Raw genomic sequence first — 56,246 nt, 5'->3', positions numbered from 1 at the left:
TACGGTGGGCGAGCAGATCGCCGAGGTGCTGCGCGCCCATCAGGGCCTGTCGGCCCGCGCCGCCCGTGACATGGCAGCCGACCTGCTGGACGCGGTGCGCATACCCAACGCGCGGGCGCGGGCGGGCGACTACCCGTTCCAGATGTCGGGCGGACAGCGCCAGCGGGTGATGATCGCCATGGCGCTGGCCTGCCGTCCCAAGATCCTGATCGCGGACGAGCCGACCACCGCGCTGGACGTGACGGTGCAGGCGCAGATCTTTGACCTGCTGCGCGATCTGCGGCGCGACACCGGCACCTCGATCATCCTGATCACCCATGACATGGGGGCGGTGGCGGAAATGGCCGAACGGATGATCGTCATGTATGCCGGGCGAAATGCCGAGATCGGGCCGGTGGACCAGATCATCGAGCATCCGCGCCACCCCTATACCAAGGGGCTGATCTCGTGTGTGCCCCATATCATGGCGACCCTGACCGAGGACCGCCCCGACCTGACCGAGGTGCCCGGTATCGTGCCTGGCCTGCGCGAATTCGGGCAGGATCGTTGCCTCTTTGCCTCGCGCTGCGCCTATCGGACCGAGCAATGCCTGCGCCAGCGCCCCCCGGCAATGGCGTTTGACAACGGACAGCTGGCCGATTGCTGGCATGCGGAGACGCTGTAAATGACCGACCGGCCCCTTCTCGACGTCGAAAACCTGACCGTTCGTTTCGCGGTGCGCCGTGGCGGCGTCTTTGGCCGCAAACAGTTCCTGGACGCGGTCGACGGCGTCAGCTTTGCGCTGGCGCGGGGCGAGACGCTGGCCATCGTGGGCGAGAGCGGCTCGGGCAAGACCACCACTGCGCTGGCGGTGGCGCGGCTGGTGGCGGCTCATTCCGGCCGGGTCGAGCTGGACGGTGCCGATATCCTGGGGCTTGAGGGCGAGGCCCTGCGCCAGGTCCGCCGCAAGGTGCAGTTCATCTTTCAGGACCCCTATTCCAGCCTCAACCCGCGCCAGCGGGCCGAGGACGTGGTGCGCGAACCACTGCTAAGCCTCACCGACATGCCGCGCGATGAACAGCAAAAGGTGATAGACGAGCTGTTCGTTCAGGTCGGTCTGCGGCCCGAGCAGAAACGGCTGTTCCCGCATCAGTTTTCGGGTGGACAGCGGCAACGCATCGGCATCGCCCGGGCGCTGGCGACCCGGCCCGAACTGATCATCTGCGACGAGCCGGTTTCGGCGCTGGACGTGGCGGTTCAGGCGCAGATTCTCAATCTGCTCCGGCGGCTGCAAAAGGAATTCGGGCTGACCTATCTCTTCATCAGCCACGATCTGGGCGTGGTCCAGCACATGTGCGATTCCATCGCGGTGATGTATATGGGCCGGATCGTCGAACATGGCCCCCGGCTGAGCCTGTTCAACAACCCGCTGCATCCCTATACGGCGGCGCTGCTCTCTGCGGTGCCCTCGGTCGACAAGGCGCGGCGGGCGGCGACGCGGCGCATCCTGATCCCGGGCGACCCGCCCGACCCTGTGAACCTGCCGCCCGGGTGCCGGTTCGCCAATCGCTGCCCGGTGGCGCAACCGCAATGTCGCGAGGCCGAGCCAGAGTTGCGCACGGTTGCCGGCGGTCAGCGCGTTGCCTGCCATCTGGTGAAAGAGGACGGAACCGCCCCGCTGTGACCCGACGCGAGGCTCAGTAATGCGGCGGGCGCTCGTCGCCCAGGATCACGCCGCCGCTGCCCTCTTGCGCGCGGTCGGCCTCGCGCTGCCATAGCATCGCGACCCGCCGGGTCAGCCGGTCGATCTCGTCCTGCTGGCGCGCGACCACGTCGCTCAATTCATCCACGGTGCGGGTCAGATGCGCGATCCGTTCTTCGAGATGCGTCATGTCACGGTCCTTTCACAGTGGTGTGCCCCCTCCCATACAGGCGCAACGTCACGCTTGCCAGCCCCGCCATGACAGCCCGACAGTTGCGGCAGGGAGAACAGACATGAGCGTGATCATCGACAACGCCCCGGGCGTCACCACCATCACCATCAACCGGCCCGAGGCGCGCAACGCGGTCGATCCCGACACGGCGCGCGCGCTGTATCAGGCGTTTCTGGATTTCGAGGGTGATCCCGACCAGCGCGTCGCCATCCTGACCGGGGCGGGCGGCGCCTTTTGCGCAGGCTTCGACCTGAAAACGGCCGGTTCCGGCGCGGCGGATGCCTGGATCACCTCGCTCGACCTGCCCCCGGGTTGGAACGACCCCGTGGGCGATCCGCGCCCCGGCCCGATGGGCCCCTCACGCCTGATGCTGTCGAAACCGGTGATTGCCGCGATCGAGGGACCGGCGGTGGCGGGTGGCATGGAACTGGCCGCCTGGTGCGATCTGCGGGTCATGGCCCAGGGCGCGGTGACGGGCGTGTTCTGCCGCCGCTGGGGCGTGCCGCTGATCGACGGCGGCACCGTGCGCCTGCCGCGCCTGCTGGGCCAGGGGCGGGCCAGCGACCTGATCCTGACCGGGCGCGCGGTCGAGGCCGACGAGGCGCTGGCCCTGGGCTTTGCCAACCGCGTCTGCCCCGAGGGGGAGGCGCTGGCCATGGCGCGGGAACTGGCCCGCGCACTGACCCGGTTTCCGCAGGCCTGCATGCTGGCCGATCACCTGTCCGCGCGCATGGAACCCGCGGAGCTGGCCGCCGCGCTGCGCCGCGAATGGCGCTCGACCGCCACCTTTGCCGCCGAAGGTCGGGTCGGGGCCGCCCGCTTTGCCGCGGGCAAGGGGCGCGGTGGCGATTTCGCCGATATCTGAACCCGCTCTGCGGCGGTGCTGCGCCTTGCCCCGGGGCGGGCCATGGGCTAGACCGCGCGCGGAACAACGACCGCCCGAGGACGCCCGTCATGGCCAAGCCCAAGAAAACGCCCCGCCCCAAGGCCGAGACGCCTAAGGGCTTTCGCGACTATTTCGGCGCCGAGGTGACCCAGCGCACCGAGATGCTGCGCACCATCGCGGGGGTCTATCATCGCTACGGCTTCGAGGCGCTGGAATCGAGCGCGGTCGAGACGGTCGAGGCGCTGGGCAAGTTCCTGCCCGATGTCGACCGCCCCAACGAGGGCGTCTTTGCCTGGCAGGAATCCGAGGATGACGGCGCGGGCGACTGGATGGCGCTGCGCTATGACCTGACCGCACCGCTGGCGCGCGTCTATGCCCAGCACCGCAACGACCTGCCGACGCCTTACCGCCGCTATGCGATGGGGCCGGTCTGGCGCAACGAGAAGCCCGGCCCGGGCCGATATCGTCAGTTTTATCAATGCGATGCGGATACGGTGGGCAGCGCCTCCATGGCCGCCGATGCGGAAATCTGCGCCATGCTCAGCGACACGCTGGAAACCGTCGGCATCCCGCGCGGCGACTATGTGGTGCGGGTGAACAACCGCAAGGTTCTGAACGGGGTGCTCGAAACCATGGGCCTGGCCGACGAGGGCCAGCGCGACGCGGTGCTGCGCACCATCGACAAGTTCGACAAGGTCGGCGCCGACGGCGTGCGCGAGTTGTTGGGCAAAGGACGGCTCGACGCCTCGGGCGCCTTCATCGACGGTGTCGGTCTGAGCGACGATCAGGCCGAGTTGGCATTGAACTTCGTTTTGGCGAAGGAGCATGTCATTGACCGGATCGAAAAGGAGATGGACGGCTTCTCCGATGTGTCTTCCGAAGAGTATCAACGTCTTCTCAGAGTATGGTCTGTCGAACGTGGTCCCGACAAGTCGCGTGGATTGAAGCATAGTTTAGAGTCTTACGGCGTTTTGCTGAATAGACTTCTAGGTTACCTCAATGAACTGGTCGGCAACTCTGAGATTGGACGCGCAGGTGTGCAGGAGCTTAGAGAAATTGCGAATCTTCTTGCTGCCCTAGGCTACGGCCCTGACCGCATCGTCATCGACCCCTCCGTCGTGCGCGGCCTCGGCTATTACACCGGCCCCGTCTTCGAAGCCGAGTTAACCTTTGAAATCTTTGATGAAAAAGGCCGTAAGCGGCAGTTCGGCTCGGTTGCGGGTGGCGGGCGCTATGACGATCTCGTCGCCCGGTTTACCGGGCAAAGCGTTCCGTCGGTGGGCGTCTCCATCGGCGTTGACCGCCTGCTGGCGGCCCTGCGCGAAAAGGGCCGCATCCAGGCTGTGGAACATGGCCCCGTCGTGGTGACGGTGATGGATCGTGACCGTATGGCCGACTATCAGGCGATGGTGGCCGAGCTGCGCAATGCGGGCATCCGGGCCGAGGTTTACCTCGGCAATCCCAAGAACTTCGGCAACCAGCTCAAATATGCCGACAAGCGCAACTCGCCCATTGCGGTGATCGAAGGCGGCGATGAAAAGGCCAATGGCGTGGTGCAGATCAAGGACCTGATCCTGGGCGCGCAGATCGCTGCCAATGCCACGCTGGAAGAATGGAAGGAGCGCCCCAGCCAATACGAGGTCGCCCGTTCCGATCTGGTGGCCAAGGTGCGCGAGATTCTGGCGGAGCAGGTGGGATGATCACCCGCGCCCGTATTCTGGAGCAGGCCGCGCAGCTGCGCGCGCGGTTCGAGGCGGCAGGCGCGCAGGCGGTGGAAACGCCGATCCTGCAACCGGCCGAAACCCTGCTCGACCTTTATGGCGAGGATATCCGTGCGCGGGCCTATATCACCTCGGACGCGCTGAGGGGCGAGCAGATGCTGCGCCCCGACTTCACCGTGCCGGTGGTGCAGAAGCACATGGAACACGGCGCCGAACCGGCCCGTTACACCTATGCGGGCGAGGTGTTCCGGCGGCAAGAGCATGACCCCGACCGCGCCAATGAATATATCCAGGTGGGGTATGAGGTATTCGACCGCACCAACCCCGCCGCCGCCGATGCCGAGGTGTTCGCCCTGATCTCCCAGGCGCTCGACGGTCTGGCATTGCGCGCGGCCACCGGCGATATCGGCATCCTGATGGCCGCCGTGGCCGGGCTGAGAACCACTGAACCGCGCAAGGCGGCGCTGATGCGCCATATCTGGCGCCCGCGCCGGTTTCGGGCGCTGCTCGACCGCTATGCAGGCCGGACACCGGTGCCACCCGCGCGCGCGGCACTGCTGGCCGCCGATGACCCGCTGGCCGGGGGCGCGCCAGAGATCGGCAAGCGTGACCGCGCCGATGTCGAGGCGCGGATCGCGGTCCTGCGCGCAGATGCCGCCGCCGCACCCATTTCGGACAATGAAATGGCCGGGCTCGACGCGCTGTTGTCAGTGCGCGAGACCATGCCCTTTGCGCTGGAACACCTGCGCGATATCGCGGTGGACCTGCCGCAGATCACCCCCGCGCTCGACCGGCTGGAGGCGCGCATCGCCGCCCTGCGGGCGCGCGGGGTCGATGTGGACCGGCTCGATTTCGAAGCCTCCTATGGGCGCACCTCGATGGAATACTATGACGGTTTCGTCTTTGGTTTCTATGCCGAGCGGCGGCCCGACCTGCCGCCTATCGCCACCGGCGGGCGCTATGACGCGCTGACCCGGCGGCTGGGCAACGGGGCCGAAATTCCGGCAGTGGGTGGCGTGCTGCGCCCCGGCCTGATGCTCTTGCTGACGGAGGCCCGGACATGAGCCTGAAGCTTGGGGTGCCGTCCAAGGGGCGGCTGATGGAAAAGACCTTTGCCTGGTTCGACAAGCGCGGCATCACGCTCAGCCGGACCGGGTCGGACCGCGAATATGCGGGCCGCGTCGATGGCATCGAAGGCGTGTCGCTGGTGCTGCTCTCGGCGGGGGAAATCCCGCGCGAACTGGCGGCGGGGCGTATTCATCTGGGCGTTACCGGCACCGATCTGGTGCATGAGAAACTGCCGCTCTGGGATCAGCAACTGGAAGAGGTGGCCCAGCTTGGCTTTGGCCAGGCCGATCTGATCATCGCTGTACCCGCCTGCTGGGCGGATGTGGATACGCTGGACGATCTGGATGCGGCGGCGGCAGGGTTTCGGGCCCGGCACGGTCACCGCCTGCGCATCGCCACCAAGTATCATCGGCTGGTACGCGAATTCCTGACCGCTGCGGGCGTGGCCGATTACACTCTGGTCGACAGCCAAGGCGCGACCGAGGGCACCGTCAAGAACGAGACCGCCGAGGCGATTGCCGACATCACCTCGACCGGCGAGACCCTGCGCGCCAACCACCTGAAGATCCTGAGCGACGGGTTGATCCTGCGCAGCCAGGCAACGCTCTGGCGCAGCCGCACCGCGCCTCTGGAGGCCGCGGACAAGCAGGTGCTTGAGCTGTTGCTGGACCGTTTGGCGAAATAGGGGAAGGGGGCGCTGCCCCCGCCTACAAAATTCGTCGAATTTTGTAGGCGCCCCCGGAGTATTTCGGGCGAAATGAAGGGGCGGGATCTCAGTGAAAATCGCGGCTGGGGAACAGGCGTTTGGCCTGCTCCCTGGGGTGCATGGCCCGGGGTTGCGGGCGCGGGCGGGGGGCGCTGTCGGTCTGCGGTGTGGTCTGGCCAACTGCACTGTCCATAGGATGGCCCAGATCGGCGAGTCGGGGAGAGAGATCCTCGATCCGCTGGGCGATCAGGTGCACCACGATCCCCTCGCGTTGCAGGTACCCCGTCACGCGCAACAGCCGCCCGCCCATCACGATGCGGCGGAACTGTTCATAGATCTTGGGCCAGACCACCACGTTGCTGACCCCGGTTTCATCCTCGAGCGTCAGAAAGATCACCCCCGAGGCGGTGCCCGGGCGCTGGCGGGTGATGACAAGGCCGCAGACGCTGACCCGGTGGGCGGTCACGGTGGCCAGCTTGTCATGCGGGGTCAGGCCGGGGATCGCGGGGCGCAGCAGCTCCATCGGGTGGGCGCGCAGCGTCAGGCGCATCGACACGTAATCCTCGACCACCTCCTCGCCCAGATGCATGGCGGGCAGGGTCACCTGCGGTTCGTGGATGATCTCGCCGTCGAGCGGATCGTTGAACAGGGGCAGCGGCGCCTGCCCCCGGATCGCCCGCACCTGCCAGAGCGCGTCGCGCCGCCCGATCCCCATATCGGCAAAGGCATCCGCCTCGGCCAGCCGTTCCAGCACCGCCGGTGTCACCCCGGCGCGCAGCCACAGCGCCTGGGGATCGGGATAGCCGTTGCCACGGGCCGCCACGATCCAGCCGGCATCCTCTTCGCGGAACCCCTTGATCTGGCGAAAGCCCAGCCGCAGGGCCAGCGCCCCGTCGGCGCGGCGTTCCAGCCGGTTGTCCCAGTCGCTGGCATTGACGCAGATCGGGCGCACTTCGACCTGATGGTCGCGGGCATCGCGCACGATCTGGGCCGGGGCATAAAACCCCATCGGCTGCGCGTTCAGCAGCGCGCAGGCAAAGACCGCCGGGTGGTGGCATTTCAGCCAGGCCGAGACATAGGCCAGCATGGCAAAGGCCGCCGCGTGGCTTTCGGGAAAGCCGTAATCGGCAAAACCCTCGATCTGGCCGAAACAGCGTTCGGCTACCTCCTGGCTATAACCCTTGCGCCGCATACCGGCGATGAACTTGTCCCGATGCGCGCCGATCGTGCCCATGCGGCGGAACGAGGCAAGCGAGCGGCGCAGGTGGTCGGCCTCTTCCGCCGTATAGCCCGCGCCCACCACGGCGATTTGCAGCGCCTGTTCCTGAAACAACGGCACGCCAAGGGTGCGCGCGGTCACCGCCGCCAGTTCCGGGCCAAAGGGGTCGGCCTTTTCCAGCCCCTGGCGGCGCCGGATATAGGGTTGCACCATGCCGCCCTGGATCGGGCCGGGGCGGACGATGGCGACCTCGATCACCAGATCGTAAAAGGTGCGCGGCCGCATCCGGGGCAGGAAATTCATCTGCGCCCGGCTTTCCACCTGAAACACGCCCACCGCATCGGCGGCGCAGAGCATGTCATAGGTGGCCGCGTCCTCTTGCGGCACGGTGTCGATGGTCAGGTGCCGCTGCTCGTGCTGGCGCATCAGGTCAAAGGCCTTGCGGATACAGGTCAGCATGCCCAGGCCCAGCACATCGACCTTGAGGATGCCCAGCGTGTCGATATCGTCCTTGTCCCATTCGATGAGGGTTCGGTCCTCCATCGCGGCATTCTCGATCGGGGCGAGTTCGTCCAGCCGCCCGCGGGTGATGACAAAGCCGCCCACATGCTGTGACAGGTGGCGGGGAAAGCCGATGATCTCGCCGATCAGGCGGATGGTCAGCGCCAGCCGCCGGTCCTCGGGGTCAAGGCCCAGCTCGCGTATCCGCGCAGGATCGGCGCCGCCATTGGACTGGCCCCAGATCTGGCCCGAGAGGCTGGCGGTCACGTCCTGGCTGAGGCCCATGACCTTGCCCACCTCGCGAATGGCCGCGCGCGAGCGGAAATGGATCACCGTGGCGCACAGGCCGGCGCGATGGCGGCCGTATCGCTGGTAAATCCACTGGATCACCTCTTCGCGCCGTTCATGTTCGAAATCGACGTCAATATCCGGCGGCTCGCCCCGGTATTTCGAGATGAAGCGCTCGAACACCATTGCGATCTGGTCGGGCGAGACATCGGTGATGCCCAGCAAATAGCACAGGATCGAGTTGGCCGCCGAGCCGCGCCCCTGGCACAGGATGCCCTGCGAGCGGGCGAATTGCACAATGTCGTGCACCGTCAGGAAATAGGCGGGAAAGCCCAGTTCGGCGACCAGCTTGAGCTCCTTGGCCACCAGTTCATGCACGCGCTGCGGCGCGCCGCCGGGATAGCGGCGCACGATCCCCTCGGCGGTCAGCCGCTCCAGCCGGGCCTGCGGGGTTTCGCCCTCGGCGACCTCGTCGGGATATTCATAGCTCAGCTCGCTCAGGCAGAAACTGCACCGGGCGGCGATGTCCAGCGTGCGGCGCAGGGCGGCGGGGTGGTCGCGGAACAGCCGGGCCATGTCGGCATGGCCCTTGAGGCGGCGTTCGGCATTGGGCAGGGCGCGGGTGCCGATCTGGTCGATGGTGATATGCTCGCGCATGCAGGTCAGCACATCGGCCAGCTGGCGGCGATTGGCGCGATGCATCAGCACATCGCCCACCGCCACCATCGGGGCCGAGCTGCGCAGGGCCAGCCGGGCGCAGGCGGCCAGCCAGGCCTGATCGGACCCGTCATAGCGCGGTGCCGCGCCCAGAAACACATGGCCGGGAAAGCGGCGCTGCACTTGCTGAAGATGGGGCAGGGCGCCGTCGAGCCGCCCCTGCGGCAGTGCGATCAGGATCATGCCGGTGCAGCCCGCCAGCAGGTCGGCCAGATCGAGGTGACAGTCGCCCTTTTCCGCCCGCCGCTTGCCCAGCGTCAGCAGCCGGGTCAGCCGCTGATAGGCGGCGCGGTCGCGGGGCAGGGCGATCCAGTGCAGCGGGCTGTCGCGCAGCACCAGGCGACAGCCGGTGATCAGCCGGGGCAGGCGCGGCACCTCGGGCCGGGCGATCGGCTGCGGATGCCCGACCTCCTGACGCGAGCAGGAATCGATCCGGTGCTGCGAGCGGATGCGGATGGCCTCGTCCGCCTCGCGCCGCAACTCCTTTAGCGCGGCATAGGCCCGCACCACCCCGGCCAGCGAGTTGCGGTCGGTGATGGCGATGGCATGCAGGCCCAGCTCGGCGGCGCGGGTCACCATCTCCTCGGGGTGCGAGGCGCCGGTGAGAAAGGTGAAATTGGTGGTGACGCAAAGCTCGGCATAGGTCATGCGAATTCCCCCTGCACGAACCAGGCCGGGTTTTGCGGCGTGTGGAACAGCCACAGCCGCCGCCCCTGCCGGGTCTCGACATGCCAGTAATCGCGGACCCCGCTGCGCCAGTTCTCGTCGGGCAGCCACCATTCGGGGGCGATCCGTTCCGGCCCGGTGGCGCGCGCCGTGCTCAGCGACATGCGCCGCCAGCGGAACCGCTCGGGCGGGCGCGGGCCGGTGGCGGCGAGGGGTTCGGGCGGGAACAGCAGGATCGGGCGCGGGCGGGGCGATGCCCAGCTCCCCTCTGGTTCCGACCAGGCCGCGGCGGCGATGGTAAAGCCGCGTTCGGGGATATGGCTGTCGACGGGCAGAAACCGCTGGATGTTCTCCAGCCCGATCCGGGTGCCGATCCGGCTGATCAGGTCGTCCAGCCGGTCGGCCCGGCCCGAGGAGACATGGCTGAGCTGGCGCACCGGCAGCGGCTCGACCCGGGTTGCCTCCAGCCGCATCTGGTCGATGCCATAGCCCGCGTCGACCTCGCGCACGCCGCGTTCGAACAGCGGCAGGATACGGGCGGCATCGCGCAGCGGGCGGGCCAGGCGCAGTTCGACCGTCTGCGCCTCCTGATCGACCCGGCGCAGGGTCAGGCACAGGCTGCGCGCGCCCGCCTCCTGCGTCTTGAGCCGGGCGCAGAGCTGGTCGAGCAGGCGCCCGGTGCCCGCCATCACGTCATCGAACAGGCCGATCGGATCGGGCAGGGTCAGGCGGACCCCGTAATGGGGCGGCTCGGCCAGGGGCGAGATCTGTTCGGGTTGACGCCCCATCGCCTGATCCAGCCGCAGCAGCGGTTCGGGGCCGAACCGGCGGGTCAGCGGCGCGCGGGCGGTGCGCTCCAGCTCGCCGATCCTGCGCAGGCCCAGGCGGGTCAGGCCGGTGACGGTGTCCTCGCCCAGGCGCAGGGCGGCGACGGGCAGGTGTTCCAGCGCCGCCAGCGGCTGGCCGGGGTCGGCGCAGCCCTCGCCGTGATGGGCCAGCGCCCAGGCCGCGCCACGCGTATCGGCCAGCCCGATTCGGGCGGCCAGCCCCGCGCGCGCAAGGCGCTGGCGCATGTCGGAAAGCAGCATCGCCTCGCCGCCGAACAGATGCGCCGCCCCGGTGATGTCCAGCACCAGCCCGTCGCGCCCCTCAAGCCCGACCCAGGGGCAATAGCGCGTGGCCCAGCGGCGCAGCATCCGCAGGAAGCGCGCATCGCCCGCCGGATCCGCGGGCCGGGTTTGCAGATCGGGGCAAAAGGCGCGGGCATCCGCATAGGCCATGCCGCGATGCAGCCCGGCCCGCTCCGCCCCGGTATCGAGGCAATAGAGCCGGTCCGCATTGGCCTGTTTCAATGTCAGGGCAAAGGGGCCGTCAACCGGGCGCACCCGCAGCGCCCGGTCGCTGGCCAACCGGGGAAACCAGATCGAGACGACGCGACGCCCTATTCCATCGAACATGCCAGGCCCCTAATGTTCCTGATTTGTTCTTAATAATTTCCCACCGCATCAGAGTCGAGTCCGATGGGTCGAAAACCGGGGCGCAATGCCAGCGGGTTTCGGCCGCGTTGCTGCCCATGCCCTCGGGGATCAGGCACAATCCGGTCGTCTTGCCATCCTTGGCCGCCAGTTGCAGGCGCCGCCCGGCGGTCAGGCTCAGTGGCGCCGTCAGTTCGATCACCACAAGGGGCAGGGCGCCGTCGCGCAGGCTTTCCTCGGCCACGGCCAGGGTGTCGGCCTGGTCCCTGGTCTGGGCCAGCAGCAGCCGCGCGGGGTCGAAATAATCGGCCAGCCCCAGCGGGTTGATCAGCTCGGGCCGCCAGCTCTCGCGCAGCCACAGAAGGCCGCTCACCTGGGCGGCGGTGACGGCGGCCATGGCCACGGCCAAGGGCCCGCAGGCTTCGTGCACCCGACCGGGGCGCAGGGGAAAGGAGGCGTTCAGGGACGGCATGGATCAAAAATAACCACAGGCGGTGCCGGGTTCAAATAGTCTCGGCCCGGCGCCGGGGCCGAAAATGGCAAAACCGGCGCGCGGTACGCGCCGGTTTCACGGGCAGACGACCCAACGGGAGAGGTGCCGGCCGCGGCCCCCGGTCCTAGCCGAAGACGCGGGTCAGCGCCTGATCGACCGCATCGGTGATGGCGTCGATATCCTCGGCGGTGGCAATCAGCGCGGGCGAGAAGCACAGCGTGTTGTTGCGCCCCGGGATCGAGCGGTTGGTCACCCCGATGATCACACCCTGCGCCATGCAGTCGGCGACCACGGCCTGTGCCTGTTTCTCGGTCACCGGTTCCTTGGTCTCGCGATTGGCCACCAGCTCGGCGCCCAGGAACAGGCCCTTGCCGCGCACATCGCCGATCACGGCGTGCTTTTCCATCAGCGCGTGCAGGTTGCCCAGCATCCGCTCGCCCATGGCGGTGCAATTGCCCAGCAGGTCCTCATCCTCGATGATGCGCATGTTTTCCAGCGCCGCGGCGGGGCCGGCGGTGCAGCCGCCAAAGGTCGAGATATCGCGGAAATAGTTCAGCGGATCGTCGCTGTTATCCTTGAACATCTCGAACACTTCTTCGGTGGTCACCATGCAGGCGATGGCCGCATAGCCCGAGGCGACGCCCTTGGCCATGGTCACGAAGTCGGGCTTGATGCCGTATTGCTGATAGCCGAACCAGGTGCCGGTGCGGCCGATGCCACAGACGACCTCGTCGATATGCAAGAGCACGTCGTATTGCTTGCAGATCTCCTGCACCCGCTCCCAATAGCCTTCGGGCGGGGTGATGACGCCGCCACCGGCGGTCACCGGCTCAAGGCACAGCGCGCCTACGGTCTCGGGGCCCTCGCGCAGGATCACCTCTTCGATCAGGTCGGCAGCGGCGCGACCGAACTCGGCGCCCGACAGATGACCCAGCCCCAGCTCTTCCTTGCGGTATTCCATGCAATGGGGAACCTTGACGAAATCCGGCGCAAAGGGGCCGTATTGCGCGTTGCGCTCGTCCTGGCCACCCGCCGACATCGCCGCCAGCGTCGAGCCGTGATAGTCGCGGTCGCGGTAGAGGATCTTGGTCTTCTTGCCGCCGTATTTCTTGTGCGCGATCTGGCGCACCATCTTGAACGCCTTCTCGTTCGCCTCGGAGCCCGAGTTGGTGTAATAGACCCGGCTCATCCCCGGCATCTTGGAAATCAGCTTCTCCGCATACAGCGCGCCGGGAATCGAGCCCGCCGAGTTCGCAAAGTAGCAAAGTTTCATCAACTGGTCATAAACCGCCTTGCAGATGGACTCACGTCCATAGCCCACGTTGACGGTCCAGACGCCGCCCGAGACGGCGTCGAGATGCTCTTTGCCCTTCTGATCCCAGACCCGCATGCCCTTGCCTTCGACGATGATGCGGGGGTCGTTGGTCTCAAAGGGTTTGTGCTGGATCAGATGGTGCCAGATATGGGCGCGGTCGGCTTCGACCACCCGACTCAGATCGTTTTCGTTGAACGTGCCGTCCATGAGGGGCCCTCTCCTGATGACTGTTTGATCGACTCCGATGTCCCAGAAAAACCGAGACGCGTGATAGAGTCCAGAGACGTCAAATCCTGGGCATTCGATAGGGCCAGAAAAATACCTCACATATAGCCAATATGGCTGCCCTTACGGCAGCTTGCCGCGCTGCTTCCCCGGATAGCGGGCTGAAAAATATAGGTATTTCCAGATTTGAGGTTTTGAAATCCGCACGTTGGTCTGTCCAAGACTTGGCCCAATGGCAGAAAAATTCGTTGATCGAAAGGGGGATTTCCTTTCGGAGTAGGGAGGGGCGCTCGGTCGAGGGCCCGCGAAACAGCAGAAACGGCTGAACCGTTCGCGAAATTCCTCCGCCATTCCGGCGGAACACAGGGAGAATTAGATGATGACTGCAAAAACGAAGCTTTTGGGTGCTGTGGCCGGTCTGGCGCTGGCGGTTGGCGCCATGCCTGCGGCGGTGGCTGCCGAGGGCGAGATCACCGTGGCCTACTTCCTCGAATGGCCGATGCCGTTCGAATACGCCAAGCAGAAGGGAACCTATGACGAGGCGCTGGGCGTCAAGGTCAACTGGGTCAGCTTCGAAAGCGGCGTGAAGATGTCGGCGGCGATGGCGTCGGGCGATGTGCACCTGTCGGTCAGCCAGGGCGTTCCGCCCTTCGTGGTTGCCACCTCGGCCGGGCAGGACCTGCAAATCCTCGATGTGGCTGTGTCCTATGCCGACAACGACAACTGCGTCGTGCGCTCGGAGCTGGAGATCGACAAGGACAATGCCGGTGAACTGGCGGGCAAGAAGGTTGCCGTGCCGCTGGGCACCGCCGCGCACTATGGTTTCCTCAAGCAGATGAACCATTTCGGCGTAGATGTCGCCAGCATGGACGTTGTCGACATGGATCCGCCCGATGGCGCCGCGGCGATTGCCCAGGGCGCGGTCGACATGTTCTGCGGTTGGGGCGGCTCGCTGCGCCGTGCGCTTGAGCATGGCAATGTGCTGCTGACCGGTGACGAAAAGACCGAACTGGGTATCCTGGTGTTTGACGTGACATCGGGCCCGGCGGGCTGGGTCGCGGAGAACAGCGAACTGGTTGCCAAGTTCCTAAAGGTGACGGCGGATGCAAACGCCATGTGGGCGGACGAGGCCAACCATGCCGAGATGCTGCCGCTGATCGCCAAGGATGCCGGCATGGATGAAGAGGCGACCGCCGCGACCATCGCCACCTTCAAGTTCCCGACCATCGAGGAGCAGATGAGCGGTGCCTGGCTGGGTGGCAATGCGCAGACCTTCATGAAGGGTGTGGCGGATGTGTTCGTCGAGGCGGGCAGCATCGACAGCGCGCTGGACACCTACGAGAACGCCGTGAACACCGGGCCGCTGGCCGCGGCAGGCGGCATGTAAGCCGACCGGACGACGGGCGGCGGGTTGTCCCGCCGCCTGCATTTTGCATGTTGCCCGGAACCGGCGACACCATACCCCTGCAAATATCTCCAACAGGAAAGGCGGGCCATGTCGGGACTGTCTATCGAAAACATATCCATGCGCTTTGACCTGCCGAACGGCAGCTCGGTGCAGGCGCTGAAAAACGTCTCGTTGCATCTCAAGGAAGGTGAATTGATGAGTGTGCTCGGCCCTTCGGGCTGCGGCAAGACAACATTGTTGAATATCGTCGCCGGGTTTCTGGCGCCGACCGAGGGCCACATCGCCATGAACGGGCACAAGGTGCATGGCCCCGATGCCGAACGCGGCATGGTGTTCCAGCAGGGCGCCTTGTTCGAATGGATGAACGTGCGCGACAATGTCAGCTTTGGCCCGCGCATGAAGGGGCAGCGCGAGGCGGAGTATGGCAGCCATGTCGACCATCTGCTCGACGTGACCGGCCTTGGCGATTTCAAGGACAAGGCGATTTATGAGCTGAGCGGCGGCATGCAGCAGCGCGTCGCGCTGGCCCGTTGTCTGGCCAACGATCCCGACGTGATCCTGATGGACGAGCCGCTGGGCGCGCTTGACGCGCTGACCCGCGAAAAGATGCAGGGCCTGGTTCTGAAGCTCTGGAAAGAAACCGGCAAGACCATCATCCTGATCACCCACTCTGTCGAAGAGGCCCTTTTGCTGGGTGAACGGCTGCTGGTCATGGCGCCGCGCCCTGGACGCATCCACAAGGAATACCGCCTGCCTTATGCCGATATGGGGGTGAATGCGGACCTGCGCGAGGTCAAGAAATCCGAAGGCTATTCCCAGACGCGCGAGGAAATCCTCTCGATGATCTGGGACATGGAGGAAGAAATCATGGGACGCACGGAGGCAGCACAATGATCGGCCTGATTATCCTTGCGGTCTATGTGGCGATCTTTGTCGGGTCGTTCCTGGCCGTGCGCTTTTTCGTGCGCAAGACCACCAATGACTTTACCTCGCTCAAGACCGTGACTTTCGGTGACGAGAGCGCGGTCACCTCGAACCGGATCGCCTCGGTGGTGTCGGTTCTCACCATCTTTCTGATCTGGGGATCGTTCACCGGGTCGAAATACGTGCCCTCGTTCCTGCACGCGCCGGCACCTTTTGTCGGTGACACCTCGTTTGTCTACACGCTCGAGGATGCCAATGGCGCCCGCGACGACGCCACCGTCCATGTCAAGGTCTACCCCTTTGGTGAAAAGACCGAGAATTTCGACGTGGATCCGGGGCCGGGCTTTGCCAAGGACGATGCGGTGTCGATGACCGCATCGCGCTCGACCACCATCATCTTTGACAAGAATGACGAGGCCAAGCGCAAGGAAGGCGCCAAGATCGTGGCCATCGACGGCACCGCCATATCCGAGGGTCAGTCGATCAAGACCGGGTCAGGGCAGTTTTCGCTGACCGACAAGGGGGCGATCAGTTTCCGGCCACCATCGGGATTGCAGATGGAACCGATCTGGCTGCCGCCGCCCGAAGCCGTGGTCAGCCGTCTGGGCGAGATTGCCAAGTCGGGCTATCGTGACAGCACCTTGTGGGAACATCTGGGCTTTTCCCTGTTCCGCGTGATCGCTGGTTTCTTCTTTGGCGCGCTGGTGGGTATTCCGCTGGGCTATGCCATGGGGTTGAGCGACTGGTTCCGCGGCTGGTTCGACCCGATCGTCGAATTCATGCGCCCGGTGCCGCCGCTGGCCCTGATCCCGCTGGTCATCATCTGGGCGGGGATCGGCGAGACGGGCAAGATCATCCTGCTGTTCCTCGCGGCCTTGTGGATCATGGCCATCGCCGCCCGCTCGGGCGTCTCGGGGGTCAGGATCTCGAAGGTGCACGCCGCCTATTCGCTGGGCGCCAGCAAGGCGCAGATCATGCGCTACGTGATCGTTCCGAACTCGCTGCCCGAGATCTTTACCGGCGCGCGGGTGGCGATGGGGGTCTGCTGGGGCACCGTGGTTGCCGCCGAACTGGTGGCGGCGGAAAAGGGCGCTGGTATGATGATCATGGTCGCGTCCAAGTTCCAGCTGACCGATATCGTGATCATGGGGATCATCCTGATCGGGGTGATCGGCTTTGGCATCGACATCCTGATGCGCTGGGCCGAACGGGTGCTGGTACCCTGGAAGAGCAAGGGCTGATCCACCTTCGGCAAGAAAAAATCGGGGCCCTGCGGGGCCCCGGTTCTATTGTTGCGGCAGGCACGTGTTATTACGATCTTTCCTTGCCGGGCGTGTTTGTGCCACATCTGCGCGCAAGGCATCACTCAGGGAGGACAGGACATGACCGGCAGCAGCATCTATGACCAGCATCTGGACCGGACACGTGCCAATTTTACTCCGCTGTCACCGCTGAGCATGATCGAGCGGACGGCGGCGGTCTATCCGGATTACCCCTCGGTGGTGTACGGCGCGCGCCGCTACACCTGGGCGGAAACCTATGCGCGTTGCCGGCGTCTGGCCGGGGCGCTGACCGCGCGCGGGATCGGCAAGGGCGATACCGTTTCGATCATCGCCGCCAATATCCCCGAGATGTACGAGGTGCATTTCGGCGTGCCCATGGTGGGTGCGGTGCTGAACGCGATCAATACCCGCCTCGATGCCCCGATCATCGCCTTCATCCTGACCCATGCCGAGGCCAAGGCGCTGATCGTCGATCCCGAATTCTCGGCCGTGGTGCGCGATGCCTTGGCACAGATCGACCGCCCCGACCTGCTGGTCATCGACATCGAGGATCCCAGTTTCGAAGGCGGGGAGCGGCTCGGCGCACTTACCTATGAGGAACTGCTGGCCGAGGGTGACCCCGAATTCACCTGGTCGCTGCCGGATGATGAATGGGACGCGATCGCGCTGAACTACACCTCGGGCACCACCGGCAACCCCAAGGGGGTCGTCTATCATCACCGGGGCGCGGCGCTGAATGCGAACACCAATATCCTCGACTGGGGGATGCCGAAACACTCGGTCTATCTTTGGACCTTGCCGATGTTTCATTGCAACGGCTGGTGTTTTCCCTGGACCATGGCGGCCAATGCCGGGGTGTCCGTCTGCCTGCGCGCGGTACGGGACGAGCCGATCTATCGCGCTTTCCGTGAGGAAAAGGTGACCCATTTCTGCGGCGCGCCCATCGTGCTGAACATGCTTGCCAACGCGCCCGCGCATCTCAGGGATTTCGACCACCAGATCAAGGTGATGACCGCAGGCGCGCCGCCGCCCGCCGCCGTGATCGAAAAGATGGAGGCGATGGGCGTCGAGGTGACCCATGTCTATGGCCTGACCGAAACCTATGGTCCGTCGGTGGTGTGTGCCTGGAAAGAGGAATGGGATACGCGGCCAGCCAGTGAACGGGCGGCGCTGAAGGTGCGCCAGGGGGTCAAGAACGCGGCGCTGTCCGGCCTGATGGTCGCGGATCCCGACACGCTGGAGCCTGTGCCCGCCGATGGCGAGACGATGGGCGAGATCTTCATGCAGGGCAACGTGGTGATGAAAGGGTATCTCAAGAACCCCGATGCCACGGACAAGTCGTTTCGCGGTGGCTGGTTCGCCTCGGGCGATCTGGGGGTGATGCATCCCGATGGCTATATCGCGCTCAAGGACCGGTCCAAGGACATCATCATCTCGGGCGGCGAGAACATCTCGTCTGTCGAGGTGGAGGGTGTGCTTTACAAGCATCCCGCGGTGATGGAGGCAGCCGTGGTCGCCAAGCCGGACGAGAAATGGGGCGAGACGCCTTGCGCCTTTGTCGAGCTGAAACCGGGGGCCGAGGCCGATGCGGCCGAGATCATCGACTATTGCAGGGCGAACATGGCGCATTTCAAGGCGCCACGGACCGTTGTGTTCGGCGAGTTGCCCAAGACCTCGACCGGAAAGGTGCAGAAGTTCGTTCTGCGTGACCGGGCAAGGGCGCTCTGACATGGGTTTGCCGGGGCTGACCATCGCACCCATGGGCCTGCCGGATCTGGATATGGTTCTGGACTGGGCGGCAGAGGAGGGGTGGAACCCCGGGCTGGACGATGCGCGGGCATTTCATGCCGCAGACACGCAGGGGTTCTTTCTGACGCGGGTCAAAGGCGAGCCGGTCGCGGCGATCTCGGTGGTCAACCACGATGCCGGTAACGCCTTTCTGGGCCTCTATCTCTGCCGACCCGACTGGCGGGGGCAGGGGATCGGGCTGGCGACCTGGACCCGTGCGCTGGAACACGCGGGTACCCGATCTGTCGGTCTCGATGGTGTGGCAGCGCAAGAGGCGAATTATGCAAAGTCGGGTTTTGTGCGAACCGGGGCCAGCCTGCGGCACGAAGGGCGCTGGCCAGCGGTTCGGTCACCTGAGATACGGTCAGCGGCCTTGTCGGATATGCCACGGCTGATCGAACTCGATGCCGCTGCCGGTGGCTTCAGCCGCCCGACATTCCTGAACGCCTGGTTGGCACCAGGCCAGCCCGAGCGGGCCACGCGGGTATTGCAAAAGGACGGCGAGATCGTTGGCTTTGCCTCATGGCGGGCCTGTCGCGAAGGAACCAAGATCGGCCCCATCATAGCGCCGAGCACTGCCACAGCACTGGACCTGGTCGCGGATATCGCCGCTGAGCGACCGAGTTGCCCGCTGATCATCGATTTACCCGAGGCCAATACATCGCTATGCCGCGCGCTGGAAGGTGCCGGATTCACCGTGCCCTTTGCAACGGCCCGAATGTATCGCGGCACGGTCCCGCAGACAGGTCCGGGGTTGCAGGCGATTGCCACAATGGAACTGGGCTGAGCGGCTAGTCGAACAGCGACAGGTCCAGATCCAGCATCTCGCCCATCCAGATGGCGCGGTCGCGATGATCGCGCAATTCGTCGCCGGTCTCGGGATGGGCAAATATGGTCAAGCCCTGCCGGTTCAGCATCAGCCAGGGCACGACCTTGTCGAAGTCCTCGGGGCCAAAAGCCAGTTGGCAGCTCCAGCGCGGATGCGGGCCGACATTCCGAGCGTGAACCCGGCCCATCTGCACCGGAAACAGGTGCGCCGCCTGTTCGCAGACCTGCCGGGCGGTCGCCTCGCTGTCGGCGTCGAAATAGACATGGGCATGATAGCCGGTGATGGACTGGTTCATCGGTGTCTCCTGTTTCATCTGGGGCAATATGCCGATGCGAAAATGTGCCTGCAATTCCGTACAGGCGAACCGCACCTGTGCGCTTTCAGCGTTTTCGGTGGTGCAGCACCCGCCCCAGCGTGTTCATCAGCAGTTGCGCCGCCAGGATCGAGGTGCTGCCGGTCTGGTCATAGTCCGGGGCGACCTCGACCAGGTCGATGCCCACGATATCGCCCCTCCGGGCCAGCCCGTCGATCAGCTCAAGCACCTCGTAATACTGGAACCCTCCATGGCTGGGCGTTCCGGTTCCCGGCGCGATAGAGGGATCGAAGGCGTCAATGTCGATGGTCAGGTAATACCGCACGCCTGCGGGGATCCGGGCAAGCATCGCGTCGGTTCCCATCCGGCGGACATGGCGCACCGACTGGATATCCGACCCCATGGCGCGGGCGGCGTCATAGCCGTCCTTGGCGGTGGAAGAGACATTGCGGATACCGATCTGGGTCAACCCGGTGACATGCGCCTTCTCCGCCGCGCGCCGCATCGGGTTGCCGTGGCCATAGCGCACGCCATGCCGCTCGTCGACAAAATCCAGATGCGCGTCGATCTGCACCACATGGATCGGGTCCTGATCGTCAAAGGCATTGATGCAGGGGATATTGACCGAATGATCGCCCCCCAGCACGACCGGTAGGGCGCCGGCCTGCAGGATCTTGCGCACCCCATATTCGATATTGGCATGGCTCTTCAGCGTGTCGGTATGCACGATATCGGCATCGCCGATATCGACGATCCGCACCTTGGCGGGATCGAGATAGGTGATGTCGTCCTCGAAATCATAGGCGCCCGCATGGCCGAAGGAAAACAGGGTCGAGGCCTCGCGGATGGCCCGCGGTCCCATGCGTGCGCCTGATCGCCATTGTGCGCCAAAATCGAATGGAGCGCCGAGGACCGCCGCATCGGCGTCGATACTGTCCCAATCTTCGACATAGGGGTATTTGCCAAAGGTGCAGATCCCCACAAACGGCAGGTTCAGCCGTCCGCTGTCATATCCGTGTGATGCCATGCCTGCCTCCCGCTCATCCTTGCCACATTAACGGCGCCCGGATCGGGGCTGTCCAGTGGCTTTCGGGCGGGGGCCGTTTTCCGACACGGAAAACGGGCCGGAAAACGTGTGTTTTCCGGCGGCGCCAAGATCACGCGGGGGCGTGACGATCTGGATGTGCGGCGGCAAAGGCCGGGTGTTTTGCACAGGCCGCCTCGACCGACAAGAGGCGTGGCAGGTCGCTGATATCCACTTCCCAGCGGCGCGCATTGTAGATTTGGGGCATCAGGCAGATATCGGCCAGCCCGGGTGCATCGCCGCAGCAATAGGGCGATTGTTCGAATCCGGCCAGCATCGTCTCGAAGGCTTGCAGCCCGGGGCGGATGAAATGGCGCATCCAGGCGCCCGGCATGTCCTCGGCGCCGCCACTGAGGTCGGTGGCGTGACGCGCGACCTTCAGGTTGCAGACCGGGTGGATATCGACAGCGATCGCCTGCGCCAGCGCCTGTACCTGCGCCCGGCCCGCCGGATCGGCGGGCACCAGTCCCAGCCCGCGGGTCTGGTCGAGATAGTCGAGCATCGCCAGCGACTGCGTCAGCCGCAGCCCGTCGATCTCGAGAACCGGCACCAGCCCCTGCGGATTACGGGCGAGGTGTTCTTCGGAGCGGTGTTCCCCCTTGACCAGATCGACCGGCACCGCCGTATAGGCAATGCCCGCAAGGTTGAGCGCGATGCGCAGCCGGTAGCTGGCCGACGAGCGCCAGTAGTCATAAAGGATCGTTTCGGTCATTCCGGCGTCTCTCCTGTCAGGGGCAGGCGGATGTTAGGCTGTTGCCCGCGCAGTGTTAACAGCTTTCGCTCCATGGCGGTTCTCAATCCTTCGCGGATCTTCCTCGCGAAAGGGGCCCGGTGACCTGCACCGGACCCCATCCTGTTGTTGCTCGGTTCTCAGACGGTCTTGTTCAGCTCCTTGGCGTGCAGCCACGCGGCGTGCTGCGGCGCCTTCTTGGTGCGCGACCACTCTTCGAGCATGTCCCACTTGACCTCGTCCATCCGCTTCAGAAGGGCCTCTTCCTCCGGGTCCGGGCAGGCCAGCTCGACACGGTGGCCGTTGGGATCGAAGAAATAGATCGAATGGAAGATCGAGTGATCGGTGACGCCCAGAACCTCGACACCATTGGCCTCCAGATGTTCCTTGAACTCGATCAATGTCGCGCGGTCCTTGACCTTGAACGCGATATGCTGGACCCAGATCGGCGTGTTCGGGTCGCGGCCCATCTCGGGCTTGGTCGGCAGTTCGAAGAAGGCTAGCACGTTGCCGTCGCCTGCATCCAGGAACAGATGCATATACGGGTCCGGTTCATGGGTCGAAGGGACATGATCCTCGGCAATCGCCAGGATGAAGTCCATGTTCAGCATCTTGCCATACCATTCGACGGTTTCCTTGGCGTCTTTGCAGCGATAGGCGACGTGGTGGATTTTCTCGATCTTCATGGGGTTACTCCTTGAATGCGGCGGCTTTCAGCGCCTTGGACAGGACGGCGCGGTCGCCGATGTGGTTGGCCAGAACCAGAACGAGGCGCGCGTTCAGCGCATCGCTTGCGGATTTGTCGAGGCCCTCATGGGCGGCCAGCAGTTCGGCATAGAAATCGTCTGCGCCAGCGATGTTCGGGGTCAGTGTCAGATCGGACATGAGGCTCACTCCTTGCCGGTGGCCCGGCGGATCGCGTGCCGGAACTGGGTTTCGTCGAATGTCGCGCGGCGGGCGGCGACATGCTGGTCGGGGCGGATCAGGTAGACGGCGCTGTCATTGTCGCCCAGATAGCGGCGCTTCAGCTCCATCGTCGGGTCGTCCTTGACCGAAAGCGCCAGGCGCGTGACCTCGATCCCCTCTTCCTCGATCAGGTCGGGGGCATCGGCGTCGATGGTCAGCAGGATGAACTTGTCGCCCAGTTTTGGCAGCAGGAACCCGTCGCCCAGCGGCGCGTCGGGGCAGGGGCTGCCGGGACGGGTGCGTGCCGGGCCGTCCAGCAGCGCATCGGCCGAGTTGAGCGGCGAGCCGTCATAGGTGCAGGGCACCGACAAGCGGCCCGAATTCACCAGCGGGCGGGCGAATTCATACTGCTCGCTCAGGTCCAGCACCGCGTCGCGCAGGACGCGCGACATCTCGGATTTGGGCGTGATGAAATCGGTCGAGCGCGACGAATTGAGGATATTCTCATCCGCGCCGTGGATCCGCTCCATATCATAGCTGTCCAGCAGACTTTCGGGTGCCTTGCCCTCCATCACCAGTTTCAGCTTCCAGATCAGGTTGTCGGTATCCTGCAGGCCGGAATTCGCCCCGCGTGCGCCGAACGGCGAAACCTGATGCGCGGCGTCGCCGGCAAACAGCACCCGGCCATGGCGGAACTTCTCCATCCGGCGACACTGGAACGTGTAGATCGAGACCCATTCCAGCTCGAACTGCACATCCTCGCCCAGCATCGCCTTGAGGCGCGGAATCACGTTCTCGGGGCGCTTTTCACGCTCCTTGTCGATATCCCAACCCAGTTGCAGGTCGATGCGCCAGACATTGTCAGGCTGCTTGTGCAGCAGGGCGGATTGACCCCGGTTGAAGGGCGGATCGAACCAGAACCAGCGCTCGGTCGGAAAGCCTGCATCCATGATCACGTCGGCGATCAGGAAGTTGTCCTCGAACACGCGGCCCACGAAATCGAGTCCCAGCATCGACCGCACCGGAGAGCCGGCGCCGTCGCAGGCGATCAGCCAGTCGGCCTCGACGGTGTACGAGCCTTCGGGCGTCTCGACCTCCAGCTTGACGTGGTCGGGATGGGTGCCGATCGCTTCGACCTTGTTGCGGCCGCGGATTTCGATTGGTGCACCGGCCTCCTGCAATTCGCGGACCCGGTTCACCAGGTATTCCTCGAAATAGTATTGCTGGAGGTTGATGAAGGCGGGGCGCTGGTGGCCGCCTTCGGGCAGCAGGTTGAAGTCATAGACCTGCCGATCGTCAAAGAACACCTTGCCCAGGTTCCACTCGACCCCCTTGTCGACCATCGGCTGACCACATCCCAGCCGGTCGAGGATTTCCAGCGGGCGCTTGGCATAACAGACCGCGCGGCTGCCAAAGCTGACCTTGTCATTGTCGTCCAGCACCACGACCTCGATCCCCTGTTGGGCAAGGTCGATGGCGGCGGCCAGCCCGATGGGCCCTGCGCCGATCACGATCACCTTGTGGCGTGCCGGGCTGGAGGCGTCCTGATCGGCACTGCGCTCATAGGCATAGAGTGGGACTTCGAAGATTTTGTTCATGGGTCTCTCCTCCCAGGTCTGGGCGCACCCGGCAGGCCGAGGGCGCAAGTCTCCCTTCCTCTGCCGGGTACCCGCCAGAGGTCTTGTCACATCGTCTCATCAGTTCACCCGGCGCGACACGATCTGGATCAATGTCGTTCGGGCCGGGGGCTCATCCGCACGGGCGGGCGCCCCCTTCGGGTCAGCCTTGCAGGGCCTCCCACATCTCCAGGTCACGTTGCGCGGTCCAGATGCGCGGCGTGTCGATGCCGCGCGCCTCGTCATAGGCGCGCGCCACGTTGAACGGCAGGCAATGCTCGTAGATCGCGTAATCGGCGAATTTGGGATCGCATTCGGCGCGCACCGCGTCCCAGGCCTCTTTCAGCGAGCCGCCGCGTGCGGCGACACGGGCGGCCGGGCGATAGGTGCTTTGTACAAAATCGCGGGTGTTCTCGATGGCGGCATTCACCATCTCCTTGCCGACCAATGCATCGCCGCGCCCCGGCGCAATCGCGTCCACGTCGAACCAGGCGATGTTGTCCAGCGTATTGCCCCAGTCGTTGAAATGCCCGTCGCCGCAATAGCAGGCCGAGTGGTATTCGACGATATCGCCGGTGAACATCACGTTCTGATCCGGCACATGGATTACCGCGTCACCCGCCGTATGGGCGCGGCCCAGATGCATGATATCGACCCGGCGGTTGCCCAGATAAACGGTCATGCTGTCCGAGAATGTGGTGGTGGGCCAGGTCAGGCCCGGAATGCTCTCATGCCCCTCGAACAGGCGTGGAAAGCGCTGGAACTCGCTGTCCCAATCCTCTTGCCCGCGTTCAACCACCATCGAACGGGCGGTGTCGGACATGATCACCTGACCGGCACCGAATGCGCTGGCGCCCAGCACGCGCACAGCGTGGTAATGGGTCAGCACCACATGGGAAATCGGCTTGTCGGTGACCTCGCGGATACAGTCGATCACCTTTTGCGCCAGACGCGGGGTGGCCTGCGCCTCGACCACCATGACGCTGTCATCACCGATGATGACGCCGGAATTGGGGTCGCCCTCGGCGGTAAAGGCATAAAGCCCCTCGCCCACCTCGGTAAAGCTGATCTTCTTCTCGCTCATGTCGCCCTGCGACGCGAATGCCTTGGCCATGTGTCAGTCCCTTTCCAGGAATTCCAGCCGGTTGCCAAAGGGGTCTTCGGCAAAGAACCGGCGGCGGTTCTCGATTGTGTCGTCCCAGCGCGGGCTCTGGCCAAGGGCCTCGATCCGCGCGGCGACGGTGTCTATGTCAATGACGGCAAAGCCCGGATGGGCCTTGCGTGCGGGGGCGAAGTCCGGCTCCACCCCCAGATGCAGTTCGGCACCATTGAGCGCCAGCCACAGCCCGCCGCGCGCCTTCAGTGCATCGGGCTTGGCGATCTCGACCAGACCCAGACCCGCGCACCAGAAGGCGCGCGCCGCGTCCTCGCCCCCGGCGGGGATCGCGATCTGGATATGGTCGAGAGCCAGGGTCATGGGCGGCTCAGCCCCAGGCCTTGGCGGGCAGGATCTGGCCCACGCAATCGCCAAAGCCGACGGTATAGCCATCGCCGCGCGCATTGCCGCGCAGGGTCAGCGTATCGCCATCCTCGATGAAGCCGCGGGTCTCGCCCGTTTCCAGCGTGAAGGGTTCGCGCCCGGCCCAGCTGAGCTCCATCAGCGAGCCGAATTCGCTGCGCTCAGGCCCCGAGATGGTGCCCGACCCCAACAGATCGCCCGCATTCATCGCGCAGCCGCCAATGGCGTGATGGCACAGTTGCTCGGCCGCCGAATAGTACATGCGGCTATAGTTGGTCCTGGCGATGACCGAAGCGCGGTCGGCGCCTTCGGGCTGCATCAGAACCTCTAGCTCGATGTCATAAAGCCCGTCCTTGCTGCCGCTCAGATAAGGCAGCAGCTGTTTTTCACGCGGCGGCGTGGGGGCGCGGAACGGCTCCAGCGCGGCGGCGGTCACGATCCATGGGCTGATCGAGGTGCCGAATGCCTTGCCCTGGAACGGCCCTAGCGGTTGGTACTCCCAGCCCTGAATATCACGCGCCGACCAGTCGTTCAGCAGCACATAGCCAAAGATCATCGCATCGGCCTCGTCCACCGTGATCGGCTGACCGAACTCGGACCCGGTGCCGACGATGGCGCCCATTTCCAGCTCGATATCGAGCCGTTTCGAGGGGCCAAAGGACGGCATTTCCGCATCGGGGGCCTTGGTCTGGCCATTGGGGCGGTGGATCGGCGTCCCCGAAACCACGACCGAGGAGGCGCGGCCATTGTAACCGATCGGGATATGCAGCCAGTTGACCGGCAGATCGGGCGAGCCGCGCAGGATGGCGCCCATGTTCTGAGCGTGCTGCTTGCCGGCATAGAAGTCGGTGTATTCGCTGACCACCAGCGGCATGTGCAGCGTGGCCTCGGCCATCGGGACCAGCAGCGGTTCGACAGCCTCCTGCTCTTTCGACCCTTTGGACAGAAGCGCAGTCAACCGTTCGCGCAGGGCGGCCCAGACGGCGGGGCCTTCCTCCATCAGGTCATTCCAATAGGGCACGTCGAACAGCGGATAGTCGGTCAGCGCGACCAGTCCCTCGGCCTCGGCGGCGGCCATGTCGAGGATCATGTCGCCGATGGCAACGCCACAGCGGGGATCGTCCTCGCCGGTCGAGAAAACGCCATAGGGCAGGTTGTTCAGCGGAAACGGGTGATTGGCATCGTTGGCCGAAGCCACCCAGGATTTCAGAAGGGGCATACGTACTTCCTTGTAAGGATGGTGGGTTCTTCACCCACCTTACTTGCGTCTGTGGGACGGTGTCTCGCGGACAAATCCGGTTTGACCACGTTCCATCCCGCGAAGATCGTGACCCGGGCCTTTGCCATAGCGGTCGGGCCGGTTGTTCACGAACTTCTGCCACCAGGCGTAGAGAACCGCTCCGAGAGCCAGGGCGATAAGCGCGGCAGCAAGAAAACCCAGATACTTCATTTCTTACCTGCTGTTCCGTCGAACTTCTTCTCCAGCGAGGTCCAGCAGTCGATGTAATCGTCCTGCAACGGCGCCTCCTTGGCGGCGAATTCGGTCAGGTGTTGCGGGAAACGGGTTTCGAACATGAAGGACATGGTATGGTCCAGCTTGTCGGGGCCGAGATTGGCGTTCGACGCCTTCTCGAACGCTTCCTTGTCCGGCCCATGCGGCAGCATCATGTTGTGCAGGCTCATCCCGCCGGGGACAAAACCCTGCGGCTTGGCGTCATACTGACCATAGATGTTGCCCATCAGCTCGGACATGATGTTCTTGTGATACCACGGGGGGCGGAAGGTATCTTCCATCACCATCCAGCGCTCGCGGAACAGGACAAAGTCGATATTGGCGGTGCCCGGCACGCCCGACGGCGCGGTCAGCACGGTGAAGATCGACGGATCGGGATGGTCGAACAGGATCGCGCCCACCGGGCAATAATTGCGTAGGTCGTATTTGACCGGGGCGTAATTGCCGTGCCAGGCCACAACGTCCAGCGGGCTGTGACCGATCCGGGTGGTGTGGAACTGGCCGCACCATTTCACGGTCACGGTCGAGGGCGCCTCGCGATCTTCGAACGCGGCCACCGGCGATTTGAAATCGCGCGGATTGGCCATGCAGTTGGCGCCGATCGGGCCACGGCCCGGAAGCTCGAACTTCTGGCCGTAATTCTCGCAGACAAAGCCACGGCAGGGGCCTTCCAACACCTCGACCCGGTAGACCAGGCCGCGCGGCAGGATGACGATTTCCTTGGGTTCGACGTCGATGATGCCCAGCTCGGTGGCAAAGCGCAGCCGGCCCTCTTGCGGCACCACCAGCAATTCGCTGTCGGCGGAGAAGAAGTAGTCGTCCACCATCGACTCGGTGACCAGATAGATATGGCTGGCCATTCCGACCTGGGTATTCACGTCCCCGGCGGTGGTCATGGTGCGCATGCCGGTGAGCCAGGTCAGCCCCGCGCCCGAATGTGCCACCGGGTCCCAACGGTACTGGCCCAGGCTGATCACATCGGGGTCGATACAGGGGGCCGATTTCCAATAGGGCAGGTCGATCTTTTCGTAGCGGTGCGAATGCTTGACCGAAGGCCGGATGCGATAGCACCATGTGCGCTCGGGGCGGGTCGCGGTAAAGGCGGTGCCACTCAGCTGTTCGCCATAAAGGCCATAGTTACATTTCTGCGGGCTGTTCATGCCCTGGGGCAGGGCGCCGGGCAGCGCCTCGGTCTCGAAATCGTTGCCCCAGCCCGGCATGTAACCTTCGGTCGTGCCGGCGGGCGTCGCGGCCTGCGTCAGCAGATGGGGGTCTGTCGGTCGGTTCATGTCGCGTGTCTCCGGTAATCTGCTTGCGGATTAATAGTTGATTTTGTAACTAACAAGCATGACAGAGACCAAATTACCCGAAAATGATGACTTTGAGTTGCGAAGTTTCCTGCCATTCCTGCTGAATCAGGCGGCCGAGCAGAGTTCTTTGGAGTTTCAGCAGGTCTACAAGAATCGCTATGGCATGCTGCGGACAGAGTGGCGGGTGCTGTTTCACCTGGGAAATTCCGGCGAGATGACGGCCAAGCAGATTGGCGATCTGGCGCTGATCCACAAGACCAAGGTCAGCCGCGCGGTCGCCAAGCTGGGGCAACGGCGTTATCTTACACGCACTCGTGATGAGCGCGACCGCCGGTCCGAGCGTTTGGCATTGACCCCGACGGGAGAGGCGGTCTACCGCGAGTTGCGCGGCATTGCCGAGCAGTATGACGCACGGATGGCGGCCAAGTTCACCAAGGGCGAGGTGGCACTGTTGCGGGTCATGCTGCGGCGTTTGGCAGCGATGGAGTGACCCTCGAAACCGGGGGTGTGACCGCATAGATAGATCCCGTGACAGGCGCAGGTGCCACGAGGCTGGAGAGACATATGGATGCGGCAGGGCAATTTCACGCAGAGGCGGATGCCTCTTCGGTACAGCTGATCTCGTGGCTGCTGCAACGCGGTCTCGAAGGCGCGCGGCAGGACGAATTGCTGCATGGCTATTGCGAGCGGCTGGTGGAACTTGGCGTGCCGCTCTATCGCCTGCATGTGGCGCAGAGCGCGTTTCATCCGAAATATGGCGGGCTCGGATTCAACTGGTTCCGTGAACAGGGGGTATCCAGCGAGGAATACGGCTATACCGAGACCCCGAACGCGGCCTGGATACGCAGTCCGCTCTATCACCTGCTCGACAGCGGCGAGCAGGAGTATCGGGAACGTCTGCTGGACAGCAATGTCGACAGCCGCTTTCCGCTGCTCAACGAGCTGCGCGAGCGTGGGGCGACCGATTATTTCGCCGCCGGCGTGATCCTGGAAAAACGCGCGCATTTCGAGCGTATCGACCCGGCGAACACGCCCGAAGGGGTGCTGATCTCGTGGACGAGCAACGGGCCGGACGGGTTCTCGGACACCGATCTGCGGCTGGTGCGCGAGTCGCTGCCGCAGCTGGCGCTGGCGCTGAAATCGGCGGCCAACCGGCAGATGGCTGGCGACCTTCTTCAGGTCTATCTGGGGCGCGACGCGGGGCGGCGGGTGTTGTCAGGAGAGATCCAGCGCGGATCGCTCCAGCAGATCGACGCGGTGCTGTGTTACTTTGACCTCAAGGACTTCACCGCACTGACCGAACGCACACCGGGCCCCGAGCTGATCGCGATGCTGAACGACTATTTCGGCATGGCGGTGGCGATCATCCAGGAGCATGGTGGCAATATCCTGAAATTCCTGGGCGATGGGATCCTTGCCATGTTCAACCTTGAGACGCCCGAACAGTCGGCGGCGGCAGGGCTGGACGCAGTGGTGCAGATGCGCCGTTGCATGGAGCAGAAGAACGCCGAGCGTCAGGCCCAGGGAGAGACCACGACCGGCGTCACGCTGGCGCTGCATGCGGGCGAGATCCTCTATGGCAATATCGGCGCCGAGAACCGGCTGGATTTCACCGTGATCGGTCCGGCGGTCAACCTGACGGTGCGCCTGTCCGGCCTGCACCGGTCGGTCGGGCGCAACATCATCCTGTCCGAACCGGTGGCCGAGATCGCGGGCCATACGGCGCATGATCTGGTCAGCCTGGGCAGGTACATGCTGCGTGGCGTGTCCGAACCGCAGGAACTCTATACCATCTACGAAGCGCCCGCCTGATCAGAAATCGATCTCGACGCCGGGCAGTTGCAGCGCTTTCATCATGTCGCGCAGCTCTTGCCGGGCGGCGATGTTCGAGATGTTGAGCTGCTTGACCCCAACGTCCTTGAGGTCAAGGAGCGTCAGCCCGCGCGGAAACAGTTCACGAAAGATCACGCGCTCCGAGAAACCGGGTGCGATACGGAACCCGATGCGGCTGGCCAGCATCTCGATGGCGCGTTCCATCTTTTCCTTGTTGACCATGCGCTGGGTGCCGACGCGGTTGCGCACCACGACCCAGTCGATCGGTTTCAGCCCGGCCTGCGCCCGCAATTGGCGCGCGTTCCAGACCATTTCGGAATAGACCGAGGGGCCAAGGATCTTTTCGCCGCTGGAATCGATCCGCGCCAGCAGGTCGAAATCGACGAAACTGTCGTTCAGCGGGGTGACCAGCGTGTCGGCCAGCGAATGCGCCACCTGGCTCAGCCTTGTATGTGAGCCGGGGCAGTCGATCAGGATGAAATCGCTGTCTGCCTCGAGCCGTGCCACCGCAGCGGACAGGCGATGGTCGAACACGTTCTCGCCCGGCTTCAGCGAGGCCGGGTCGATCTCGGGCAGGTCGTGGTTGCGGGGCGAGGGCAGGTCCAGCCCTGATGCCTTGTTAAAGGCCGCGCGGTTTTCGAAATAGCGGCCCAGGCTGCGCTGGCGCAGATCCAGGTCCAGCGTGTTGACCTTGTAGCCCAGCCGCGCCAGCGCGCTGGCCACATGCATGGATACGGTGGATTTGCCCGCGCCGCCCTTTTCGTTGCCGACGACGATGATATGCGCCATTGCCTGCGTCCCCTGATCTCCGAACCTTTGTCGGCACGGTATTGGGGCATACTATATGTTGTGTCTGGGATGAAGGGAAGCGCAGACAAACGCAACGGTCAGATATTAGTAATGTCTTCTTGCAGACACGCTGCAAAACGCTGTGCAGAACTGGGGGGGCGCGCGACGGGGCGCTTCTGACCGGTGAAGTTCCATTGGTCAGAGGATTGACGCGCGCCCACCCTGTCTGTGATGACCCAAGCCTCCTTAGGCCAGCAGGTCGAACACCTCCTTGCCGATCTGGAGGTTGATCTCGCTCTGCCCCTCACCGTCCACAAGCGCCCAGATGATCTGACCGGTGGGCTTGTAGATCACGAACGCCTCCTGCACGTCGTCATCGCCCGAGCGTTCGCCCTCGGCATTGGCGGTATGGGCCAGGTTGATCTGGAACTGGTCGGCAGTGGCGCCGGCCTGGCCAAAGACCAGCACGTCGCCCTCGGCGGCGTTGTAGTCCTGCACCCAGTCCGAGCCGTGATCGAAGACGCCCAGATGATAGAACTTATCTGCTCCGGTGCCGCCGTTGATCCGATCATAGCCGAAGCCACCATTGACGAAATCGTTGCCGTCGCCGCCGAACACCAGGTCGGAATAGGCCGAGCCGGTGATCACGTCGTCGCCTTCCTGACCCTGCAGCTCGTCCACGCCGAAACCGCCCGCGATGGTGTCGTTGCCGGCCATGCCGTAGATCAGATCGTTGCCATAGCCACCGTCCAGACGGTCATTGCCGTTGCCCCCGTAGATCACGTCGCGCAGATCCTCGGTGGACCCGCCACCGAGAATGATGTCGTCGCCATCACCACCATTGATCGTGTCCGCACCGTCGCCGCCATCAAGGGAGTCGTTACCGTCATCGCCGCGCAGGGTGTCATTGCCAGAACCGCCATCAATGGTGTCATCGCCACCGCCGCCGCTGATCTTGTCGTCGCCGCCGCCAGCGATCACTTCTTCGCTGTCATCGCCTCCGGTCAGGGTTTCAGACGTTCCGCCGCCAACAATTGTTCCCGGGGTGGGGAAGAGGTCGGCGATCTTGACCGACGCATCGTTGAAACCCAGTTCCTCGACATTGACCAGGGTGTCGGTGCCAAGGGAAGAAACAACCTGGATCGACCCGTCGCCGTTCTGGGTAATGGTTGCGTCGGCCTCGTTGACGCCCCAGAACTCGGCCCTGTCGAATCCGCTGCCGCCGTCGATCCGGTCATCGCCTGCTTCACCCACCAGGGTATCGTCGCCTCCGCGGCCATTGATCGTGTCGTTGCCGCCTCTGCCGTTGATCTGATTGTTGTTGCCATTGCCCTGCAACAGGTCGGCGTCATTGCGAGAGCCGTTGATATTCTCGATGCCGGTAATCGAATGAGTGAAGCTGGTGCCGCGCCACGTTCCGGTCGCAGTGCCTGCGGCCAGATCGACCTCAACGGCGTCCACCCTGTTCCTGTCATAGCGCACCCAATCATTGCCTGCGCCGCCGTCCAGCGTATCGTTCCCTGCCATCAGGATGAAGCGTTCGTCGGCCGACGAGCCGATGATCCGGTCCGCCTGCATCGAGCCACGCAGCTCGGTAGCGGTGCCGGTTACCGTGTCGGTGCCGCCGTGGCCGTCCTGAATGATTCCGGTCGCCAGATTAGCCACGATCCCGGCGGGCGAGTCGCGATAGTCGAGCCGCGTGACACCGTCGCTGGCCCCGATATTGATCTGGTCGTTGCCACCCAATCCGCGCACCTGAGCGAAGCCATCCATTACGCTGGTGATGTTGAGCGTGTCGGCGAAGTTGGTACCCCAAATCGCCAACCCATCGGCCAGCATCGCCGAGGCTGGGTTCAGCAGAATGGTCGAACCGCCAGCCCCCTTGTCGATACGTCCGACATTGGTGGTGCCGTTGACATTTGCAGTGATGCCGGCGGTCAGCCCGTCATTGTGAGCGATCTCGGCATACGAGTCAGTAATATCGGAGAGATCCACCACGTCCCGTCCGGTGCCGGTGTCGATGTTGACCTCGACAAAACCGCTTTCCCCGTCGACCAGAACCAGATCGTCGCCGGCCAGCGTACGTATCTCATCATAGCCGCCACCGCCGACGGTTACATAATCGTTGCCGTTACCTGTAGTGATCGTGTTGTCATTAGTATCGAAGCTGTCGATGATCTGCCCAGTATGAGCGATCCCTCTCGTGAGAGAAGAGAGCGGGATCGATGCGCCCGGGCCGAATGGACCGCTGGTAACCGGGCCGACACCTGTGATTTGCCCATCGAGCGCTTTCCAGCCGGCGACCGGATCCGCTAGGGCAGGGACATCGGGGATGCTCGCCCCACCCAGGCTGAAATACCAGTCGGTTGCGGGTTGTCCAGCTGGTGCTTCGGTAAAGGCAAGAACATACGATGTTGCGCCAGAAAACTGGACGAAGCCGAAGTAGCTATCGGTTGTATCCAAGTCACCGCCCAGAAGGTCGATGCTTGTGGCTCCTGGAACGTTGCCAATGATCAGTGGCAGGGGCTCGTCATCGGGATTGGGCACAGGATTGGCCGGGGTCTCGAACTGATAAGTCAAGTTCGGTGAGACTCCGTCCGGCATGGTCAGTGTGATAGACGTGTCGGTTACACTGGCCACATTGTCGTCAGCGTCGAACTGAACCTGGTAGCCAAGTAAAGTATAAGGTGTGGGCATATCCGTCCTCTCAGATGCGTTTGATCGCGTTTCGGACCGGTAGGGGCCAGAGCTCGGCACCGCGCAAAGCGGTGCCCACTGTGTTGTTAGAGCGTATTGGAGAAGCTTTTATTGGTTATGGTGACTGATTGGTTTCAGCCTTCCTGCTCTGTTTACCCCTCAGGTCTTCTTTTGAGATCACACTATCCCGAGAAGCACCTCGGTCAAGCGTATCGGTTGGAAAAATGCCGAATTTTTCGGGATAATGTCATCCTTGCCAATACAGCCGCCCGCGCCCCGGTCAGGCCAGCAGGTCGAACACCTCCTTGCCGATCTGGAGGTTGATCTCGCTCTGTCCCTCGCCATCGACCAGCGCCCAGATGATCTGGCCGGTGGGCTTGTAGATCACGAACGCCTCCTGCACGTCGTCATCGCCCGAGCGTTCGCCCTCGGCATTGGCGGTATGGGCCAGGTTGATCTGGAACTGGTCGGCAGTGGCGCCGGCCTGGCCAAAGACCAGCACGTCGCCCTCGGCGGCGTTGTAGTCCTGCACCCAGTCCGAGCCGTGATCGAAGATGCCGAGGTGATAGAACTTGTCGGCGCCCGCACCGCCGTTGATCCGGTCATGGCCAAAGCCGCCATTGACGAAATCGTTGCCGTCGCCGCCGAACACCAGGTCGGAATAGGCCGAGCCGGTGATCACGTCGTCGCCTTCCTGACCCTGCAACTCGTCCACGCCGAAACCGCCGGCGATGGTGTCGTTGCCGGCCTGGCCATAGACCAGGTCGTTGCCGGCGCCGGCGTCGATATTGTCATGCCCCGCACCCGCATAGATGATGTCGCGCAGGTCGTCGTCGGATGTCCCGCCAAGGATGCTGTCGTCGCCATCGCCGCCATTGAGCGTATCCGACCCGTCGCCACCATCCAGCGTGTCGTTGCCCTCGTAGCCCAGCAGGCGGTCGTTGGATGCCAACCCCGAGACACTGTCATTCAATTCGGTCCCTTTGAGGTCGTCTGCTTCGGGCGTGCCGGTCAGCGTCCGGCCGATCCCGTCACGCTCATTCAGGTCGGCCTCGTCCAAGGCGATATCGTTGAACCGGAACCGCTCTACTCCGGTTACCGTGTCTCGCCCTTCGGAGGTGAACAGGACAAAGGCTTCGTCTTCGCGATAGACGAGCAAATCGGAGCTGGAGGAGTCAAAAACGGCCTCGTCTTCGCCCAACCCACCATCGAGACGGTCATTGCCGGTGCCGCCGTTCAGGGTGTCGTTGCCAATGCCACCCGATAGCAGATCGTTGCCGCCAAGACCCACCAGTTCGTCCCGGCCCGCCAGCCCCATAATGAAATCGCGATTGCCATTGCCGGTCAGCGCCTTGCTTAGCCTGTCGTCGATTGCAGTGTTCGCCGATTTCTCGAACAAAGAGATCGTTTCTTTCTCGTACTCGGGCAAACTGTCATAATCGGTGCGACCGATCTGAATGCGATGGGTGCCGCGGAATTCAGAGAGCGGATCGTTGGCCAAAGCCCAGATGCTGGCCCAATAGAGCCCCGGATCATGCTCGGCGCCGAAACCCGTGGAAAATTCAGTGTTCTCGACATTGGGGAGGTCGATCTGGGTCAGCCCATCCTCGAAGTTCACGTTGGTCAGCAGCGTCAGAACTGTGGTGAGCGAAGGTTCAGGCGAGACCCAGCTTTCGCCGGCAAAGGTGACCCGGTCTTCACGATGTGAAAGCCCGATATAATAGCCGGGCGCATTTAGCTGCATAGGCGCCAGAGGATTGCCGGTGAGTTCAGGAATGGCCGGATCGTATTGCAGATCGAACCCTTTGAAGGGAAGCGAGTCGGTATAGACATCCGGGTCGATCCCGGCCGAGGCCAGGGAGATTACCGCCAGATCTACATCGGCCGACACACGGTGGGCATCGACCGTGGCAAAGATATCGGCCATCGACCCGCCCAGAGAGTGGCCGGACACGACCAGACGATCAATTCCGTTGCCGGGGTCGTTCACATAGGCCAGTGCTGCCTCTATCAGCGCGTCGTGTGCCACATACTGATCAAACAGCCCGTTGCCGCCCCAAGCCTGTCCGCTCAGCGCCAGTGGCCAATCTGAATCATCGGTGCCGCGAAAGGTGAGCGCAACCGTGCGGCTGCCATCGGCCATCGTGCCTTCGGCAAGCAGCCCTTGCGCCGCCCACAAGAGACTATTGCGGCCCTCGAACAACCCGCCGCTTTGGAACCGGGCGTCGTTGTCAGAGACATAGTTCTGCCCCAAGTTTCCTTCGGTCAGAACGGTCCAGCCGCGCTGTGACAGGTAGCCCCTGTAGTTGTCGTCCCGCCCGTTGTCGCTGTTGTCGCCGTTGTAAACATCGGGCAGCAAGTCATCGCCGTAGACGACGCGTGCCATGAAGGCGCCCAGTTCGATTTCCGCTAGGGAAGTGGTGACCGTTCGCGCGGGTTCGTCCGCGCGCGAGACGCCAAAGAGTTCGGTACGGCCCAGGCTATCGCCGCGGTTGATGCGAACCTCGATTTCCTGTTGGCCGGTTGTCGACACAGTGTAGGAGATGGTTTCAGGGTCTGTTTGCCCTGGCAACAGGCCGCCCGAATAGGTGTCTTCTCCGATTTTGCTGCCATTGACATAGTAGCTGATCGAGAAGGGCGCCTGATAGCTGTCGCTCTGATTGGTTACCTCGGTCTCGATCACGACACTCTGACCGGCGATCGCATAGCCAAAGGCGGAAATATCGCTGACAAACAAATCGGGAAGGTCGGGGCCGACGCGATATGACTCGGTTCGTGAGTTGTTGCTGGTTCGACTGTCACCGTCGACGTCGACGATCCGCACTTCTATGGAATTCGCGCCTTCTTCGGTCAGCGTGTATTTGATGGTCTCGGTATCGGTCCACCCGCCCGGCAGGCCCAGAGACAGTGTGTCGCCGCCAATGAGCGATCCGTTCACGTAATATTCGATGCCGAAGGAGCCTATGCCCTTATTGCCGATGTTGGCCAGCTCCGCCTCGATCTCGATTTCCTCGCCGACGTTCAGATCGCCGATGACGCGGATATCTCGGACCGTCGGATCGGCAAAGTTGTAGTCGATGTCGACGTTGAGATACTTCATCTGTAGCGTTACGCCGGTGTTGTTGCGCACCTGTAACTGCCAGTTTCCCTGCACCTGCTGCCCGTCCATGAAAACGGAGATGTTGGAGACGGAATCGGTTCCCCAGAAAGAGATATCGTAGTCGTCGGATCGGTCGCTGTCGTTCCCGTCATCGGTGTCCTTACCGATACCATCGAAATTGTCGTAGACGCGGACGCGTCGCCCTTCGGGTGAGATCAGCCAGATATCGACATCCCCGAGGTCGACAGCAGCGCCGTTGTTGTAGTTGATGAAGAAGTTCAGCGAAACGTTCTCGACCTCGGAATAGGGCAAGTCACCAAGGACGTTAAAAGAGAAATAGCGGTCTCCACTACCGATGTTGCGTGTAAAGGAGCTGTCATATGTGGCGGTCGGCATAATTCGGTACTCTCAACAATGACCGCGTTCCGGGCACAATTCAAAAAGTAGCAACCCAGAAGACGGCAGAAAAATTTCTATGCCGACAAACTAAGGCCAAACTGGAAAAGCGGCTCAATGGCAAAGAATATTATGAATAGTGCGTGCATGTTTTGGCCCGTGTCAACAAATACTGGCGTTTGCAAAGGATTGCGCTTCGCTCAGGATCAAAGAAAAACGCCGCCCCGAGGGGCGGCGTTTGCGGTTCGATCGCTGGCAGGGACTAGAAGCCCAAGCCTTCGTATTTCTTCTTGAACTTCGACACGCGACCGCCGGTGTCCATCAGGCGGGACGAGCCACCGGTCCAGGCCGGGTGCGACGAGGGGTCGATTTCCAGCGACAGGGTGTCGCCTTCCTTGCCCCAGGTGGATTTCATCTGAATGACGGTGCCATCGGTCAGCTTGACGTCGATCAGGTGGTAATCGGGATGGATGTCGTTTTTCATCTTTCCGCTCCTTACGCTTCGGCGTCAGCCTTGGGTTTGTAGTTGGTGACTTCGGCGATACGGGCCGATTTGCCACGACGCGAACGCAGATAGTAGAGTTTCGCACGACGCACACGGCCACGGCGGACAACGGTGATGCTGTCGATGTTGGTCGAATAGAGCGGGAACACACGTTCCACGCCTTCGCCGAACGAAATCTTGCGAACGGTGAACGAACCGGCGATGCCGCTGCCGTTCTTGCGGCTGATGCAGACGCCTTCATAGTTCTGCACGCGCGAACGGGTGCCTTCGGTCACCTTGTACCCGACGCGAATGGTGTCGCCGGGTTTGAAATCGGGGATATCTTTCCCCAGGGCGGCAATCTGTTCCGCCTCGAGCTGTGCGATAAGATCCATCGCTTTTCTCCTGGTTTGCCCGTGGTTCTACCCACGAAGATATGTGCGTCCCGAGAGCTCGTGGCCTTCGATCGGGTCCGCCGCAGCGCCCGCCCGAGATCGGATCGTCCGTTTCTTTTGTTCGGTCTGCCGCCTCGGTGGCCCGGTCGAAGAAACCGGATGGGGCGCGGAAACAGGCCAAACGCCCGGAGCCGCCAGAGGCGATTCCAGACCGGCCTCGTTTAGGCAAAACCAGCGCGGGGATCAAGAGTGTTGCGGGTCCTGGAGCGACTTTTTAAGGCAGGTCGGCAAAGGTCCCGCCGATTTTCGCTTATCCCCGGGCGGGTGGTTGCTTTTGGCCGGCGCCGCGCCAATCTCTGAGGCAGTACCGATTTCAAATCACGGTTTCACAGCGAGTCATTATGCGATCCCTGCTCCTTCTCTCCGTCTTTCTTACCCTGATGGCCGCTTGTGGCCGCCGCGCGCCCGAGCCCGAGCCGGTCGCAGCTCCCGACCCGATGCGCGCTGAACTGGCGCAACTGGTCACATATCCGAAATTCGGTGATGCCGATCCGCATCCCTGGGACGGGCGCGCGCCGCACAGCTATCCGATCCACGGGATCGACGTATCGCGTTGGCAGGGCAATATCGACTGGCCGACCGCCCGCGCGGCAGGTGTGAACTTTGCCTATATTAAGGCGACCGAGGGCGGCGATGTCGCCGATCCCAAGTTCGCCGAACACCGTCGCGGCGCGCAGGCGGCGGGCGTGCCCTGGGGCGCCTATCACTATTACTATTTCTGCCGCCCGGCTGCGGAACAGGCGCGCTGGTTCATCCGGCATGTTCCGCGTGGCGCCGATCTGCCGCATGTTCTGGACATGGAGTGGACCCACCGCTCGCGCACCTGCCCGCTGCGTCCCGAAGGCGCCAAGGTGCGGGCCGAGGCACGCAAGTTCCTCGACATTCTGGAGGCGCATTACGGGCGCCGTCCCATCATCTATACGACGGTCGACTTCTATCGCGACACCGGCATCGGACAGTTGCGCGATGCCGAGTTCTGGCTGCGCTCGGTCGCGGGCCATCCGCGTCAGGTCTATCCCGGCGCCTACTGGACCTTCTGGCAGTATACCGGCACCGGGCTGATACCGGGGATCGAGGGCAAGGTGGATATCAACGTGTTCCGCAGCGCCCCTGATATCTGGCTGCGCTGGAAGGCCGGGTTGATCGGCTAGGTGCGCCACTGCTTCCCTCGGCCCGCGCCTTGCCCTATGACAGCGGCCATGAGCACACCACCCGCCCGATCCCATGGCCGCAAGGCCATCCGCCCGACGCTGCAACCCCGCGAGCTGATCACCGACACGCCCGATCTGCATGGCGTGTGGAAGGCACGGGTGATCACCCTGTTCCCGCAGGCCTTTCCCGGTGTTCTGGGCGAAAGCCTGACGGGCCGCGCCCTGCAAGAGGGGCTTTGGCAACTGGAGACCATCGAACTGCGCCAGTTCGGCATCGGCAAGCATCGCAATGTCGATGACACCCCGGCCGGCGGCGGCGCCGGCATGGTGTTGCGCGCCGATGTGCTGGCCCCAGCGATCGAACGCGCGATGCAAGGCGCCAGCGGCAACTGGCCGCTGATCTACTTGTCGCCGCGCGGCCGCCCGATGGATCAGTCGCTTATGCAGTCGCTGGCGCGCTGTGACGGGGTCACGCTGATCTGTGGCCGCTTCGAGGGCGTCGACGAGCGGGTGCTGGAGCATTACGGCATTCAGGAGGTTTCGCTGGGAGATTTCGTGATGACCGGTGGCGAGATTGCGGCGCAAGCCCTGATCGACGCCACCGTGCGGTTGCTGCCCGGCGTGCTGGGCAACCAGGCCTCGACCGAGGAGGAGAGTTTTTCCTCGGGGCTTCTGGAACATCCGCAATACACCCGCCCCGCCGAATGGATGGGCCGCCCCATCCCCGAGGTGCTGATGTCCGGCCATCACGGCAAGGTAGCCGAGTGGCGCCGCGCCCAGAGCGAAAAGATCACGCAGAGCCGCCGACCCGACTTGTGGCGACGCTATCAAACGCCGAAGGAAGATTGACAGCTCCTGTGCCGTGATGCGCAGATAGGGGTGAGTATTTGCAATAAGAGGGGAAAAAGTTGTTTTATGGAAAGCTTGACGGTGAAAATGCTGACCGCTTTCGCATCGCGCTAGAGACGCTGCAAGAATTGTTTGGCTCGGTCTACGCCTCAGACAATCTGATCGGGTTGCAACGGGCAGGCGGGTTTCGCGAGGACAGGAAATTCGTTGAAACGCTGCGCCGAAACGCCCAGACAAAACAGGAGATATCGATTGCCTGGCGGCTGCATACGCTGCTCTGGGCCGCCCAGAACGTGATGCAACTGCCCGGCGATTTCGTGGAATGCGGAGTGTGGAAGGGGTTTTGTTTCGCGTTCCTGACCGACTATCTGGACTTCGCCAAGTCTGACAAGACGCTCTATCTCTATGACACCTATCAGGGCATACCAGAGGCGATGAATTCCGAGAAACGTTCAAATCAGGCCTATGAACAGGACATCGCCGATGATCCGGATGCGATCCTGAAGGTGGTGCAGCAGCGCTTTGCCAAGGTCCCGAATACGCGGATCGTGCAGGGCATGGTGCCAGACAGTTTCGCCCAGGCCTGCCCCGAGCAGATCGCGCTCTTGCATATCGACATGAATTCGGCGGCCTCGGAAATTGCTGCGCTGGAGGCGCTGTTCGACAAGGTGGTGCCGGGCGGGATGATCGTGTTCGACGATTACGGCTGGACCGGCTACGCCGCGCAACGCCACGCCGAAAACGCCTTCATGGCCGCGCGCGGGCACACGGTGCTGGAGATCCCCACCGGGCAGGGGTTGGTGATCAAGCACTGAGGGCGCGTGCCGGGCTCGGCTGGTTGCGCCTCGGGACTTGGGCGGCTGCTTTGCATGTCAACGCGGACGTCCGAAACCTGTAGTCAGATTGGCTCCGGTCTATGCTTGAGACGCCCATTCAGACACGACGGCCCACCCCAATGCGTTGGTCCCGCAACAGCTAACTGCCGAGACTTGTCCCGCCGCCGATGCGGTGCACGACTGAGACACCGGCGAAGCGCAACACGAGCATCCGGCAAGCATGCCCTTCTGTGCGATGCCCGATACGTCAGCAAGCGCATACAACGGCTTTGTTGGCGATTTTACTGTATCGCGGGGTGGCGACAATGACGCGCGGTCGAGATCGAAGTCGTCCGATACAGGGAAGATGTCTCCTTCAAGTACGGTTCCCCAGATGCCGATGTCTTTGATTTTGTCGGGCTCCACCTCGAATGGGTCTTCTTCAAGGATGGTGAAATTCGCCAACTTGCCGGGAGCGAGCGAGCCAATCTCGCCCTCTAACCGAAGGGATTGGGCAGCATCAATGGTCACAGCCCGCAGCGCGTCTTCGACAGATAAGCGGTGTTCGGGGCCGGCCACGCGGCCAGATACGGTCGTCCGGTTCACACCAGCCCATACCAGGAACAACGGTTCACCGGGCGCCATCGGAACGTCTGAGTGGAAAGAGATCGGGATACCGTTGGCCTTGATCGGGCCAAGGGGCACAATGTCGTCTGCACGCTCTGGACCGAGTCCAAGCTCGCTATATCGATCTGACAAGGCGGTTACGTAGTAAGGATTGCCGCTGACGATGCAGCCCAGATCGGCGATCCTGTCTGCTTGGCCTTCTCGCGCATAACCGAAGTGGACCAATGTCGTGCGGTGATCTGCCCGCGGGTTCCGGCGCATGTTTCGCTCTACAGCGTCCAGAATCAAATCAACAGCTAGGTCACCAGTCTGGTGGATATGTATTTGGTAGCCTGCATCCCAATAGGCATCAAACACGGGGTCGAATTCGTCCGGTTGCATGATCCACTCGCCGTGGAAATCGCCGCCCACATAAGGCTCCGAGACCTGCATGGCCAAACTGTAAATAGCGCCATCGGCAAAGAGTTTCACCTGCTTCGGCATGAAAGCCGTCTTGCCTTCACCCCAATCGAGCAGCTTTTCGGTTTCCTCGATCATGGAGCCTTTCCGGAAATGCAAGGCTGCCAGAGATTTGCCATCGGCGATGAAATACATCCGGAGCGGTGCGTCAGACCCCGAGAAGACGGCGTTGGTTGCCTCTTGAAGAGGTCGAGACAGCACGCCTCCCGGTTCCGCTGCAACCGTGACGCCTGCGCGGTGCATATACTCGCGCGCCAGCCTCAGGCCGGCGCCCAGGCGCTCTGGTGTGGCAAGCACTGGAGCGACGGCGGGAAGGACGGCGAACATTCCTGCTTCGAAGAAATACCCATCTTCAAAGCTCGATTGCTCAAGCGCGAGCCCCGCAAAGCCATTCACGAAGTCTTGGTTGATGCCCAGCCGCTCCAGAGCGGGGGTGTTAAGGATCAACTCGTGCGCAGATCGATGGACTATGATGATCGGGCGCGTGCTGCTGATCTCGTCGAGTTGTGCACGCCTGATCTCGCCATGAAAGAAGTGGTGATACCCCCACGTCAGCAACAAGGCGTCAGGATCATCCAATGCCGCTTCAGCGGCTTGCAAACGAGACTTGTATTCCGCCTCATCCTTGGCGGCCTTCGAAAAGCCAGTCGGAAGGTTCCAATCCTCGATCGATATGATCTCGGAGGTCAGGGTCAATCCAGCGAGGAAAGGATGCACGTGCTGGTCGATCAAGCCAGAAATTATGACTTTGTCGGAGAATCTGTCGTCCAGCCGAAAGGGCTGCGAGCCGATCCTATTGACGATTTCGTCGCGTGAACCAGCGGCCAGAACACGGTCTCCGACCACGGCAACCGCGTTTATAGCTGGGTCGTTGTCCTCCATCGTGATGACGCGCTGCGCTATGTAAACGGTGATCTCGGGCAGTGCGTTGAGCTGGCTGCCAAAATCCTGCAATGACGAGGCGGCGTGAGCAGGCGTGGCATTGGCAATCGCGATCATCGACGCGCTGCAAAGAATGGTTATTGCTGTACGACGGGTGAAATCTGTTTTGGTCATTTTGTCGAACGCTGATCGAGGTAGAAATATTTCTGAGCCTAACACCAACATTTTCTGAACAAGAAACGAAAAAAACAACCGAGCTTGGATTGCGCGCCAAGTCTCCAAATCAAAAAGAAATTCGGATTCGACGACTGCCCCGACCGCTTTGGGCTTGAAGCCGCCGTCATTCGCTGCTGCGCTCAAAGGCCCTGCGTAGACAACGCGAACCAGGGGCCGCTGCAGGCGCGGTCAGAACAGTCCTTCGGGCGGGTCGGCGACGATGCGGCGTTGATCAAGGTCCACGGTGGGGACTGCAGCTTGAGTAAAGGGCAACAGGACCGGCGATTTCAATCCACCTCCGCCGATCTCCAGCAGGTCCGAGGCGCCGTGGTTCTGGACCGAGATCACCTTGCCCAGAAGCGTGCCGCCGGTGTCGAACACCTCCAGCCCGATCAGGTCGGTGTGATAGAACTCGTCATCGGGCAGCGAAGGCAGCCGGTCGCGTTGGGTATAAAGGCGCAGACCCTTGAGCGCGTCTGCCGCTTCCTTGGTCTCGACGCCACCCAGATGCGCGGCAAAGCCGTTCTTGATCGCACGGGTCAGCACGATGGGAAAGCGCCGGGTGCCGGTCTCGTCGGTCAGCGGCGAATAAAGCTCGATATCCTCGGGCACCGCGCAGAAGCTTTTCAACCTTACCTCGCCGCGCACCCCGAAAGAGCCCGCCACCGAACCCACGCAAATCAGATCGCTCATTTTTGCCATCCCTCGCATAAATCCGCCTCGACCCGCCCGCCGGCATCCAAGCAGCGGTCCCGGTGGGCATTGCGTTCGTATACCACTCCGACGACAAAGGCGACCGTGACAAAGAAAAACAGCCGGACGGGGCGGAGCATGGAGCTATCGTGTCTCGACCGTCAGGTGGCGGTCGCGCGCTTCCCAGCCTGCGGTTTCCAATTCGGGAATGTCAGAGACCTCTTGCGGCCAACCGATGCAGAAATAGCCGATCAGCCGCCAGTCCTCGGGCGTGCGCAGATCGCGGCAAAGGCGGTCGGGGTCAAGGATCGACACCCAGCCCAGCCCCAGCCCCTCGGCCCTGAGCGCCAGCCAGAACAGGGTCACCGCAGAGACCACTGAGTAACGCCGCATTTCCGGCATCGTGCCGGCCCCCAGACCGTGCCCCTTGACCGTGGCGTCATCGCAGAACACCGCCAGTTGCACCGGCGCCTCCTGCATGCCCGACAATTTGAGCTGGCTGTATTGCCGCGCCCGGTCGCCGGAATAGCCTGTCAGCGCTTCGGCGTTCGCGGTCTGGTAATTCTCTAGCGCCGCCGCGCGGGCGGCCTTGCTTTCGACGCGGATCACGCGCCAGGGTTCGCTCAGGCCAACTGAGGGCGCCAGGCGAAAGGTGTCGAGGCAGCGTGTCAGCACTGCCTCGTCCACCGGATCGGTGCGGAACCGGCGTACATCGCGCCGGAGCCGCATCAGCAGGTCGAACTGCGTGCGGAAATCGTCGGAAAAGCTCTGATCCCGCACGCGCGACCCGCTTATTCTTCGGCTGCCGCTTCGGCTGCTGCAGCGGCCTTCGCGGCCTTCTCCTCGGCGCGTTCCTTGGCTTTCTTGCCCGGCACGGCCTTGTTGGGGTTCGAGCGCTCGGTCTTGCCGACGACACCGGCGGCTTCAAGCATGCGCGCGACGCGGTCGGTGGTCTGGGCGCCCTGGCTCAGCCAGTACTGCACGCGCTCGACATCCATTTTCACGCGCTCTTCGCTGTCTTTCGGCAGCAGCGGATTATAGGTGCCCAGCTTCTCGATGAAGCGGCCGTCGCGCGGCATGCGGCTGTCTGCGGCCACGATGCGGTAGAAGGGACGCTTTTTCGAGCCGCCACGGGCCAGACGGATTTTCATTGCCATTGTGTTTCTCCTTTGATGGCGTCACGCCGGGGGGCGTGTTTCGTGTTGACCGGGTATTGCCCGGTTATTCCTGGTGTTTCCTGTGGTGTCGGATGACTTCCTGAATGATGAAATTCAGGAAAGCCTTGGCGAAATCAGGGTCCAGATCGGCCTCTTTCGCCAGGTCTTCGAGCCGCTCGATCTGTTGTGCCTCGCGCACCGGATCGGACGGGGGAAGGTCGTGCTCGGCCTTGAGCTTGCCCACGGCCTGGGTGTGTTTGAACCGCTCGCCGAGCGTGTAGACAAGGATCGCGTCCAGCCGGTCGATGCTGGCGCGGTGGCCTTTCAGCAGTTCGGCGGCGCGCGCCACGGGATCAGGCATGGTGTCAGTCAATGGCCCATCCTTTCGGTTTGAACAGCGGGTCGGCGTAATGGGCGATTTCCATGTCGATCCCATGTGCCAGCTGGGTGCCCTCCAGCTTGGCGGGCGAGGGGTGGCGATAGACCGCGTCGTTGCCGTCGATGGTCGGTGCCTCGGGGTCCTTCTTGGCTCCCAGCCGCTCGGCCAGGCGGATCGAGTCGAGGTTCTTGGGGTCGATATAGCTGACGGCGGTTTCCCAGCCGAGATGGCGATAGAAGTGTTTGCGCGCCGCGTGGGTGGCCTCCAGCGCATAGCCCTTGCCGGCGGCATCGGGCCAGATCACCCAGGCGATCTCGGCCTCGGGCCATTGCGCCGGTTTCCAGCCGCCCGCCATGCCATAGGTCTCGTCCGTCACCTTGTCGTGGATCATCCACATGCCATAGCCGCGGATCTGCCAATGGCCGATCTCGGCGGCATAGAGCATCCATGCCTCATAAGGGTTCAGCGGCCCGCCCATGAACCGGGCGCGATAGCTGGTGAACGTCGATTTGAAATCCGGGTAATCCTCGGGCTCGGGGCCGCGCAGGATCAGACGCCGGGTTTCGATGACGGGGATGGTATGGGTCATGCCAACCCCCGCAGGTCGTGCGCGATCACCACATCGCCCGGGTCTTCGCCGATGCCGTCGGGGTCGATCACCCCGCCCAGCCGCAGGCCCAGCGCGATGGAGCGCGCATTGTCCGGGTCGATGATATTGGTCAGGTGGTCCCAGCCGAAATTGCGCCGCGCCCAGATCATCACCGCACGTGCCGCCTCGGCGGCGTATCCCTTGCCCTCGGCCTCGGGGATCACGAACCAACCGAGTTCCGGGCCGGGATAGCCATCGGCTTCGTAGATGCCGACCTCGCCCACATAAGCGCCGCTGTCGCGCAGTTCGACGCCAAAGGGGCCATAGCCGCGCAGGGTCCAGATGCCGACATCCGAGGCCCAGACGCGCCAGGCGGCGGCGCGCTCCATCATGCCGCGTTCATGCACCGACCGCTCAGAGGCAAAGAAGGCGGCCCAATGCTCGAAATCCGCGAGTTGCGGGGCGCGCAGGGTCAGACGGTCGGTGTGCAGGGTGGGGATGCTCATACCGCCCCCTCTGCCAGATCGTCGGGGCCGGGGTGGCGATAGACATGTTCGGTGCCATGAGTGACGTTGTCATAGCTGCGCTCGAAACGCGCGCCCATGCGCTCAGCCAGCGCGACCGAGCGGGCATTGCCCGGAAAGATGTTCGAGCTGAGTGTTTCAAAGCCCAGCACCGCATAGGCGTAACGGCGGATTTCCTCGGCGGCCTCGCGGGCATATCCCTTGCCCTCGGCGCCTTGGTAGACGACCCAGCCCAGCTCCGGTTCCGGCCAGCCCTCGGGCGACCAGATGCCGACAAAGCCGACCGGCTCTCCCTCGCGGGTATCGGCCATCCAGAAACCATAGCCATGCAGCACCCAATGGCCGATCATCGAGGCGAACCAGCGCCAGGCCTCGTTGCGGCTGAGCGGGCCGCCAAAGCCCCAGCTGCGATCACCATCGGCAAAGAAGGTGGCCACGCCGTCGAAATCGCGGGCCTCGGGCGCGCGCAGGATCAGGCGCTGGGTGGTCAGGGTCGGGATTTGCAGATCGATCATGTATAGGCCTCCATGCCGCCATCCGACAGTTCGGACGGGGCCGGGTGGCGCCAGATCTCCAGCTTGCCGAACCGCTCATGGGTGAACAATCCGTCCTGTGCCGCGCCCAGACGCTGGGCGACGCGGCGCGAGCCGTCATTGCCGGGCGCGACCAGGCTGATCGCGGTCTGCCAACCCAGCACATCATAAGCATAGTCGCGGGCGGCGCGGGCGGCTTCGGTCGCGTATCCCTTGCCCTCGAACCCGTCCATCAGGTCCCAGCCGATTTCCGGTTCGGGCCAGCCTTCGGGGCACCACAACCCGATGATGCCGGCAAAGCGGCCGGTTGCCGTCTCTTCGACCGCCCAGCGTCCATAGCCGCGCAGCTGCCAATGACCCAGCTCGACCGCCAGCATGCGCCAGCTTTGTTCCGCCGGGACCGGCCCGCCCACGAATTTCGACCGGTCCGACGCAAAGAAGGCCGCAAAGCCCGGGAAGTCCCGTTGCTCCGGCGCGCGCAGCGTCAGCCGTTCGGTCGATATGGTGGGGATCGGAGTCATGTTACTTCTTCTTTCCCAGTCCGCTCAGACCCGGCGGCAGGCCCATGCCGCCACCCAGACCGGGCAGACCGCCGCCAAGACCCTTGCCGCCGCCCATCGCCTTGGCCGCTGCCTCCAGCGCCTTGGGGTCCATGCCCTTGGCCATCTCGGCCATGTCAGCGGGTGTTCCACCCTTGCCGAACATGCCCTTCATGGCCTGTTTCAGCATGCCGCCCTTACCCATCTTGCCCATCTTCTTCATCATGTCCGCCATCTGGCGGTGCATCTTCAGAAGCTTGTTGAGGTCGCTGACCTCCATCCCGGCACCGGCGGCGATCCGCTTCTTGCGGCTGGCCTGGAGCAGGGCGGGATTGGCGCGCTCGCGCTTCGTCATCGACTGGATCAGCGCGATCTGCTGTTTCAGGACACGGTCGTCCAGACCGGCGGCATCCATCTGCTTGGCCATCTTGCCCATGCCCGGCAGCATGCCCATCATGCCCTGCATGCCGCCCATCTGGATCATCTGTTCCAGCTGCATCTTGAGGTCGTTCATGTTGAACTGACCCTTGGCCATGCGCTTCATCATGCGCTCGGCCTGTTCCATCTCGATGGTGTCCTGGGCCTTTTCGACCAGGGCGACGATATCGCCCATGCCCAGGATGCGGCCGGCGATACGCTCGGGCTCGAAGGTTTCGAGCGCGTCCATCTTCTCGCCCAGACCGACGAAGCGGATCGGCTTGCCGGTCACCGCGCGCATGGACAGAGCGGCACCGCCGCGCCCGTCGCCGTCCATCCGGGTCAGCACCACGCCCGAGATGCCGATCTTGGCGTCGAATTCCTCGGCCACCTCGACGGCGACCTGGCCGGTCAGGCCATCGACCACCAGCAGGGTTTCGCGCGGGGTGACGACGTTGCGGACATCCTCGACCTCCTGCATCAGCACCTGGTCGATATGCAGGCGACCGGCGGTGTCGAGCATATAGACGTCATAGCCGCCCATCATCGCCTGCTGCTTGGCGCGCTTGGCGATATCCACGGGCTTCTGGCCCGGCACGATCGGCAGGGTATCGACCCCGATCTGCGCGCCCAGCACCGCCAGCTGATCCATCGCCGCCGGGCGATAGACGTCGAGCGAGGCCATCAGCACCTTCTTGCCCTCGCGCTCTTTAAGGCGCTTGGCCAGCTTGGCCGTGGTGGTGGTCTTGCCGCCGCCCTGAAGGCCGACCATCAGGATCGGCGCGGGCGGATTGTCGATCTTCAGCTTGCCCGGGTCTTCTTCGCCGCGCAGCACGTCGACCAGCGCGTCATGCACAATCTTGACCACCTGCTGGCCCGGCGTGACCGACTTGGTCACCGCCTGACCGGTCGCCTTGTCCTGCACCGCCTTGACGAAGTCACGTGCCACCGGCAGCGAGACGTCGGCCTCGAGCAGTGCGACGCGCACCTCGCGCAGGGCGGTCTTGACGTCTTCCTCGCTCAGCGCGCCCTGCTTGGTCAGGCGGTCGAAGACGCCAGAGAGGCGTTCGGACAGATTTTCAAACATGGCTCTCCGGCTCCTTTTGCCTGTTGCGGTCGCGCCCCCAAGGTAGGAAGCGGTGTATCAATACACAATCGCCTCCACGGGCGTAACACGCTGGTGGAGGGCGATCCCCGGACAAGACCGGGGACCGGAAGGTTTGACGCTTCCGGACAGTTGCGGCGGGATTACGCGGATCGGGCCGGGGAGTCAAGCCGCGCGGGCGAAAGGGGGCTCTGCCCCCGGCACCTGCGGTGCCTCCCCCGGGATATTTTCAGCAAGAGGAAAGAGACGGGCCTGTCTCTTCATTTCGCCGCAAATACTCCGGAGCGCGAGGCAGCGCCTCGCAAAGGATCAGAAATCAAGCCCTAGATCGACGGTGCGATAGGAATGGGTCAGTGCGCCTGACGAGATGTAATCCACCCCGGTGGCCGCGATGGCGGCGACCGTGTCGAGGGTGACATTGCCGCTCGCCTCGGTGATCAGGCGACCACGTGCCATGTGGACCGCGCGGGTCAGCGTTTCCGTGTCCATGTTGTCGAGCAGCACCGCATCCGCGCCACCCACTGTCAGCACCTCTTCCAGCTGGTCGAGGCGGTCGACCTCGATCTCGACCTTGACCATATGCGAGGCGCGGGCGCGGGTCGCCTCAAGTACGGGGCGGATACCGCCGGCGGCGGCGATATGGTTGTCCTTGATCAGGATCGCGTCGGACAGCGAATAGCGGTGGTTGAAGCCGCCCCCATGCAGCACCGCCTGTTTCTCGACCAGCCTGAGACCCGGCGTGGTCTTGCGGGTGCAGGTGATGCGCGCGCTGTTGCCGCGCGTCTCGGCCACCAGCGCGGCGGTCAGGGTGGCGACGCCGCAGAGCCGCCCGGCAAAGTTCAGCGCCACCCGCTCGGCCGACAGGATGGCAGCGGCCTCGCCCTCGATCACCATCAGCGTGTCACCGGTGGCGCAGGTCTGGCCATCGGCAACAAGCGTCTCGACCCGCAGTGCCGGGTCGACCAGCCGAAAGGCCAGAGCGGCGACCTGCATGCCCGAGACGGTGGCGGCGGCGCGGGCGTTCAGCCGGGCGCAATAGCGGGTGCCCGGCGCGATCACGGTGCGGGTGGTGATGTCGCCATAGGCGCCCAGATCCTCCATCAGAGCGGCGCGCACCAGCGGTTCCAGGATCAGGTCGGGCAGGGGGGCATGGGTCATGGCGGGTCCTTGGGTCAAAGCGTGTTGCGCAGCGCCAGCGCCTGCTCCAGTGTCAGGTCCGAGCGTTTACCGGGGCCGGGCGCGGCCTGCGGGAAATCGGTGCGATAGTGCGCGCCGCGGCTCTCCTGCCGCAACAGCGCGGCGGCGGCAATCATCGTGGCGGTGGCGGTCATGTTGGCAAAGGCGTCGCAGGGGGGATGCGCGGCCTCGATCTGCGCGATGGCGCGCAGGGCGCGGCGCAACCCGTCACCATCACGCACCACGCCCACATGATCGGTCATGATCCGGCGCAGTTCGGCAACCGCCCGCGCATCGGGCGCATCGCCGCCGGGGACAAAGGGAATGTCCACCCGCGCCGCCACCGTCTGGCGCACCTGCCGGGCGATGTCGCGGGCGCAGGCGCGGGCAAAAACCAGCGCCTCCAGAAGCCCGTTCGAGGCCAGCCGGTTGGCGCCGTGCAACCCGGTCGAGGCCGCCTCGCCACAGACCCAGAGGCCCGGCAGGCTGCTTTTTCCATCCAGATCGGCGGCCACGCCGCCCATATGGTAATGCGCCGCCGCCGCTACCGGGATCGGGGTAGAAAGCGGGTCGATCCCCGCCTCGGCGCAGGCACGGGCGACGGCGGGGAAGAGGGTGGGCAGATGCGCGCCGATGGCCGCGCGGGTATCCAGCGCGGGGGCATTGCCCGCCTGTGTTTGCAGATAGACGGCGCGGGCCACCACGTCGCGCGGCGCCAGTTCAGCGTCGGGATGCAGCGCGGGCATGAAGCGCTGGCCGTGCCGGTCGATCAGCGTCGCGCCCTCGCCGCGCAGCGCCTCGGTCGCCAAGGGGGCGGGATCGGCACCGGTGGCAATGGCGGTGGGGTGGAACTGCACAAATTCGGCATCGGCGATGCGCGCGCCCGCGCGGGCGGCCATGCCCAGCGCCTGTCCCCGGATGCGGGCGGGATTGGTGGTCTGGGCATACAGCCCCGCCGCCCCGCCCGCCGCCAGCAGCACGGCGGGCGCGCGCAGGGTGACGGGGGCGGAGCCTTCGGGCGCGGCCGATGTGAGGCAGGCGCCGGTGACCCGCCCGGCCTCGACCAGCAGACGCGCGACCTGCACGCCTTCGAGCACCTGAACCGACCGGGTTTGCCGCAAGGCCGCGATCAGGGCGCGCATGATCTCGGCCCCGGCCTGATCGCCCTTGACCCGCACCACGCGGGCCGCTGAATGCGCCGCCTCGCGCGACATCACATAGCCGCCGTCGCGGGTGCGGTCGAAAGCGGTACCCAGATCGGTGAGGTCGAGGATATGCGCGCGCGCCGCCCGGGTGACGTAATCGGCCACCTCTTGCAGCACCGTTCCCGCGCCCGCGCGCAGGGTGTCGCGGGCATGCGCCTCGGGCGTGTCGGCGGGGTCCATCGCGGCGGCCACGCCACCCTGCGCCCAGGCCGAGCTGGCGCCATGGCCCAGCGGGTCGGGCGAGATCATCAGCACCGGGTGGGGCGCCAGCTTTAGCGCCGCATAGATCGCAGCCAGCCCGGCGCCGATGATGACCACGCGGTCGGTGCGCAGGTCCTGCATCGGGGCCTCAGACCCCCAGTTGCCGGCTGAGGTCGATCATCCGCTGCACCGCCAGCCGCGCCCGCTGGGCGACGGTTGGGTCGACCTCGACCTGACCGGTCATGGTGTCAAGCGCATAAAGCACCTTTTCCAGCGTGATCTTCTTCATATAGGGGCACAAATTGCAGGGACCGACGAAGTCGACCTCGGGCAGGGCATCGGCGATGTTCGAGGCCATCGAGCATTCGGTGATCAGCAGCGCCTTTTCCGGCTTCTCCCGCGTGACATAGTCGATGATGCCGCTGGTCGAGCCCGAGAAATCGGCCTCGGCCACCACATCGGGGGGGCATTCGGGATGGGCGATCAGCCGGGTGCCCGGGTTCCATTCGCGGAAGTCGCGCAGGTCGCGGGCACTGTACTGCTCGTGCACGATGCAGGACCCCTCCCACCAGACCACGTTCTTTTGCGGTACCTGGGCGGCCACGTTCTGGGCCAGATACTGGTCGGGGGTCATGATGATCGTGTGCTCGGGCATGGCGGCCACGATCTGGGCGGCGTTGGAGGAGGTGCAGCAGATGTCCGAGGCGGCCTTTACCTCGGCGGTGGTGTTCACATAGGACACAACCGGCGCGCCGGGATATTTCGCCCGCATCTGGGCGATGCCCTCGGCGGTGATGCTTTCGGCCAGCGAACAGCCCGCCCCCATATCGGGCATCAGCACGGTCTTGTCGGGGCTGAGGATCTTCGACGTCTCGGCCATGAAATGCACGCCGCATTGCACGATCACATCGGCATCGGTGCGGGTGGCCTCGATTGCCAGTTGCAGGCTGTCGCCGACGAAATCGGAAATGCCGTGATAAATCTCGGGCGTCATGTAGTTGTGGCCCAGGATCACGGCGCCGCGTTCGGCCTTGAGCTGGTTGATGGCGCGGACATAGGGCGCGTGGATGGCCCAGTCGGCGGGGGTGACCACCCGCGCCATTCGGGCGTATTCCGCGCTCATCTCGGCGGCAAGTGTGGGCGAAGGAGCAAGGTCATACTTGTCGGCGAGGCCGGCACGCATTGCGGGAAGGTCGAACACGGGGCGATAGGTCCTGCCAGTTGCGAGGGGGTGGCGTTGAAATAGGGGTATTTGACGCCGCTGGCCATAGGGGGTGATGGGATAATTTCCCGAAAGTGGGCCTTGTTCCGGAACTTTGTGACTTTATCTTCAGGGTTGTTTGTTTGCAAACAAACAATGTTTTTTGCACTTCTATCTTGATTGTGGAATTCTTTCCTCATTGAGGTCATTGGTGGGCGAACGACGCAACGCGCGGTGAACTGGTCGCGCCATGGGTTGCGATGGGGCGGTGATCGCGGCAAGAGGGGTGGAATGACTTGTCAGGGAACCCGACCATGGACGCCTCTTCGGCCTATCAGGATACATTGCCCGTTTCCTCGGACGCGCTGCTTGGCCAGCTTGACGACTGGGGGCTGGCCTATCGACTGTTTACCCATGTGCCGCTCAGAACGGTCGAAGACGCCAAGGCGGTCGAGGGAGAGCTGACCCGGCCCGGGGAACGGGCGTTCCGGATCAAGAACCTGTACCTGCGCGACAAGAAGAAGCGCAACTATCTGGTGACGCTGGAGCAGGACCGTGAGATCGACCTGAAGGCGCTGGGCGCGGTTTTGGGCGCGGGCAACCTGTCCTTTGGCTCGGCGGACCGGCTGTTGCAGAATCTGGGTATCCGGCCGGGTGCGGTCAGCCCGCTGGCGATGATCAACGGGGTTGGGCAGGGGGTCAGGCTGATCATGGATGCGGCGGTGCGCGAGGCCGAGGTGGTCTATATGCATCCGCTGGTCAATGATCGCACGGTGGCGATGGCGCGCGCGGACCTGATGGTGTTTCTCGACCGCATCGGGTGCGCGGTGACCTGGCTGGACGGGGCCGAACGCGCCTGACGGCGCGTGCCTGCGGCGCGAGTATTTTCAACTAGAAAGAAGCAGGGGGTCAGACCTCGTCCGCCAGCGCCATGTCGAGGGCGGCGGCGACATGGGCCGCCGAGGGGTTGACGAAGAGATGCCCGCCGGCGCGAAAGGTGATGTCGTCCACATGGTCGGGAAAGGCCAGTGGCAGTTCGGTACAGGCCAGCAGGATCGCGGTGCCCGGTTCGGCGTGGCGGTCGCAAAAGGCCAGCAGGCGCGGGCGCGCGTTTTCCGAGACGCCCGCGTAGAGGTCTTCGTCGATCAACGCCTGCATTTCGGCGATGTCCTCCGGGGACAGGGGAGGATTCGCCATGACCCCGGCGGGGGCCAGTGCGTTGGCGTAGTCGCGGGCCTGCATGGTGACGGCAGTGCCCAGAACCAGGGCCCGGGCGCTGCCGGTTTCGGCTGTGGCGCGTGCGGTGGCGTCAAAGATCGACAGGACCGGCATGTCGACCCCCCGGCGGATCGCATGCAGCCGCGCATGCGGCGTGTTCGAGGCGATCACCGCGAAATCGCAACCCGCCCCCTGAAGGGTCAGCAGAGCGTTGCGGAAGACCGCGTCGAAGCCGGACCAGCTGGCCTCCTCCCCCGGGCGGCCACGCAGGGCGCGGGTCTGCGCCTGGGTGACGGATTCGATCGTCATCGGGGGGATTGGCAGCGGCGTTCCATGGCCGCGCGCGGCAAAGAAGCGCCCCGCCCCCTGCGCGATGGCCCGGTAATAGTCTATGGTCGAGGGCCAGCCGACGCCGCCGAGTATGCCGATCTTCTTCATGGGGCCTCCGGGTTGGTGGGGTCTGGTGCAGCGTCCTGCGGAAGGCGCGAAATTGCCAGAACAAACCCTCTGACGGAAGATTTGTGTTGCAGAGGTGAACGTAGCGCAGGAAAACTGTCGGTAATTGTTGAAATCTGCACAGTTTGAGGCCCTAAGCCGCATGGAGAATTGGGATGAGGTGCGGACCGCCTATCAGGTGGCACGCATGGGAACCGTCAGTGGCGCCGCCGAGGTGCTGGGTGTGCATCATGCCACCGTGATCCGCCATATCGACGCGATCGAGGCGCGGCTGGGCGTCAAGCTGTTCCAGCGCCACGCGCGCGGCTATACCCCGACCGAGGCGGGTCTGGACCTGCTCAGGGTGGCGCAGGCGACCGATGACCAGTTCAGCCAGCTGGTCGGGCGGCTCAAGGGCGTGGGCGACGATGTCTCGGGCGAGCTGGTTGTAACCTCATTGGAATCGCTGGCGCCGCTGGTGGTACCGGTGCTGGGGGCGTTCCAGCGCAAGCATCCCGGCCTGATCGTGCGATATCTGACCGGCGCGCGCCTGTTCCGGCTGGAATATGGCGAGGCGCATGTGGCGATCCGGGCCGGACGGGTGCCCGACCAGCCCGACAACGTGGTGCAGCCTTTTATCGATCAGGAGGTGGGGCTTTATGCCAGCCGGGGTTATGTGGCGCGGCGCGGGATGCTCAAGGGGCCCGAAGACCTGAAAAACCACGAGTATGTCGGCAGCGATGACGAAAACAGCCGGGCCCCTTTCTATATCTGGCTGCGTCAGAACGTGCCGCCCGAGGCGATCTCGTTTCGTTGTTCCGATACCTATTCCGCCGGGCACGCGGTGCGGGCGGGGGCAGGGATCGGCTTTGTCTCGCGCTGGGCCGCCGCGCGCGACCCGGATCTGATCGAGATGCTCCCGGCAGAAGAGGAATGGGCGGGCAAGCTGTGGCTGGTGACCCATGTCGACCTGCACCGCACGCCCAAGGTGCAGAGCTTTCTGAAGTTCCTCAAGCAGGCTGCGCGCGAATGGGAGGTCTGAGTCCCGAGGGGCGGGGTCATCTGGCGATGCTCTGCTTTTCGGCGCTGGTGGCGGGCAGCTTCTCGCTTGGTTCGATGGTGGCCAACGAGATCGCTCCGGCGGCGCTGAACGCGGTGCGGTTCGGGATTGCCGCGGTGGTGATTGGCATCGCGGCGGCGGCGACCACCGGCATTCCGCGCACGGCGCTGCGGGCGCCGTGGCGCTATGCGCTGCTGGGCGGGCTGTTCGCCGCCTATTTCGTTCTGATGTTCGAGGGGCTGAAGACGGCGCCACCGGTCAGCGCGGCGGCTGTATTCACCCTGACCCCGGTTCTGTCGGCGGTTGCGGGCTGGCTGCTGCTGCGGCAGGTGACCACGTCGCGCATGGCACTGGCGCTGGCGATCGGGGCAGGGGGCGCGCTGTGGGTGATCTTTCGCGCCGACTGGGCCGCTCTCCGGGCGTTTCAGATCGGACAGGGAGAGATCGTCTATTTCTGGGGCTGCGTGGCGCATGCGATCTATACGCCGATGGTGCGGCGGCTGAACCGGGGAGAGCCCGCGGTGGTGTTCACGCTGGGCATGCTGGTGGCGGGCTGTCTGCTGCTGACCCTTTATGGCTGGGAAGACCTGCGGGCGACGGATTGGGCGGCGCTGCCGCCCATCGTCTGGATCGGGCTCCTGTATG

At 63.9% G+C, this 56,246-nt stretch carries 54 protein-coding genes (2 of these 54 running past the window's edge); 19 read left to right on the top strand and 35 right to left on the bottom strand.

The genetic code is table 11. From position 1 onward, the window contains the following. Together AC2FNY_RS04515 and AC2FNY_RS04510 are read left to right on the top strand one after the other, a co-directional pair. Positions 1 to 664 carry the 3' portion of an ABC transporter ATP-binding protein gene (locus tag AC2FNY_RS04515; RefSeq protein ID WP_234137511.1) on the top strand. 326 nt of this gene lie to the left of the window's left edge, so 664 of the gene's 990 nt are visible here — the last part of the coding sequence; the start codon falls outside the window, past its left edge; it ends in the stop codon at positions 662 to 664. Further along, positions 665 to 1,663, top strand: a complete 999-nt coding sequence (locus AC2FNY_RS04510) for an ABC transporter ATP-binding protein (RefSeq protein WP_234137512.1) — start codon at positions 665 to 667, stop codon at positions 1,661 to 1,663. A gap of 13 nt (positions 1,664 to 1,676) precedes the next feature. Here AC2FNY_RS04510 and AC2FNY_RS04505 read toward each other — a convergent pair whose 3' ends face one another. Further along, on the bottom strand, positions 1,677 to 1,871 hold the full coding sequence (locus AC2FNY_RS04505) for a SlyX family protein (RefSeq protein ID WP_234137513.1): 195 nt from the start codon (positions 1,869 to 1,871) through the stop codon (positions 1,677 to 1,679). 103 nt (positions 1,872 to 1,974) lie between these two features. Here AC2FNY_RS04505 and AC2FNY_RS04500 point away from each other — a divergent pair, with 103 nt between their 5' ends. From AC2FNY_RS04500 to hisG, 4 genes are all read left to right on the top strand, one after another. Then, positions 1,975 to 2,778 (top strand): crotonase/enoyl-CoA hydratase family protein, encoded by an 804-nt coding sequence (locus AC2FNY_RS04500; protein ID WP_496801754.1) that lies wholly within the window; start codon positions 1,975 to 1,977, stop codon positions 2,776 to 2,778. An 89-nt stretch (positions 2,779 to 2,867) separates the two neighbouring features. Continuing rightward, on the top strand, positions 2,868 to 4,499 hold the full coding sequence (gene hisS, locus AC2FNY_RS04495) for a histidine--tRNA ligase (protein WP_496801753.1): 1,632 nt from the start codon (positions 2,868 to 2,870) through the stop codon (positions 4,497 to 4,499). Then, a complete protein-coding gene (locus tag AC2FNY_RS04490; RefSeq protein ID WP_496801752.1) occupies positions 4,496 to 5,584 on the top strand; it encodes an ATP phosphoribosyltransferase regulatory subunit in 1,089 nt (362 codons plus the stop codon). Before hisS ends, AC2FNY_RS04490 begins: the two co-directional genes overlap by 4 nt. Beyond that, complete coding sequence (gene hisG / locus AC2FNY_RS04485) at positions 5,581 to 6,273, top strand: ATP phosphoribosyltransferase (RefSeq protein ID WP_234162713.1); 693 nt, start codon at positions 5,581 to 5,583, stop codon at positions 6,271 to 6,273. Before AC2FNY_RS04490 ends, hisG begins: the two co-directional genes overlap by 4 nt. 88 nt (positions 6,274 to 6,361) lie before the next feature. On the opposite strand, the gene AC2FNY_RS04480 is transcribed toward hisG, so the two are convergent. The 4 genes from AC2FNY_RS04480 to AC2FNY_RS04465 form a co-directional block, all read right to left on the bottom strand. Further along, positions 6,362 to 9,667, bottom strand: a complete 3,306-nt coding sequence (locus tag AC2FNY_RS04480) for an error-prone DNA polymerase (protein WP_496801751.1) — start codon at positions 9,665 to 9,667, stop codon at positions 6,362 to 6,364. After that, entirely contained in the window at positions 9,664 to 11,142 is a 1,479-nt protein-coding gene (locus AC2FNY_RS04475; RefSeq protein WP_496801750.1) for a Y-family DNA polymerase, read from the bottom strand. Before AC2FNY_RS04475 ends, AC2FNY_RS04480 begins: the two co-directional genes overlap by 4 nt. After that, entirely contained in the window at positions 11,057 to 11,632 is a 576-nt protein-coding gene (locus AC2FNY_RS04470) for an ImuA family protein (RefSeq protein ID WP_496801749.1), read from the bottom strand. Before AC2FNY_RS04470 ends, AC2FNY_RS04475 begins: the two co-directional genes overlap by 86 nt. 145 nt (positions 11,633 to 11,777) lie before the next feature. Next, positions 11,778 to 13,175 carry an aminotransferase family protein gene (locus AC2FNY_RS04465; RefSeq protein WP_234137521.1) on the bottom strand — a complete coding sequence of 466 codons (1,398 nt, stop codon included), beginning with the start codon at positions 13,173 to 13,175 and terminating at the stop codon, positions 11,778 to 11,780. Between the two features lie 397 nt (positions 13,176 to 13,572). Here AC2FNY_RS04465 and AC2FNY_RS04460 point away from each other — a divergent pair, with 397 nt between their 5' ends. From AC2FNY_RS04460 to AC2FNY_RS04440, 5 genes are all read left to right on the top strand, one after another. After that, positions 13,573 to 14,580: a taurine ABC transporter substrate-binding protein gene (locus tag AC2FNY_RS04460; protein ID WP_234143021.1), complete on the top strand. Its 1,008-nt coding sequence runs from the start codon at positions 13,573 to 13,575 to the stop codon at positions 14,578 to 14,580. Positions 14,581 to 14,688: 108 nt separating this feature from the next. After that, positions 14,689 to 15,495, top strand: coding sequence for an ABC transporter ATP-binding protein (locus AC2FNY_RS04455; protein WP_234137523.1), 807 nt, complete (start codon positions 14,689 to 14,691; stop codon positions 15,493 to 15,495). A gap of 5 nt (positions 15,496 to 15,500) precedes the next feature. Continuing rightward, on the top strand, positions 15,501 to 16,766 hold the full coding sequence (locus AC2FNY_RS04450; RefSeq protein ID WP_234137554.1) for an ABC transporter permease: 1,266 nt from the start codon (positions 15,501 to 15,503) through the stop codon (positions 16,764 to 16,766). A gap of 141 nt (positions 16,767 to 16,907) precedes the next feature. Then, positions 16,908 to 18,536, top strand: a complete 1,629-nt coding sequence (locus tag AC2FNY_RS04445; protein ID WP_496801748.1) for an acyl-CoA synthetase — start codon at positions 16,908 to 16,910, stop codon at positions 18,534 to 18,536. 1 nt (position 18,537) lies between these two features. After that, entirely contained in the window at positions 18,538 to 19,383 is an 846-nt protein-coding gene (locus AC2FNY_RS04440) for a GNAT family N-acetyltransferase (protein WP_496801747.1), read from the top strand. A 4-nt stretch (positions 19,384 to 19,387) separates the two neighbouring features. On the opposite strand, the gene AC2FNY_RS04435 is transcribed toward AC2FNY_RS04440, so the two are convergent. From AC2FNY_RS04435 to hmgA, 11 genes are all read right to left on the bottom strand, one after another. Then, positions 19,388 to 19,720: a DOPA 4,5-dioxygenase family protein gene (locus AC2FNY_RS04435; RefSeq protein WP_234215989.1), complete on the bottom strand. Its 333-nt coding sequence runs from the start codon at positions 19,718 to 19,720 to the stop codon at positions 19,388 to 19,390. A gap of 85 nt (positions 19,721 to 19,805) precedes the next feature. Beyond that, positions 19,806 to 20,765, bottom strand: coding sequence for an agmatinase (speB, locus tag AC2FNY_RS04430; RefSeq protein WP_234162711.1), 960 nt, complete (start codon positions 20,763 to 20,765; stop codon positions 19,806 to 19,808). A gap of 130 nt (positions 20,766 to 20,895) precedes the next feature. Further along, the gene (gene maiA / locus AC2FNY_RS04425; protein ID WP_234142899.1) at positions 20,896 to 21,534 is read right to left on the bottom strand and encodes a maleylacetoacetate isomerase; all 639 of its coding nucleotides are present in this window, start codon (positions 21,532 to 21,534) and stop codon (positions 20,896 to 20,898) included. A gap of 158 nt (positions 21,535 to 21,692) precedes the next feature. After that, positions 21,693 to 22,238 carry a VOC family protein gene (locus AC2FNY_RS04420; protein WP_234137529.1) on the bottom strand — a complete coding sequence of 182 codons (546 nt, stop codon included), beginning with the start codon at positions 22,236 to 22,238 and terminating at the stop codon, positions 21,693 to 21,695. A gap of 4 nt (positions 22,239 to 22,242) precedes the next feature. Then, complete coding sequence (locus AC2FNY_RS04415) at positions 22,243 to 22,437, bottom strand: DUF2783 domain-containing protein (protein WP_234165794.1); 195 nt, start codon at positions 22,435 to 22,437, stop codon at positions 22,243 to 22,245. A gap of 5 nt (positions 22,438 to 22,442) precedes the next feature. After that, complete coding sequence (locus tag AC2FNY_RS04410) at positions 22,443 to 24,056, bottom strand: FAD-dependent oxidoreductase (protein ID WP_496801746.1); 1,614 nt, start codon at positions 24,054 to 24,056, stop codon at positions 22,443 to 22,445. 181 nt (positions 24,057 to 24,237) lie between these two features. Beyond that, the gene (locus AC2FNY_RS04405) at positions 24,238 to 25,188 is read right to left on the bottom strand and encodes an MBL fold metallo-hydrolase (protein ID WP_234137532.1); all 951 of its coding nucleotides are present in this window, start codon (positions 25,186 to 25,188) and stop codon (positions 24,238 to 24,240) included. A 3-nt stretch (positions 25,189 to 25,191) separates the two neighbouring features. Next, positions 25,192 to 25,551, bottom strand: a complete 360-nt coding sequence (locus AC2FNY_RS04400) for a VOC family protein (RefSeq protein WP_496801745.1) — start codon at positions 25,549 to 25,551, stop codon at positions 25,192 to 25,194. A 7-nt stretch (positions 25,552 to 25,558) separates the two neighbouring features. Continuing rightward, positions 25,559 to 26,812, bottom strand: coding sequence for a fumarylacetoacetase (gene fahA, locus AC2FNY_RS04395; RefSeq protein WP_496801744.1), 1,254 nt, complete (start codon positions 26,810 to 26,812; stop codon positions 25,559 to 25,561). A 39-nt stretch (positions 26,813 to 26,851) separates the two neighbouring features. After that, positions 26,852 to 27,043, bottom strand: a complete 192-nt coding sequence (locus tag AC2FNY_RS04390; RefSeq protein ID WP_496801743.1) for a hypothetical protein — start codon at positions 27,041 to 27,043, stop codon at positions 26,852 to 26,854. After that, a complete protein-coding gene (hmgA, locus tag AC2FNY_RS04385; RefSeq protein ID WP_496801742.1) occupies positions 27,040 to 28,395 on the bottom strand; it encodes a homogentisate 1,2-dioxygenase in 1,356 nt (451 codons plus the stop codon). Before hmgA ends, AC2FNY_RS04390 begins: the two co-directional genes overlap by 4 nt. 58 nt (positions 28,396 to 28,453) lie before the next feature. On the opposite strand from hmgA, the gene AC2FNY_RS04380 reads away from it, so the two are divergent. Beyond that, the gene (locus tag AC2FNY_RS04380; protein ID WP_234215986.1) at positions 28,454 to 28,906 is read left to right on the top strand and encodes a MarR family winged helix-turn-helix transcriptional regulator; all 453 of its coding nucleotides are present in this window, start codon (positions 28,454 to 28,456) and stop codon (positions 28,904 to 28,906) included. Between the two features lie 74 nt (positions 28,907 to 28,980). Beyond that, on the top strand, positions 28,981 to 30,228 hold the full coding sequence (locus AC2FNY_RS04375; RefSeq protein WP_234167736.1) for an adenylate/guanylate cyclase domain-containing protein: 1,248 nt from the start codon (positions 28,981 to 28,983) through the stop codon (positions 30,226 to 30,228). On the opposite strand, the gene AC2FNY_RS04370 is transcribed toward AC2FNY_RS04375, so the two are convergent. From AC2FNY_RS04370 to rplS, 5 genes are all read right to left on the bottom strand, one after another. Further along, on the bottom strand, positions 30,229 to 31,038 hold the full coding sequence (locus AC2FNY_RS04370; RefSeq protein WP_234137538.1) for a division plane positioning ATPase MipZ: 810 nt from the start codon (positions 31,036 to 31,038) through the stop codon (positions 30,229 to 30,231). A 246-nt stretch (positions 31,039 to 31,284) separates the two neighbouring features. Then, positions 31,285 to 33,735 (bottom strand): calcium-binding protein, encoded by a 2,451-nt coding sequence (locus AC2FNY_RS04365; RefSeq protein ID WP_496801741.1) that lies wholly within the window; start codon positions 33,733 to 33,735, stop codon positions 31,285 to 31,287. A 280-nt stretch (positions 33,736 to 34,015) separates the two neighbouring features. After that, entirely contained in the window at positions 34,016 to 37,231 is a 3,216-nt protein-coding gene (locus AC2FNY_RS04360) for a CARDB domain-containing protein (RefSeq protein WP_496801740.1), read from the bottom strand. A gap of 262 nt (positions 37,232 to 37,493) precedes the next feature. Continuing rightward, positions 37,494 to 37,715 (bottom strand): 50S ribosomal protein L31, encoded by a 222-nt coding sequence (gene rpmE / locus AC2FNY_RS04355; protein ID WP_234139893.1) that lies wholly within the window; start codon positions 37,713 to 37,715, stop codon positions 37,494 to 37,496. 11 nt (positions 37,716 to 37,726) lie between these two features. Next, positions 37,727 to 38,110, bottom strand: coding sequence for a 50S ribosomal protein L19 (rplS, locus tag AC2FNY_RS04350; RefSeq protein WP_234139892.1), 384 nt, complete (start codon positions 38,108 to 38,110; stop codon positions 37,727 to 37,729). A gap of 401 nt (positions 38,111 to 38,511) precedes the next feature. Between rplS and AC2FNY_RS04345 the strand changes: the two genes are divergently transcribed. The 3 genes from AC2FNY_RS04345 to AC2FNY_RS04335 are packed head-to-tail and all read left to right on the top strand — an operon-like array spanning position 38,512 to position 40,985. Next, entirely contained in the window at positions 38,512 to 39,321 is an 810-nt protein-coding gene (locus tag AC2FNY_RS04345; RefSeq protein WP_234139891.1) for a glycoside hydrolase family 25 protein, read from the top strand. A gap of 48 nt (positions 39,322 to 39,369) precedes the next feature. Beyond that, positions 39,370 to 40,170 carry a tRNA (guanosine(37)-N1)-methyltransferase TrmD gene (trmD, locus tag AC2FNY_RS04340; protein ID WP_234165801.1) on the top strand — a complete coding sequence of 267 codons (801 nt, stop codon included), beginning with the start codon at positions 39,370 to 39,372 and terminating at the stop codon, positions 40,168 to 40,170. A gap of 59 nt (positions 40,171 to 40,229) precedes the next feature. After that, positions 40,230 to 40,985 (top strand): TylF/MycF/NovP-related O-methyltransferase, encoded by a 756-nt coding sequence (locus AC2FNY_RS04335; RefSeq protein ID WP_234165802.1) that lies wholly within the window; start codon positions 40,230 to 40,232, stop codon positions 40,983 to 40,985. 99 nt (positions 40,986 to 41,084) lie between these two features. On the opposite strand, the gene AC2FNY_RS04330 is transcribed toward AC2FNY_RS04335, so the two are convergent. From AC2FNY_RS04330 to nadA, 13 genes are all read right to left on the bottom strand, one after another. Next, positions 41,085 to 43,313: an amidohydrolase gene (locus AC2FNY_RS04330; protein WP_496801739.1), complete on the bottom strand. Its 2,229-nt coding sequence runs from the start codon at positions 43,311 to 43,313 to the stop codon at positions 41,085 to 41,087. A gap of 45 nt (positions 43,314 to 43,358) precedes the next feature. Next, a complete protein-coding gene (gene rimM, locus AC2FNY_RS04325; protein ID WP_234139887.1) occupies positions 43,359 to 43,862 on the bottom strand; it encodes a ribosome maturation factor RimM in 504 nt (167 codons plus the stop codon). Positions 43,863 to 44,006: 144 nt separating this feature from the next. After that, complete coding sequence (gene bluB, locus AC2FNY_RS04320; RefSeq protein WP_496801738.1) at positions 44,007 to 44,642, bottom strand: 5,6-dimethylbenzimidazole synthase; 636 nt, start codon at positions 44,640 to 44,642, stop codon at positions 44,007 to 44,009. An 11-nt stretch (positions 44,643 to 44,653) separates the two neighbouring features. Next, complete coding sequence (gene rpsP, locus AC2FNY_RS04315; RefSeq protein WP_234139885.1) at positions 44,654 to 45,019, bottom strand: 30S ribosomal protein S16; 366 nt, start codon at positions 45,017 to 45,019, stop codon at positions 44,654 to 44,656. A gap of 64 nt (positions 45,020 to 45,083) precedes the next feature. Further along, complete coding sequence (locus tag AC2FNY_RS04310) at positions 45,084 to 45,380, bottom strand: chorismate mutase (protein ID WP_011048942.1); 297 nt, start codon at positions 45,378 to 45,380, stop codon at positions 45,084 to 45,086. 4 nt (positions 45,381 to 45,384) lie between these two features. Further along, positions 45,385 to 45,987, bottom strand: coding sequence for a GNAT family N-acetyltransferase (locus AC2FNY_RS04305; protein WP_234220637.1), 603 nt, complete (start codon positions 45,985 to 45,987; stop codon positions 45,385 to 45,387). Then, positions 45,984 to 46,493 carry a GNAT family N-acetyltransferase gene (locus tag AC2FNY_RS04300; RefSeq protein WP_496801737.1) on the bottom strand — a complete coding sequence of 170 codons (510 nt, stop codon included), beginning with the start codon at positions 46,491 to 46,493 and terminating at the stop codon, positions 45,984 to 45,986. The genes AC2FNY_RS04305 and AC2FNY_RS04300 overlap by 4 nt, the downstream gene beginning before the upstream one ends. After that, positions 46,490 to 47,026 carry a GNAT family N-acetyltransferase gene (locus AC2FNY_RS04295; RefSeq protein ID WP_234165805.1) on the bottom strand — a complete coding sequence of 179 codons (537 nt, stop codon included), beginning with the start codon at positions 47,024 to 47,026 and terminating at the stop codon, positions 46,490 to 46,492. The genes AC2FNY_RS04300 and AC2FNY_RS04295 overlap by 4 nt, the downstream gene beginning before the upstream one ends. Then, on the bottom strand, positions 47,023 to 47,565 hold the full coding sequence (locus AC2FNY_RS04290) for a GNAT family N-acetyltransferase (RefSeq protein WP_496801736.1): 543 nt from the start codon (positions 47,563 to 47,565) through the stop codon (positions 47,023 to 47,025). Before AC2FNY_RS04290 ends, AC2FNY_RS04295 begins: the two co-directional genes overlap by 4 nt. Position 47,566: 1 nt before the next feature. Next, entirely contained in the window at positions 47,567 to 49,087 is a 1,521-nt protein-coding gene (ffh, locus tag AC2FNY_RS04285) for a signal recognition particle protein (RefSeq protein ID WP_496801735.1), read from the bottom strand. A 327-nt stretch (positions 49,088 to 49,414) separates the two neighbouring features. After that, a complete protein-coding gene (gene nadC / locus AC2FNY_RS04280) occupies positions 49,415 to 50,263 on the bottom strand; it encodes a carboxylating nicotinate-nucleotide diphosphorylase (protein WP_496801734.1) in 849 nt (282 codons plus the stop codon). A gap of 14 nt (positions 50,264 to 50,277) precedes the next feature. Next, positions 50,278 to 51,828: an L-aspartate oxidase gene (locus AC2FNY_RS04275; protein ID WP_496801733.1), complete on the bottom strand. Its 1,551-nt coding sequence runs from the start codon at positions 51,826 to 51,828 to the stop codon at positions 50,278 to 50,280. A gap of 7 nt (positions 51,829 to 51,835) precedes the next feature. Further along, the gene (nadA, locus tag AC2FNY_RS04270) at positions 51,836 to 52,888 is read right to left on the bottom strand and encodes a quinolinate synthase NadA (protein ID WP_496801732.1); all 1,053 of its coding nucleotides are present in this window, start codon (positions 52,886 to 52,888) and stop codon (positions 51,836 to 51,838) included. Positions 52,889 to 53,202: 314 nt separating this feature from the next. Between nadA and AC2FNY_RS04265 the strand changes: the two genes are divergently transcribed. Beyond that, on the top strand, positions 53,203 to 53,748 hold the full coding sequence (locus AC2FNY_RS04265) for a prolyl-tRNA synthetase associated domain-containing protein (protein ID WP_496801731.1): 546 nt from the start codon (positions 53,203 to 53,205) through the stop codon (positions 53,746 to 53,748). 49 nt (positions 53,749 to 53,797) lie between these two features. Here AC2FNY_RS04265 and AC2FNY_RS04260 read toward each other — a convergent pair whose 3' ends face one another. Next, positions 53,798 to 54,544: an aspartate/glutamate racemase family protein gene (locus tag AC2FNY_RS04260; RefSeq protein ID WP_496801730.1), complete on the bottom strand. Its 747-nt coding sequence runs from the start codon at positions 54,542 to 54,544 to the stop codon at positions 53,798 to 53,800. A gap of 160 nt (positions 54,545 to 54,704) precedes the next feature. On the opposite strand from AC2FNY_RS04260, the gene AC2FNY_RS04255 reads away from it, so the two are divergent. Beyond that, complete coding sequence (locus tag AC2FNY_RS04255; RefSeq protein WP_496801729.1) at positions 54,705 to 55,583, top strand: LysR family transcriptional regulator; 879 nt, start codon at positions 54,705 to 54,707, stop codon at positions 55,581 to 55,583. Further along, a protein-coding gene (locus tag AC2FNY_RS04250) for a DMT family transporter (RefSeq protein WP_234176570.1) crosses the window boundary here: on the top strand, positions 55,571 to 56,246 show its 5' portion. 224 nt of this gene lie beyond the right edge of the window; 676 of the gene's 900 nt are visible here — the first part of the coding sequence; it begins with the start codon at positions 55,571 to 55,573; the stop codon falls past the right edge of the window. The genes AC2FNY_RS04255 and AC2FNY_RS04250 overlap by 13 nt, the downstream gene beginning before the upstream one ends.

Source organism: Ruegeria sp. BHSC223, assembly GCF_059613025.1.
Note: the sequence above shows the minus strand (reverse complement) of the source record. Positions and strands in the feature narration are given on the sequence as shown.

Bases quoted from the DNA above. Each gene is read 5' to 3' on its own strand.
- AC2FNY_RS04460 (WP_234143021.1), top strand. From the start codon at position 13,573: ATGACTGCAAAAACGAAGCTTTTGGGTGCTGTGGCCGGTCTGGCGCTG.
- hisS (WP_496801753.1), top strand. From the start codon at position 2,868: ATGGCCAAGCCCAAGAAAACGCCCCGCCCCAAGGCCGAGACGCCTAAG.
- rpsP (WP_234139885.1), bottom strand. From the start codon at position 45,019: ATGGCAATGAAAATCCGTCTGGCCCGTGGCGGCTCGAAAAAGCGTCCC.
- AC2FNY_RS04305 (WP_234220637.1), bottom strand. From the start codon at position 45,987: ATGACCCATACCATCCCCGTCATCGAAACCCGGCGTCTGATCCTGCGC.
- AC2FNY_RS04510 (WP_234137512.1), top strand. From the start codon at position 665: ATGACCGACCGGCCCCTTCTCGACGTCGAAAACCTGACCGTTCGTTTC.
- AC2FNY_RS04275 (WP_496801733.1), bottom strand. From the start codon at position 51,828: ATGCAGGACCTGCGCACCGACCGCGTGGTCATCATCGGCGCCGGGCTG.
- AC2FNY_RS04295 (WP_234165805.1), bottom strand. From the start codon at position 47,026: ATGATCGATCTGCAAATCCCGACCCTGACCACCCAGCGCCTGATCCTG.
- AC2FNY_RS04410 (WP_496801746.1), bottom strand. From the start codon at position 24,056: ATGAACAAAATCTTCGAAGTCCCACTCTATGCCTATGAGCGCAGTGCC.
- AC2FNY_RS04480 (WP_496801751.1), bottom strand. From the start codon at position 9,667: ATGACCTATGCCGAGCTTTGCGTCACCACCAATTTCACCTTTCTCACC.
- AC2FNY_RS04375 (WP_234167736.1), top strand. From the start codon at position 28,981: ATGGATGCGGCAGGGCAATTTCACGCAGAGGCGGATGCCTCTTCGGTA.
- AC2FNY_RS04260 (WP_496801730.1), bottom strand. From the start codon at position 54,544: ATGAAGAAGATCGGCATACTCGGCGGCGTCGGCTGGCCCTCGACCATA.
- AC2FNY_RS04400 (WP_496801745.1), bottom strand. From the start codon at position 25,551: ATGACCCTGGCTCTCGACCATATCCAGATCGCGATCCCCGCCGGGGGC.
- AC2FNY_RS04445 (WP_496801748.1), top strand. From the start codon at position 16,908: ATGACCGGCAGCAGCATCTATGACCAGCATCTGGACCGGACACGTGCC.
- AC2FNY_RS04465 (WP_234137521.1), bottom strand. From the start codon at position 13,175: ATGGACGGCACGTTCAACGAAAACGATCTGAGTCGGGTGGTCGAAGCC.
- AC2FNY_RS04455 (WP_234137523.1), top strand. From the start codon at position 14,689: ATGTCGGGACTGTCTATCGAAAACATATCCATGCGCTTTGACCTGCCG.
- AC2FNY_RS04500 (WP_496801754.1), top strand. From the start codon at position 1,975: ATGAGCGTGATCATCGACAACGCCCCGGGCGTCACCACCATCACCATC.
- AC2FNY_RS04435 (WP_234215989.1), bottom strand. From the start codon at position 19,720: ATGAACCAGTCCATCACCGGCTATCATGCCCATGTCTATTTCGACGCC.
- AC2FNY_RS04310 (WP_011048942.1), bottom strand. From the start codon at position 45,380: ATGCCTGATCCCGTGGCGCGCGCCGCCGAACTGCTGAAAGGCCACCGC.
- hisG (WP_234162713.1), top strand. From the start codon at position 5,581: ATGAGCCTGAAGCTTGGGGTGCCGTCCAAGGGGCGGCTGATGGAAAAG.
- AC2FNY_RS04440 (WP_496801747.1), top strand. From the start codon at position 18,538: ATGGGTTTGCCGGGGCTGACCATCGCACCCATGGGCCTGCCGGATCTG.
- AC2FNY_RS04365 (WP_496801741.1), bottom strand. From the start codon at position 33,735: ATGCCCACACCTTATACTTTACTTGGCTACCAGGTTCAGTTCGACGCT.
- AC2FNY_RS04380 (WP_234215986.1), top strand. From the start codon at position 28,454: ATGACAGAGACCAAATTACCCGAAAATGATGACTTTGAGTTGCGAAGT.
- AC2FNY_RS04345 (WP_234139891.1), top strand. From the start codon at position 38,512: ATGCGATCCCTGCTCCTTCTCTCCGTCTTTCTTACCCTGATGGCCGCT.
- AC2FNY_RS04415 (WP_234165794.1), bottom strand. From the start codon at position 22,437: ATGTCCGATCTGACACTGACCCCGAACATCGCTGGCGCAGACGATTTC.
- AC2FNY_RS04370 (WP_234137538.1), bottom strand. From the start codon at position 31,038: ATGGCGCATATCATCGTCGTCGGCAACGAAAAGGGCGGCGCGGGCAAA.
- AC2FNY_RS04255 (WP_496801729.1), top strand. From the start codon at position 54,705: ATGGAGAATTGGGATGAGGTGCGGACCGCCTATCAGGTGGCACGCATG.
- AC2FNY_RS04470 (WP_496801749.1), bottom strand. From the start codon at position 11,632: ATGCCGTCCCTGAACGCCTCCTTTCCCCTGCGCCCCGGTCGGGTGCAC.
- speB (WP_234162711.1), bottom strand. From the start codon at position 20,765: ATGGCATCACACGGATATGACAGCGGACGGCTGAACCTGCCGTTTGTG.
- AC2FNY_RS04390 (WP_496801743.1), bottom strand. From the start codon at position 27,043: ATGAAGTATCTGGGTTTTCTTGCTGCCGCGCTTATCGCCCTGGCTCTC.
- ffh (WP_496801735.1), bottom strand. From the start codon at position 49,087: ATGTTTGAAAATCTGTCCGAACGCCTCTCTGGCGTCTTCGACCGCCTG.
- maiA (WP_234142899.1), bottom strand. From the start codon at position 21,534: ATGACCGAAACGATCCTTTATGACTACTGGCGCTCGTCGGCCAGCTAC.
- hmgA (WP_496801742.1), bottom strand. From the start codon at position 28,395: ATGAACCGACCGACAGACCCCCATCTGCTGACGCAGGCCGCGACGCCC.
- rimM (WP_234139887.1), bottom strand. From the start codon at position 43,862: ATGAGCGATCTGATTTGCGTGGGTTCGGTGGCGGGCTCTTTCGGGGTG.
- AC2FNY_RS04300 (WP_496801737.1), bottom strand. From the start codon at position 46,493: ATGAGCATCCCCACCCTGCACACCGACCGTCTGACCCTGCGCGCCCCG.
- AC2FNY_RS04475 (WP_496801750.1), bottom strand. From the start codon at position 11,142: ATGTTCGATGGAATAGGGCGTCGCGTCGTCTCGATCTGGTTTCCCCGG.
- AC2FNY_RS04265 (WP_496801731.1), top strand. From the start codon at position 53,203: ATGGACGCCTCTTCGGCCTATCAGGATACATTGCCCGTTTCCTCGGAC.
- trmD (WP_234165801.1), top strand. From the start codon at position 39,370: ATGAGCACACCACCCGCCCGATCCCATGGCCGCAAGGCCATCCGCCCG.
- rplS (WP_234139892.1), bottom strand. From the start codon at position 38,110: ATGGATCTTATCGCACAGCTCGAGGCGGAACAGATTGCCGCCCTGGGG.
- rpmE (WP_234139893.1), bottom strand. From the start codon at position 37,715: ATGAAAAACGACATCCATCCCGATTACCACCTGATCGACGTCAAGCTG.
- AC2FNY_RS04360 (WP_496801740.1), bottom strand. From the start codon at position 37,231: ATGCCGACCGCCACATATGACAGCTCCTTTACACGCAACATCGGTAGT.
- fahA (WP_496801744.1), bottom strand. From the start codon at position 26,812: ATGCCCCTTCTGAAATCCTGGGTGGCTTCGGCCAACGATGCCAATCAC.
- AC2FNY_RS04505 (WP_234137513.1), bottom strand. From the start codon at position 1,871: ATGACGCATCTCGAAGAACGGATCGCGCATCTGACCCGCACCGTGGAT.
- AC2FNY_RS04490 (WP_496801752.1), top strand. From the start codon at position 4,496: ATGATCACCCGCGCCCGTATTCTGGAGCAGGCCGCGCAGCTGCGCGCG.
- AC2FNY_RS04420 (WP_234137529.1), bottom strand. From the start codon at position 22,238: ATGAAGATCGAGAAAATCCACCACGTCGCCTATCGCTGCAAAGACGCC.
- nadC (WP_496801734.1), bottom strand. From the start codon at position 50,263: ATGACCCATGCCCCCCTGCCCGACCTGATCCTGGAACCGCTGGTGCGC.
- AC2FNY_RS04405 (WP_234137532.1), bottom strand. From the start codon at position 25,188: ATGGCCAAGGCATTCGCGTCGCAGGGCGACATGAGCGAGAAGAAGATC.
- AC2FNY_RS04290 (WP_496801736.1), bottom strand. From the start codon at position 47,565: ATGACTCCGATCCCCACCATATCGACCGAACGGCTGACGCTGCGCGCG.